This is a genomic window from Vibrio sp. 1874 (genome assembly GCF_033344395.1).
GTDB classification, from domain to species: domain Bacteria; phylum Pseudomonadota; class Gammaproteobacteria; order Enterobacterales; family Vibrionaceae; genus Vibrio; species Vibrio alginolyticus.
On sequence record NZ_JAWPOR010000008.1, the window covers coordinates 1 to 57,671 of the forward strand.

Here is a 57,671-nt window from a genome sequence, read left to right on the forward strand (position 1 = left end):
GAATTGGTAGACGCACCAGATTTAGGTTCTGGCGCCGCAAGGTGTGAGAGTTCAAGTCTCTCCTTCCGCACCATTATCGGAAAACCCAGCATGACTTTGCTGGGTTTTTTATTTTTTTGGTTCTGGACTCGGGAAATCATTAGATTTGCCGAATTAAAAAAGCGAGCTCATGGCTCGCTTTTTTTCTATCTGTGATTTGAGTAGCTTACTACATACCTAACGCGTATTTCAGTACTTGAGCCTTAATTGGCCCTGAGTTTTCAGCAAGCTTCAATGCAGCATTACGTACGAACTTCAATGGCCCAAGATCGTTGCTAAAACCTTTATAGAAAAAGTCCATGCCCGTCTGCATGAGTAAGTTGTCAGGTCGACGTGCGCGTTCGTATTTCGCGAGTAAGGTATCTTCCAGCTTTTCTTGCTGTTCTGTTACCGAAAGGAGAACGTCTACATCTTTGAAGCCTAAGTTTACCCCTTGCCCTGCAAGCGGGTTGATCGTATGGGCAGAGTCACCCACTAATACGCAATTTTTGCTTGAGTAGCTTTGCGCATGACGACGAGTGAGTGGGAATGAGCCAAACTGTAAAACTTCAATATCGCCTAATTCTGCAGGGAAATGACGTAAGATTTCTTCCCTTAGTTGAGGTTTACCCATCGCACACAGTTGTTTAATACGTTTAGGCGAGTCATACCAAACCAAAGAACCTTGGCCTACTATTTGACCATCGTCGTTACTCAAAGAGCACAGAGGTAAAAATGAACGTGGGCCTGAAGGTGTAAATTGTTGCCAAGTAATATCTTGCTGAGGCAATTCTGTTTTCACGTTAATCAACATGCAGTGTTGTCGGTAATCCCACGCAGTTACACCAATTCCAGCCAATTGACGAACTTTAGAGTTTGCACCATCAGCACCAATCACCCAGTTAGCTTCAAACTGCGCCCCACTTTCTAGTGTCACAAGATTTACATCTGCAAACTCAATGGCTTTTAATCGCTCAGGACACATCACGGTTAGATTTTCATACTTAGAGAAGACTTGCCAAAGACCTAATTGGATTAGGCGATTTTCAACGATGTAACCTAGCTGATCCAATGACAATTCATCAGAGTGAAAACGAGTACGGCACTCTGGGTGCTCCCAAGTTTCTAACCGCCGATAAGGACAAACTCGCATGCTCTTGATCTCTGACCATGCTCCGAGTGAATCAAGTAACTCCACCGACTGGTGCGAGATTGCAGATACACGAATATCCATCGCCTGAGCGGCATCAAAAACTTTAGGTTTTGTACCTTCGACCAAGACAACGCTTCTGCCCTGCTTGGCAAATCCAACAGCGACGGCTGCCCCGACCATACCGCCACCGATCACGGCGATGTCATACTTGTTCATTTTTCACTCTTCATCGTGCTGATTAATTGGCGTTTTTTATTGTACTTTCCATGGCTATTTTTACAAAATTGTTTAACAAAAAACCTTGTTCTGCATAGGGCGAAAAACTAGATTTCATCGGGCTTTGCAGAGAATTAGCTAGATCACTAGTCAGGTGCTTTTTAAAGCAGTACAATACGCCGCTTACCGCCGTGATGGCGGCTATAATTTGAGCAATAGCTCTCCGATTTAAGTACAACTGAACGAGCGAAAGTGAGATGAGTAAGAAACTGCTAATTAAAACCTGGGGCTGCCAGATGAACGAATACGATTCATCAAAAATGGCCGACCTGCTTAATGCTGCAAACGGCTACGAGCTGACGGAAGAGCCAGAGGAAGCAGACGTACTTCTACTTAACACCTGTTCGATCCGTGAAAAAGCGCAAGAGAAAGTTTTCCACCAGCTAGGCCGCTGGAAAACACTAAAAGATAAGAAACCTGGCGTAGTTATCGGTGTAGGTGGTTGTGTAGCAACGCAAGAAGGTGACCATATTCGTGAACGTGCACCATACGTTGACGTTATTTTTGGCCCACAAACTTTGCACCGCCTACCTGAGATGATCAAACAATCTCAGTCCGATGATGCACCAGTTATGGACATTTCGTTCCCAGAGATCGAAAAATTCGACCGCCTACCTGAACCTCGCGCTGAAGGTGCGACAGCATTCGTTTCTATTATGGAAGGCTGCTCTAAGTACTGTACTTACTGTGTCGTACCGTACACTCGTGGTGAAGAAGTAAGCCGTCCAATGGATGACGTACTATTCGAAATCGCCCAACTTGCTGAACAAGGCGTACGTGAAGTAAACCTTCTGGGTCAAAACGTAAACGCGTACCGTGGTCCTATGCACGATGGTGAGATCTGTTCATTTGCAGAACTGCTTCGTTTGGTTGCGTCTATCGATGGTATCGACCGTATTCGTTTCACGACGAGCCACCCGTTAGAATTCACAGACGACATCATCGCAGTATACGAAGATACGCCAGAACTTGTGAGCTTCCTGCACTTACCTGTGCAAAGTGGTAGTGACCGTATCCTAACGATGATGAAACGCCCTCACACCGCTATCGAATACAAATCGATCATCCGTAAACTGCGTAAAGCTCGTCCTGATATTCAAATCAGTTCAGACTTTATTGTTGGTTTCCCTGGTGAGACAGACAAAGACTTCCAAGACACCATGAAGCTAATCAAAGATGTAGACTTTGACATGAGCTTCAGCTTTATTTTCTCTCCACGTCCAGGTACGCCAGCAGCGGATTACCCTTGTGATGTGTCAGAACAAGTGAAGAAAGAGCGCCTTTACGAACTACAGCAAACTATCAATGCTCAAGCGATGCGTTACTCTCGCTTAATGCTTGGCACAGAACAACGTGTTCTAGTTGAAGGTCCTTCGAAGAAAAACCTAATGGAACTACGCGCTCGTACAGAAAACAACCGTGTAGTAAACTTTGAAGGTAGTGCAGACCTAATTGGTCAGTTCGTTGATGTGAAGATCGTAGACGTATTTGCAAACTCACTGCGTGGTGAGCTAGTACGTACTGAAAAAGACATGGATCTTCGTAGTGTGATTTCCCCAACGCAGATGATGGCGAAAACACGTCGCGAAGATGAGCTGGGTGTAGCTACTTTTACGCCGTAAGCTCGTATAAATAGCCATAGAGAGCCTGGTCGTTATCAGGCTCTCACTAAGTGGCAAAAAATGAGAGGCAACATTGAGCAATAAAATCGTAACTCTAGAAATTAACCTAGAACCTTCAGACAACCGCCGACTAGCTAGCCTGTGCGGTCCATTCGATGACAACATCAAGCATTTAGAACGTCGTCTAGGCGTTGAAATTAACCACCGTAGTGACCACTTTACGATTGTCGGTAAACCTCATACCGCATCAGCTGCGCTGGATATCCTGAAAACTCTATATGTTGATACCGCACCTGTACGAGGTGAGATCCCAGATATTGAGCCTGAGCAAATCCATCTAGCGATCAAAGAGTCTGGTGTTCTTGAGCAGAATACTGAGTCTAATATCGAGCATGGTAAAGAAGTCTTCGTCAAAACCAAGAAAGGTGTGATCAAACCACGTACGCCAAACCAAGCGCAGTACTTGGTTAACATGGTCACGCATGATATTTCTTTTGGTATTGGCCCGGCAGGTACAGGTAAAACCTACCTTGCTGTAGCAGCAGCTGTTGACGCACTAGAGCGCCAAGAGATCCGCCGTATTCTACTTACTCGTCCAGCGGTTGAAGCTGGTGAGAAATTGGGCTTCCTACCTGGTGATTTAAGCCAGAAAGTCGACCCATACCTACGTCCGCTATACGACGCCCTATTTGAAATGCTGGGCTTTGAGCGCGTAGAGAAGCTGATTGAACGTAACGTGATTGAGGTTGCCCCTCTTGCTTACATGCGTGGTCGTACTCTAAACGACGCCTTCATCATTCTTGATGAGAGTCAGAACACCACTGTTGAGCAGATGAAGATGTTCCTAACGCGTATTGGTTTTAACTCTCGCGCGGTTATCACTGGTGATGTCACGCAGATTGACTTACCTCGTGGTGCGAAATCGGGTCTTCGTCATGCTATTGAAGTACTAAGCGAAGTTGACGACATCAGCTTTAACTTCTTCTTAGCCGACGACGTTGTACGTCACCCTGTGGTTGCTCGTATCGTTAACGCGTACGAGAAGTGGGAAGCACAAGACCAGAAAGAGCGTAAAGAGTTCGAGAAACGCCGTCGTGAAGAACGCGACGCGAAGTTACTAGAAGCAGCAAAAGCCGAACTGAATGCACAAGTTGCTTCAACTAAGGAATAACCATGGCGATTGAACTTGATCTGCAACTGGCAGTCGAAAATGAAGAAGGTCTGCCTTCGCAGCAAGATTTCCAATTGTGGCTAGATAAGACAATCCCTCTCTTCCAGCCACAAGCCGAAGTCACCATTCGTATTGTTGATGAACAAGAAAGTCATACGCTCAACCATGAGTATCGCGGCAAAGATAAACCAACTAATGTGTTGTCGTTTCCATTTGAAGCACCTCCTGGTATGGAAATAGATTTACTTGGTGATTTGATTATTTGCCGCCAAGTTGTTGAAAAAGAGGCGGTTGAACAGAGCAAGCCTCTGCTAGCACATTGGGCGCATATGGTTGTACATGGCAGCTTGCATCTGCTAGGTTATGATCATATAGAGGATGACGAAGCCGAAGAGATGGAGTCCCTCGAAACCGAAATCATGCAAGGTATGGGTTATGAAGATCCTTACATTGCTGAAAAAGAGTAGCTATTGGCCACTCGACAGGGAAAGGCGAACCACCTAAATGACTCTCGTGTTCGCCTCTCTATGTGTGCTATCACACTTCTGATAGCGTTACTTAATTGAGAAACAATGAACGAAGATAATTCTCCCTCTTCTAACGAAGATAAGAAAGAAAAGGCAGAAGGTCCGAGTAGAAAGTCCTTCTTTGAACGTCTAGGTCAACTATTTCAGGGCGAACCAAAAGATCGCCAAGAGCTTGTGGATGTTATCCGCGACTCTGAAGTTAACGACCTGATTGACCATGACACTCGCGATATGCTCGAAGGTGTTATGGAAATCTCCGAAATGCGTGTGCGTGACATTATGATCCCGCGTTCGCAAATGGTTACCGTTGAGCGTACTCACGACCTTGATACCTTGGTTGCTTTGATTACCGATGCTCAACACTCTCGCTACCCTGTGATCAGCGAAGATAAAGACCATGTGGAAGGCATACTTCTAGCGAAGGACTTACTTAAATACTTAGGCTCAGGCAGCAATCCATTTGATATCGAAGAAGTCATTCGACCAGCGGTTGTAGTACCGGAAAGTAAACGCGTTGATCGACTGCTGAAAGAATTCCGTGAAGAACGTTATCATATGGCCATTGTTGTCGATGAATTCGGTGGTGTTTCTGGTCTTGTAACCATTGAAGATATCCTTGAGGAAATCGTCGGGGATATTGAAGATGAATTCGATGAAAGTGAAGAGACGGACATTCGTAAGCTGAGCAAGCATACGTTTGCTGTCAGAGCGCTGACAACCATCGAAGAGTTTAATGAGACATTCGGAACCAACTTCAGCGATGAGGAAGTTGATACCGTTGGTGGTATGGTCATGACTGCCTTTGGTCACTTACCTTCTCGTGGTGAACTGGTTGAAATTGAAGGCTACAACTTCAAAGTCACCGCTGCCGATAACCGTCGTGTCATTCAACTCCAAGTGACGATCCCAGACGAAGAAACCCTGGTTGAAGCCACTCAAGAGTAACGCGATACCCATTGGGAATCTCAGAAATTACAATGATGAATGAACTCTTTCATCGCCTTAAGCGGCCCTTAGTGGCCGCTTTTGTTGGCGCCTCTACTACACTCGCTTTCGCTCCTTACCAGCTGTGGCCTATTGCCATTCTTAGCCCAGCAATTCTACTGATTCTTCTTGCTAACCAAACTCCGAAACGCGCACTATGGATTGGTTATGCTTGGGGGTTAGGTCAATTTGCAACTGGCGTTAGCTGGGTTTACGTCAGTATCTCCGGTTTTGGCGGTATGCCGCTCATTGCCAATTTATTTTTAATGGGCTTGCTTGTTGCCTACTTGGCTGTTTATTCAGGCTTATTTGCTTGGCTCAACAACAAGCTGTTTCCTCAATTTACGCTCACAAAAGCACTTCTCGCTGCACCTGCTTTATGGCTGATCAGTGATTGGTTACGTGGTTGGGTGATGACTGGCTTCCCTTGGTTATGGCTAGGCTATAGCCAGATAGATGCTCCACTCGCAAGCTTTGCACCAATTGGCGGCGTAGAACTGCTTACTCTATTTATCCTTATCAGCGCAGGGGCGTTAGCCTACGCATGGATTCATAAGCAGTGGCTGATGGTGATTATCCCTGCGGTACTACTCAGTACTGGCTTTGGGGTTCGCAACTACGATTGGGTAACACCCCGACCAGAAGACACGACTAAGCTCGCGCTGATTCAAGGTAACGTAGACCAGAACCTAAAGTGGCTACCAAGTCAACGCTGGCCAACCATCATGAAGTACGCTGACTTAACTCGTGAAAACTGGGATGCAGACATTATCGTTTGGCCAGAAGCAGCAATTCCCGCTTTTGAAATTGAAGTGCCTTCATTTTTGAGCAATATCGACAGCGCTGCAAAAATGAATAACAGCGCAATCATCACCGGTGTCGTCAACCAAGCTGAAGATCGACAGTTCTACAACAGTATTCTGTCCCTAGGCATCACACCATACGGTGACTACAGCTTCGATTTAAGCGAACGTTACCATAAGCATCACCTACTACCATTTGGTGAGTTTGTACCATTTGAAGATATTTTGCGCCCATTAGCGCCATTCTTTAACCTACCGATGTCGTCGTTTAGCCGTGGGGCTTTTGTGCAGCCAAACATCGTTGCGAATGGCATGCACATGGCACCAGCGCTTTGCTATGAGATCATCTTTAATGAGCAAGTGCGTCAAAATGTGACTGACGAAACAGACTTCATTCTAACGCTTTCAAATGATGCATGGTTTGGTCACTCTATCGGTCCTCTTCAGCATATGGAGATCGCCCGTATGCGTGCCTTAGAGTTAGGTAAACCGCTCATCCGCTCGACTAACAACGGATTAACAGCGGTAACCGATCACAAAGGTAAAATCGTTGAGCAAGTACCGCAGTTTGAAACTGCAGTACTGCGCGCAGAGCTCACCCCAACCAATGGACAAACGCCATATCGAGTCCTTGGTACTTGGCCATTGTATATTTGGGTTGGGTTAAGTTTAGCGCTGGCGCTCGGCTTAAGAAGAAAACAGAGCTGATAACAGCTTGAAAGTAGAAAAGACAAAAAAGAGGCGACTAAGCCTCTTTTTTATTCATAGCATTATACTGTCGTTACGCGCCATTTATGGCTTTAATGACTGACGAGTAAAGCCTTTGTGACCACATTTAATACACGGAATGATTACAGTTGGGTGGTTATACGTTGTCTTGTGACCACACTCATCACAGACTAAAGTGCCTAAGCCTATCACCTCTCCTGCTTCATATAGCCCTTGATGCTCTAAGTCATCGAACAACTCAACCCACTCAACTTTAGTTCGGTCAGTAATCTCTAACAGCCCTTGCCATATCGAGTCCGCAATCGTTAAGTAAAACGGGCCGCTTTTGCTATCCTCGTAACTCTCTGAAAACTCTTTTAAGTCTGCTTTAAGGTACGCTTTGATTAAAGCCAATTCATCTTTGGTCAAGTCATTAGCAGCATCCACCACTTTGCCCGACGTCTCAATCGCTTTGTTAACTTCTTCCGGACTGTGCTTCAAGGTTTCAATCACATCCTCGAGCATTTCCTCATAACCTGTTTTACGTTTAGGCATAACTGACCTCCATCTTTCTCCTACCTGCGTCACTTAAGGGCGCATGGGTACAGATTGGCTATTGTTGTGATCCCTAGCTTTAGGTATTCTATGACGATCTATTTAAGTCTGTTCTAACCGAACTCACAAATTCCAAGATAACGGATACCATCGATGCAAGAACAATACAACCCACAAGATATTGAACAAAAAGTTCAAAAGCACTGGGATGACAACAAAACCTTTGTTGTAAGTGAAGACCCAAATAAAGAAAAATTCTACTGTCTGTCCATGTTCCCATACCCAAGTGGTCGACTGCACATGGGTCACGTGCGCAACTACACTATCGGTGATGTAGTATCTCGTTTCCAACGCCTACAAGGCAAAAACGTGATGCAACCTATCGGTTGGGACGCATTCGGTCTACCTGCAGAAAACGCAGCAGTAAAAAACAAAACTGCGCCAGCACCTTGGACTTACGAAAACATCGAATACATGAAGAACCAACTTAAGCTTCTAGGCTTTGGTTACGATTGGAACCGTGAATTCGCAACATGTACACCGGAGTACTACCGCTGGGAACAAGAGTTCTTCACTAAACTTTACGAGAAAGGTTTAGTTTACAAAAAGACTTCTTCTGTTAACTGGTGTCCTAACGACCAAACTGTTCTTGCAAACGAGCAGGTTGAAGACGGTTGTTGCTGGCGTTGTGATACGCCTGTAGAGCAAAAAGAAATCCCTCAATGGTTCATCAAAATCACTGAGTACGCTCAAGAGCTACTAGACGACTTAGACAAGCTTGAAGGTTGGCCTGAAATGGTGAAGACCATGCAGCGCAACTGGATTGGTCGTTCTGAAGGTGTTGAACTGAAGTTTGAAGTTAAGGGTCAACAAGACCTAGAAGTTTACACAACACGTCCAGATACGCTAATGGGTGTGACTTACGTGGGTATCGCAGCCGGCCACCCTCTTGCAGCTCTTGCAGCAGAGAACAATCCAGAGCTTGCAGCGTTTATCGACGAATGTAAGAACAACAAGGTTGCAGAAGCTGAGCTAGCGACAATGGAGAAGAAAGGTATGGCAACTGGCCTTACTGCGATTCATCCATTGAACGGCCGCGAAGTACCAGTATACGTAGCAAACTTTGTACTGATGGACTACGGTACAGGCGCGGTAATGGCAGTACCTGCACACGACCAACGTGACTACGAGTTCGCAACGAAGTACGGTCTAGACATCGTGCCTGTTATCAAGCCTGCTGATGGCAGCGAGCTAGACATTTCTGAAGCGGCATACACAGAGAAAGGCGTACTGTTCGATTCTGGTGAATTCGACGGCCTAGAATTCCAAGCGGCGTTCGATGCAATTGCAGCGAAGCTAGAAGCAGAAGGCAAAGGCACTAAGACTGTAAACTTCCGTCTACGCGACTGGGGTGTATCTCGTCAACGTTACTGGGGCGCACCAATCCCAATGGTAACGACTGAAGACGGTGAAGTTCACCCAGTACCTGCTGACCAACTACCAGTGATTCTTCCAGAAGACGTGGTAATGGACGGCGTAACCAGCCCAATCAAAGCAGACAAAGAGTGGGCGAAGACAACCTTTAACGGCGAACCTGCTCTACGTGAGACAGATACGTTCGATACGTTCATGGAATCTTCTTGGTACTACGCGCGTTACTGTTCACCACAAGCGGACGACATCCTAGACCCAGAAAAAGCAAACTACTGGCTACCAGTAGATCAGTACATCGGTGGTATCGAGCACGCTTGTATGCACCTACTGTACTCACGCTTCTTCCACAAACTACTGCGCGATGCGGGTTACGTAACTTCTGACGAACCGTTCAAGCAACTACTGTGTCAAGGCATGGTACTGGCTGATGCGTTCTACTTCGAGAACGAGAAAGGTGGTAAAGAGTGGGTAGCTCCAACAGACGTAGCCGTTGAACGTGATGGTAAAGGCCGCATTACTTCTGCTAAAGACACTGAAGGTCGTGATGTAACGCACTCAGGCATGATCAAGATGTCTAAGTCTAAGAACAACGGTATCGACCCTCAAGAAATGGTAGACAAGTACGGCGCTGACACAGTACGTCTATTCATGATGTTCGCGTCTCCAGCGGACATGACACTTGAATGGCAAGAGTCTGGCGTAGAAGGTGCGAACCGCTTCCTAAAACGTGTTTGGAAACTAGTGAAAGAGCACACAGCGAAAGGCGCAGCAGAAGCAGTAGATACCGCAGCGCTTTCTGGTGATCAAAAAGCACTTCGCCGTGACGTTCACAAGACTATCGCGAAAGTGACGGACGATATCGCTCGTCGTCAAACATTCAACACCGCGATCGCAGCGATCATGGAGCTGATGAACAAACTAGCGAAAGCGCCTCAAGAATCTGCGCAAGATCGTGCAATCCTTGACGAGGCACTGAAAGCTATTGTTGTCATGCTTTACCCTATCACTCCGCATATCTCATACGAGCTATGGGCAGCACTAGGTGAAACAGACATTGATAACGCGGCATGGCCGACGTTTGACGAAAAAGCGCTAGTTGAAGACGAAAAAACTATCGTTGTTCAAGTTAACGGTAAGCTACGTGCGAAGCTAACAGTCCCAGCTGATATCTCTAAAGACGATATCGAACAGCTTGGTCTAAACGACGAAAACGTGGTTAAGTTCACTGATGGCCTGACTATTCGTAAAGTTATTTACGTTCCAGGTAAACTGCTGAACATCGTTGCAAACTAATCGCAGCTGTCAATTTGTCTCTGTTTAGCGAACTTATTTGTTAACCAAGAGTCATTAAACAGGGTAGTTTTCTACCCTGTTTATTTACCTCAAACCATTCACATGAGTGGTTTAAGGTAAATAACCCCTTCAATTTAGGATGAATACAATCAATGCGCTTTTTCTCTTTGATTAAACTACCAGTGGTATTGGTATTAGCGGGGCTTCTTTCTGCCTGTGGTTTTCACCTTCGCGGCGAGTATTCCGTACCGGAAGAGCTGCACACTATGTCTTTCTCCAGCTACGATGAATACAGTGAATTAACTCGCTATGTTCGCTCTCAACTCGAACTGAACAAAGTTGAACTTGTTCAACCATCATCGACGGTACCCAACCTTCATTTGACGGAAGCGACAATCGATGAGCGTACACTATCGCTTTATCAAAATAGCCGTGCAGCAGAAAAAGAGCTGACATACGTAGTAAAATACCGTGTGACAATTCCTGGCTATGGTTCTAAAAACTTTACGACAACAGTAAACCGCAACTACCTAGACAACCCGTTGACCGCACTTGCAAAATCTGTTGAGCGTGACGTAATTGAAGACGAGATGCGCTTGCAAGCTGCAAAACAGATGATGCGCCAGTTGGGCCGTATTCGTGCCGAATATGAAGCAGGACAAATCTCTGAGCCAGCGAACAAAAACTCTTAGTCACTATGCGAATTTATGCCGATAAGCTAACGGATCATTTAACTAAACAAGTTAAACAGGTTTACTTAATCTTTGGTAATGAGCCGTTACTGATTCAAGAAAGCCGCCAAGCAATCCAAAAGGCAGCGTTTCAGCAAGGTTTTGAGGAAAAACACCGTTTTGCTGTGGATGCTAGCATCGACTGGAACCAAGTTTACGACTGTTTCCAAGCGATGAGTCTGTTTTCACACCGTCAATTGATTGAGCTTGAAATTCCTGAAAGTGGCGTGACAACCGCCGTCAGCAAAGAGCTGCAAACACTGTGTGATATGCTTCATGATGACATCATGCTCGTCATTGTTGGTAGCAAACTGACCAAAGCCCAAGAAAATGCGAAATGGTTCAAAGCATTAAGCTCAAAAGGCGATTGGGTAAGCTGCTTGTCGCCAGACCTTCAACGCCTACCTATGTTCATTCAGACACGTTGCCGCACATTGGGACTAAAACCCGATCAGCAATCACTGCAAATGTTGGCTCAATGGCATGAAGGTAACCTATTTGCATTGACACAAAGCTTAGAGAAATTGGCCCTACTCTACCCGGATGGTGAGCTGACCATCATACGTTTAGAAGAAGCCCTAAGTCGCCATAATCACTTCACTACCTTTAACTGGATCGACGCCTTACTGGCAGGTAAAGCAAACCGTGCACAACGTATTCTTCGCCAACTTGAGGCGGAAGGGGTTGAGACCGTGATCTTGATTCGAAGTGTACAAAAAGAGTTGAGCCAACTTTTAAATATGCATCAAGACTTAACTCAAATGGGAATGAACCAGGTATTTGAGAAATATCGAGTTTGGCAAAACAAGCGTCCACTCTATAACGCAGCACTGGCCCGCTTATCAGCGAGTCGTATTTGTGCATTGCTCTCCTTGTTGGCTCAAGCCGAGATAAAAGCCAAAACTCAGTATGACGAGTCTGTATGGCCAACTATTCATCAGTTGAGCTTAGAAACCTGCTCTCCTGATATTAAGCTGGCAATTTAAAAATCAAAGCGTGATATAGTGCGCGACCTGTTTTGCAAGCAAGAATGTAAAACACTGTAGAGATAAGAGACAAACCGAGGAAAACCGAGTGCTTCGCGAAGAACTGAAAGACTTTTTAGCTGATAAAGCCGACGACATGAAAGCGGAAGACATTATCGTCCTAAATGTGGAAGATAAATCAAGCGTGACAGATTACATGATCATCTGTACTGGTACATCCAAACGCCACGTTTCATCCATCGCTGACCATGTTGCAACAGAGGTGAAAAAAGCCGGTCTTGAGCCACTAGGAATGGAAGGTGAAAACGAAGGTGAATGGGTAGTCCTTGATATGGGCGAAGCCATGCTTCACGTGATGCAAGAAGAGCACCGCGAACTCTACCAGCTAGAAAAACTCTGGGGTTAATCTTTTGAAAATTCAACTAATTGCTGTTGGTACAAAAATGCCAAAATGGGTTGAGGAAGGCTTTCAAGAATATCGTCGCCGTTTCCCGCATGATATGCCGTTAGAGTTGATTGAAATCTCTGCTGGCAAGCGTGGTAAGAATGCCGATATCGCTCGCATCCTGCAAAAAGAAGGAGAAGCGATGCTCGCGGCGGTACCAAAAGGCAACCGTATCGTCACGTTAGATATCCCAGGTAAAAAATGGGACACTCCTCAACTCGCTGAGCAGTTAGAAGCTTGGAAATTAGATGGCCGTGATGTATCAATATTAATCGGCGGTCCCGAAGGACTCGCTCCTGCATGCAAAGCTGCAGCAGACCAAAGCTGGTCATTATCTGCCTTAACGCTACCCCACCCTCTAGTGCGTATCGTAATGGCAGAAAGCTTGTACCGAGCGTGGAGCATCACCGCTAACCACCCTTATCATCGCGAATAATCGTTGTTTAACTTTAGAGCCAAGCGTTAATGATTCGTAAACGCCGCAGTCAAATCCGAGATTATCAAGCCGAAGCGCGTCTGTTTGCCAGCCGCGCTATTGTTGCTTTTATCGGCATTGTTGTCTTGATGGGAGCTCTGGTTGCCAACATGTACAACATTCAGGTGAACCAGTTTCAAGACTATCAAACCCGCTCGAACGATAACCGCATCAAAGTAGTGCCTATCGCGCCTAACCGAGGTCTAATTTATGACCGAAATGGCGTTTTACTGGCAGAGAACCGTCCCGTCTTTAACTTAGAACTGACCCCAGAAAAAATTAAAGACATTGATGCAACCATCCAAGAATTACAAACTATTCTGGAAATTACACCAGACCAGATTGAACGTTTCCACCACGAGCGTAAACGGACTCGTCGATTTAAATCGGTCCCACTGCTTACCCAACTGAACGAAAAACAAGTAGCGGTATTCTCCGTCAATCAGTACCGCTTTCCGGGTGTGGAAATAAGTGCGACCTTAAAGCGCTACTACCCTTTCAGCGAAGTCTTAACCCACGTGATTGGTTACGTTTCTCGAATCAATGATCGCGACATGCAGCGCCTGATCCGAGAAGAAAAAGACGCAAACTATCAAGCCACTCGCGACATTGGTAAGCTGGGTATTGAAAAATACTACGAAGACCTCTTACACGGTACAGCCGGATATCAAGAAGTCGAGGTAAACAGCCGCGGCCGAGTAATTCGTACGTTAAAGTACGTTCCACCTGTACCCGGAAAAGACATCGTTTTAAACCTTGATATCAACTTGCAGCTGTACGTACACCAATTATTGGATGGCCGCAGAGGCAGTGCTGTAGTGATCGATCCTAGAGACAACGGTGTACTGGCTATGGTTTCAAGTCCTAGCTACGATCCTAACTCGTTCGTGCACGGAATCTCAGGTAAAGACTATCGTGCCCTTTTGAACGATAAAAACCGTCCTTTGGTCAACCGCACTACACTTGGCATTTACCCTCCGGCCTCTACCATCAAACCATTTATGGCGGTAGCCGCGCTGCAAGAAGGTGTCGTCACACCTAACACCACACGAAATGACCCTGGTTATTGGCGCATACCAAACTCCAACACACGCCCGTTTCGTGACTGGTTGCGTTGGGGGCACGGGCGCGTCGATATCATTAAGTCGATCGAAGAGTCTGTTGATACCTTCTACTATCAAATCGCTTATGACATGGGTATTGACCGTATTTCGAATTGGATGATGATGTTCGGTTTTGGTGATTACACTGGCATTGATATCTACGAAGAAAGTAAGGCGAATATGCCGACTCGTGACTGGAAAATGTCTCGCCATAAAACCCCATGGTATAAAGGTGATACGATCCCTGTGGGTATCGGCCAAGGATATTGGACAGCAACACCAATGCAAATCGCCAAAGCAACCTCCGTATTAGTAAACGAGGGAGAAGTGATCGCACCTCACTTGCTCAAAGCGACGATAGAAAATGGTAACGACTTCGAAGAGCAGCAAACGACAGAATACGTGACTTACCCACCAATCAAGAATGTGCCTAAAAAGTACTGGGATATGGCGAAAGAAGGCATGCGTCGGGTAAACCATGGCACGCGCGGAACAGCTCGTCGCTCATTCTACAAAATGAATTATGAAACAGCGGGTAAATCAGGTACTGCACAGGTCTTCGGTCTGGGTGAAAACGAAGAGTACAACGCCGATGAAATCGCCGAGCACTTACGTGACCATGCGTTATTTACTGGCTTTGCACCATTTGATGATCCTAAAGTGGTCGTCACTGTAGTACTAGAAAATGCCGGTGGTGGTTCTAGTAACGGTGCCCCAGTAGTAAGGAAAATTTTTGACCGAGTCGTTCTTGGTCCAGAAGAAATTGAGCCTGAAAACAATGCGAAGAAAGAGGTAAAACAGTAATGAAGATGGATCCCTCTACAGGTAAAAATCGCGCCCTGTTTGAACGCTTCCATATCGACTTACCACTCCTACTTGGCATACTGGCCCTGATGGGGTTTGGCCTGGTGATCATGTACAGCGCCAGTGGCCAAAGTTTACTGATGATGGATCGCCAAGCCATGCGAATGGTGCTTTCACTCGTTGTGATGCTCGTCCTTGCACAGCTTTCTCCACGAACTTACGAAAGCTTGGCACCTTTGATGTTCGTTGGTGGCGTTATACTGCTTTTCGGCGTGCTGTTTTTCGGTGAAGCATCGAAAGGCGCGCAGCGTTGGCTTAACCTCGGTTTTGTGCGCTTTCAACCGTCAGAGCTATTGAAGCTCGCGGTGCCATTAATGGTAGCTCGCTATGTTGGTAGACAGCCCCTCCCACCAACGCTAAGAACACTCATTGTTGCACTGATTATGGTCTGCTTACCAACCATTCTCATTGCAAAACAGCCTGACTTAGGTACCTCAATCCTGATCGCGGCTTCCGGTATTTTTGTTATCTTCCTCGCCGGCATTAGCTGGAAAATAATTGCTGGTGCTGCGATTGCATTAGGTGGTTTCATTCCAATTCTGTGGTTTTTCTTGATGCGAGAGTATCAAAAAGTGCGAGTTCGTACTCTATTTAACCCGGAGTCTGATCCGCTAGGAGCGGGCTACCACATTATTCAGAGTAAAATTGCGATTGGCTCCGGCGGTATTTCCGGCAAAGGTTGGTTGCAAGGTACGCAGTCACAACTAGAATTTCTTCCTGAACGACACACTGACTTTATCTTTGCAGTAATTGCTGAAGAATGGGGTATGATTGGCTTCCTTTGCCTTTTAGCCATCTATCTATTTATTATTGGACGAGGTTTATATCTCGCCAGCCAAGCGCAAACCGCATTTGGACGAATGATGGCAGGCAGTATTGTACTCAGCTTCTTCGTGTATATTTTTGTAAATATTGGCATGGTAAGTGGCATCCTACCTGTAGTAGGTGTACCGTTGCCACTCATCAGTTATGGCGGCACATCAATGGTAACCTTGATGGCTGGTTTTGGTATTCTGATGTCGATTCATACGCACCGAAAAGCATTCTCTAAGGCGACCTAGACATGCAAAAACGCGCTTTATATTCCTTGGTTTTCTCTGCTCTTATTTTGGCAGGCTGTTCATCAACTAGCCAAAAAGAACAAGAAGGCCGTTACGAACTCGAATCCGATGTTGCACCGGATACACCGCTTTCAGTCGAACACATCGAGGATGCGCATCCTAAATATGAACCGTACAGCCTAGGTGGGAACAAAGATTACCACTTGCGTGGCAAAGACTACAAAATAGTTCGCAATGCGAAAGGCTTTAAAGAAAAAGGTCGCGCATCTTGGTATGGGAAAAAATTCCAAGGTCATTTGACTTCTAATGGCGAAATCTATGACATGTACTCAATGACGGCAGCGCATAAAACGCTACCGTTACCAAGTTACGTAAAAGTTACCAATACTGACAACGGCAAAACCACCATAGTACGAGTTAATGACCGAGGTCCTTTTCACGATGGTCGTATCATTGATTTAAGCTATGCCGCCGCGCACAAGTTAGATGTCATAAAAACAGGCACCGCGAACGTGGAAATTGAAGTGATCAGTATCAATCAGCCTACGGACAAAAAGTCATTAGAAGCGCACCCTAGGTACGTTATTCAAGTAGCATCATCAAAAAATGAAGAGCGTGCGCGAACTTTAGGTACCGAGCTTGGTCAAAAATTGGATACAGAAACTTTCCTAGAGAGTGCGAAAGAGTCTTATCGCTTGTTGTTAGGGCCATTTACTGACTATTCCCTGACGCAAGCCACACTAGATAAAGTAAAGTTGCTCGGCTATTCGTCTGCATTTATTAAAAAACACAACACTGCCAAATGACCTCGTGTCATGAATTTCTCTTTGATCCCCCTCTTACATAACTAGGGATTCTGATAAGATGTCTGCAGTTAACCCAAAAATTTGAATTACCATGAATAAAAATAAGTTTGTGAAATCTATTCTCGTTTCTTCGGTTGCCCTTTCTGCAACTTTCGCTCAATCTGCTCTTGCATCACCTATCGTTGTTCCAGACGCCCCTCAAATCGCGGCGAAGGGCTACGTGCTGATGGATTACCATTCAGGTAAAGTACTGGCAGAGAAAGAGATGAACACAAAATTGTCTCCAGCTAGTCTGACTAAGATGATGACCAGCTATGTAATCGGCCAAGAGCTAGCGCGTGGTAATATCTCAGAAGATGATGATGTCACCATCAGTAAAAATGCGTGGGCGAAAAACTTCCCTGATTCATCAAAGATGTTCATTGAAGTAGGCACAACAGTTAAAGTACGTGACCTGAACCGAGGTATCATCGTCCAGTCAGGTAACGATGCCTGTGTTGCGATGGCAGAACATATTGCAGGTTCAGAAGATGCATTTGTTGACCTAATGAACGCTTGGGCCAACACATTGGGTATGACTAACTCGCACTTTGCCAACGTTCATGGCTTAGATAACGCAGAATTGTACTCAACACCATACGACATGGCACTGCTAGGTAAAGCACTTATCCGTGACGTACCAAATGAGTACCGAGTGTACTCAGAGAAGAAATTTACTTACAACGGCATCACCCAATACAACCGTAACGGTCTACTTTGGGATAAGAGCATGAACGTTGACGGCATCAAAACGGGTCACACAAGTAATGCGGGTTACAGCCTAGTAAGTTCAGCAACTGAAGGTCAAATGCGCTTGGTTGCGGTCGTTATGGGTACTAAAGATGCCAATGCTCGCAAGTCAGAAAGCAAAAAGCTGCTAAGCTACGGCTTCCGCTTCTTCGAAACAGTGGCACCGCACAAAGCAGGTGAAACGTTCGTAGAAGAAAAAGTGTGGATGGGTAACAAAGATACCGTAGCACTGGGTCTTGACCAAGATACTTACGTAACACTACCGCGTGGTGAAGCGAAAAACCTAAAAGCAAGCTTCGTCCTTGAAAAAGAGCTAGAAGCCCCAATTAATAAAGGTGATGTAGTTGGTAAGCTATACTATCAGATCGATGGTGAAGATATTGCCGAGTACCCACTAATGGCACTAGAAACCGTAGAGCAAGGTAGTCTATTTAGCCGCATGTGGGATTACATCGTATTGTTATTCAAGAGCTTCTTCTAAAAAGAACGTTAGAGTAGCAAACTTATTCGCAAAGCCGCCTGAATGGGCGGCTTTTTAAGTTTGAGCTCCTCGTCTTGAGTTCCCCCTAATTTGACTGTACTATTTCGCACCGCAACGAATATCTACTGGAGTTATCGATATGCTAACCATCAACTCTGATGCAAAATTAAAAGACCTGCTTGAGTTCCCTTGTTCATTTACTTACAAGGTAATGGGTCATGCAAAGCCTGAACTTCCAGAGCTTGTTCTTGAAGTTATTCAGCGCCATGCTCCAGGTGACTACAGCCCGACCGTTAAACCAAGTGCTAAGGGCAACTACCACTCTGTGTCAATCAACATTACTGCAACCTCTATCGAGCAGGTTGAGACACTGTACAAAGAGTTAGGTGAAATTGACATCGTACGCATGGTTCTATAATTTTTTGATAGATTAAATTTTTTTTGAAAGCAGCCTTGGCTGCTTTCTTTTTATTTATCAAAGAGATAACGAGGCTTTACATCGCTTTCAGTTAAAAATCTGTTACGCAGCGGTAGAGCATCAGGGTTATCCGGTTTATAATCCAAAAACTTTATATATTAGCAACAGGAATTCCCATGCAACACCAACTTGTTGTAAAACGACTTGGCCGCCAAGACTATGAGCCTGTATGGAAGGCGATGCATGAGTTCACCGACCAACGCACAGAAGAAACCCGTGATGAAGTCTGGTTGGTAGAACATAACCCAGTATTTACGCAAGGACAGGCAGGTAAAGCTGAGCACTTGATTAACACTGGCGATATTCCTGTTGTACAAAGTGATCGCGGAGGCCAGGTTACGTATCATGGCCCTGGTCAGTTGGTCGCCTACTTCTTGATCAACCTACGCCGCAAAAAATTAGGTGTACGAGATCTCGTTACCACAATCGAGAACCTCGTGATCAACACGCTAAAAGCATACAATATTGACTCAGCCGCGCGACCTGACGCACCAGGTGTCTACGTTGCCGGTAAGAAAATATGCTCTCTCGGTTTACGCATTCGTAAAGGATGCTCGTTTCATGGTTTAGCCTTGAACGTAAATATGGATTTAACACCGTTTCTGCGTATTAACCCTTGTGGTTATGAAGGTATGGAAATGGTTCAGGTCAGCCAATTTGGCGGCCCAGACAATGTAGAAGCCGTAGAAAAACAATTAATAGAAGAACTCGTTACTTTGCTCGATTATGAGCAAGTAGAATTCAGCACAGAAGCACCTTCTCAAGGTAATAAAGCATGAGCAAACCAATCCAGATGGAAAAAGGCGTTAAATATCGTGACGCCGATAAAATGGCATTGATTCCCGTAAAGAACATGCCTACAGAGCAGAAAGAAGTGCTACGTAAGCCTGATTGGATGAAGATCAAGCTACCAGCCGACAGCCAACGAATTCAAGACATCAAAGCGGCGATGCGTAAGAATAAACTTCACTCCGTATGTGAAGAAGCATCTTGCCCGAACCTAGCGGAATGTTTTAACCACGGTACAGCAACCTTCATGATCTTAGGTGCTATTTGTACTCGTCGTTGTCCTTTCTGTGACGTTGCTCATGGCCGCCCATTACCACCGGAAGCAGAAGAGCCTCAAAAACTGGCGAAAACCATTGCCGATATGAAGCTGAAATACGTAGTAATCACTTCTGTTGACCGTGACGATCTGCGTGACGGCGGTGCACAACACTTTGCCGATTGTAACCGCGAGATCCGTGCGTTAAACCCGCATATTAAGATTGAAACACTGGTTCCTGACTTCCGTGGTCGCATGGATGTAGCGCTTGATCTAATGAAAGACAATCCGCCAGATGTCTTCAACCACAACTTAGAAACCGCGCCACGTCTTTACCGTAAAGCTCGCCCAGGTGCGAACTACAAATGGTCACTTGAGCTCCTTAAGAAGTTCAAAGAGCAGCATCCAGATGTACCGACCAAGTCTGGTTTGATGATGGGCCTTGGTGAAACCAAAGAAGAAATCATCGAAGTACTGAAAGATCTACGCGCACACGGCGTAACGATGCTGACTCTAGGCCAGTATTTAGCGCCAAGCCGTCACCACTTGCCAGTAGAACGTTACGTTCCACCATCAGAGTTTGACGAGCTAAAAGAAGTTGCACTAGAACTTGGCTTCACGCATGCAGCGTGTGGTCCATTTGTGCGCTCTTCTTACCATGCCGATATGCAAGCTCAAGGTATCGAGATTAAATAAGCTCTCGCTTGTTTTGAAAAGCTTGTTTTGAAGAGAAAAGGTTGGCTCAGTGCCAACCTTTTTTGTATCTGGCAAATGATGATAAAAAGCCATTCTACCACCGTCATTCTGAACAGCGAGGTACGAACGTGATTCAGAATCTGTTTTCAGAATACTGAGGATTTTTAGGGAAACTCTGAGTAAAAGAGTGTGCCTCAACAAGATTCCTGATCTCGCCTCGGCTCGTCGGAATGACGTGGTTTGGATATATTGAAAGGGACAGTGTTGGTAGCCATCTCCTTATCACACACTCTTCGCTATATCTCATTCCAAACGCCAGACAAACAAAAAGGCCCTCAATTGAGGACCTTTAGTATATCAATGTTCAAAATAGATGAGTCGAGTTCTAGGAGAACACACGGAGTTTGCGCGAGCAAATGAGTATGTTCGACACCGAAATCGACTCACTCGATGAAAAGCAGTTATGCGTAAACTGGTAGACGCTTACAAATTTCTAGCACTTTCTGTTTAGTCGCTTCGATAACTTCTTCGTTGCCGATGTTATCTAGAACGTCACACATCCAGTTTGCTAGCTCTTTTGCATCTTCTTCAGTGAAGCCACGGCGAGTGATCGCTGGCGTACCTACACGAATACCAGACGTTACGAATGGGCTGCGTGGGTCATTTGGTACTGAGTTCTTGTTTACAGTGATGTTTGCTGTACCTAGTGCCGCGTCTGCGTCTTTACCAGTGATATCTTTGTCGATTAGGTCAACAAGGAACAAGTGGTTTTCTGTACCGTTAGATACGATTTTGTAGCCACGCTCTTGGAACTGACCAACCATTGCTTTTGCGTTTTTCACTACGCGAGCTTGATAAGCTTTGAACTCTGGCTCCATCGCTTCTTTGAACGCTACTGCTTTACCAGCGATAACGTGCATTAGAGGACCACCTTGACCACCAGGGAACACTGCTGAGTTCAGTTTCTTGTACATATCTTCGCCAGCATTTGACAAGATAAGACCACCGCGAGGACCTGCTAGTGTTTTGTGCGTCGTTGTTGTTACCACGTGAGCATGCGGTACTGGTGTTGGGTATTCACCGGCAGCGATAAGACCAGCTACGTGCGCCATATCAACAAATAAGTAAGCACCTGCTTTGTCAGCGATTTCACGCATGCGTTTCCAATCAACGATTTGCGAGTAAGCAGAGAAACCACCGATGATCATCTTAGGTTTGTGTTCAAGTGCTAGCTGTTCCATCTCGTCGTAGTTGATTTGACCAGCTTCATCGATACCGTAAGGGATAACGTTGTAGTGCTTACCAGAGAAGTTTACTGGTGAACCGTGAGTTAGGTGACCACCGTGCGCTAGGCTCATGCCTAAAACTGTATCGCCTGGGTTAAGAAGCGCCATGTAAACTGCGCTGTTTGCTTGAGAACCTGAGTGAGGCTGTACGTTAGCGTACTCACAACCAAATAGTTGGCATGCACGCTCAATTGCTAGTGCTTCAGCTTTATCTACGTACTCACAACCGCCGTAGTAACGCTTACCTGGGTAGCCTTCAGCGTATTTGTTCGTTAGCTGAGAACCTTGCGCTTCCATTACACGTGGGCTTGTGTAGTTTTCAGAAGCGATAAGTTCAATGTGTTCTTCCTGGCGAAGAGTTTCTTCCTGGATAGCTGCGAACAGTTCCGCATCGTAATCTGCGATGTTCATATCACGCTTAAGCATCTGTATCTCCTGACTCAGATTAGTACTGAAAGTTGCAAAAAAACTGTTGAATGACCCGACGCAAACGTTTTCGTCACCCTAATGGCGCGCATTCTACATAATTTGATTTAGGTCATAAAGAGAAATTTACAATTTTTCTCATGCAGTTTTTTCATGATGACAAGCAATGTTTATCATGCCAGCATTGCAATCGCATAACGACAATCTATTGCCTGTCAAATTTGTGCTTTACACCCTGTAAAACAGCAATTACATAGGTTTACCGTAAATTTTACCCTCTAGCTACCGAAAAGATCATCTTTTTACTACTATGCACGCCTTATTTATCACTAATGACTGCAATATTGATGGAAAAACACTCATTAAAAGAAGACTGGATAGCGATTCTCACGGGTACCTTTTTAGTAGCTCAAGGCGTTTTCTTTCTCCAATCCGCGAGCCTTCTAACGGGAGGCACGACTGGATTGGCTCTACTTATTAGCCAATTTACACCTTTTACCTTTGGTGTGCTGTACTTTTTAGCAAACAGTCCTTTTTACTTACTAGCATGGAAACGCTTCGGCCGTCATTTCGCCATTAATAGTGCCATTTCTGGCGCGTTGGTTTCTATCTTTGCCGATCATCTTTATTTGCTAATCTCGCTCGAATCGGTAAATGAAGTTTATTGCGCCGTCGCAGGCGGGCTTTTAATGGGGCTCGGTATGCTGATCCTATTCCGACATCGCTCCAGCTTGGGTGGCTTTAACGTGCTGTGTTTGTTTATCCAAGACAAATTTGGCATTTCAGTTGGCAAAAGCCAAATGGCAATCGATGCATGTATCCTGTTTGCTTCATTCTTCTTTGTCACACCAGAAGTGATTGGCCTTTCAATTTTGGGGGCGTTTGCACTCAATCTCGTGTTAGCGATGAACCACAAACCGCACCGCTATTCCGTGACCTACGGTTCATAAATTTTTGATAATGATTGAAGCGCGATTTATAAGATTTCGCGCTCCAATCGCTATATAATACTTCGCGATTTCCAAATAGATCGGTACGGTATGCGCGACTTTCTGCAACAAGCTAAACAGACTCACAGTTGTATTGCGATTGGAGAGCTGATCTATAACCCGAAGACACAGACCCTTCATCAAGATGTTATCGCGATTGATCTTGAACCTCGCACCATTGAATTATTAGAACTGCTGTTAACAAGCGTTGGCCACCCACTCTCTGCTGACACCATTATTGAAACCATTTGGCAGAGCAAGTTCATCTCTAAGAATGTGCTCACGAACCGCATTAGCACCTTACGTGCCCTGCTACAGCAGTACTTACCCGAATACGATGCCGCTAAGCTTTTAGTCACTTACCCCCGCAAAGGCTACTTTCTTAACCCTGCCAATATTCGTTTGGTGCCACCAGCGAAAAGCCATCGACGCGTTATCCCAACTCAGGTGGCGAGGAATAAGAACTTCAAGCTGATTTTTGCTTATAGCTTGTGTGCCATACTTGCAGTTTGTAGCGTGACGCTCGCAAGCTTGTTATGGCAACGCCAAGAAATCTCAACACAACAAACACGTCATCAACTACTGATTCCCAAAGTCGAGCTACTACTCAACCGTGTCGATTCAATCGGCTCTCAGGCGCGAAAATACCGCATACTGGTCAAAGCCATCTTGCTGCAACAACAGGTCGAATATCCATACACCGACATCGCCAACCAAGATGCTCCCAGTTACTTTCTTGATCCTATCGGTCATGCGCCATATTTCCCTGGCGCACGAAACATGCAGACCAGCGACTACGAGCTCAATATCGAGTTAAAAGACGGCACAAAACAGGGCATCTTGAAAGCGCAGATGAACCTTATTTATCCTGCGACGGGCAAGCTAGCGTTTCGCAATGAGTACACACTGCGTTTATCTGACTTACAATCGGATATTTTCCAAATGCACTCGGATGTCGCGCAATACTTCAATCTGCCTGCACCTTCGGCAAGTACGTGGCAGCTTTCGGATATTCACAAAAAAATGTTATTCGAGAATGCCTTTTCTAGCCAACCTCTCCGACAATCTGATGAGTTTGCGGCTATAACAACGGCAAGACATCTCGCCTTATACGAGCACGAACATCAAAAGCTGGAAGCGTATTTAACTCAAGTACAATCGTCGTTTGATGTTTTGCCAGATGAGCTGAGCCTCTGGTTAGGTCTATTGCATTTCAAATTAGGTAACTTAGACAGGGCAAAAGCTCTGTTAACGACACCAGATGGCGACTCACGTATCCAAAACGCACTGATTTATACCTTTGTGTCTCACATTGCTTACAAGCAGAACAAACTTGAACAGTTCCGTCTCAACTACATGGAATCACTGGTGGCGCTGCTGCGCGTTTTACCTTCCGAAACCTTGTTTGAGCGTCTTTCTCAATCTGAATCAAAAGAGACTTGCCTCCAACCGTGGAAAACGTTGCATGTTAGTGTGACCGATCAAGAAATCATAAGCCGATGGAAAGCGCTCATTAACGAGTATTGCATTAACGTAACCAACGAAATAACCCCAAATAAAACAAAGACCTAAATATAAAATTAAGCTTTCATTAACCCCTATTATCTTTTGTTTTTTGCCCTTTTTCTCTCACTGAACTTAGCATGCTCGCATTCAAGCAACGGCCCAACATGAAGCGGCCTTATCAATCAGGAATGTAAACCATGCTAAACAAAATGACGCTTATCGCAGCAGCAACTCTGGCTCTTTACGGCTGTGGCGGAGGTTCGTCTTCTGGCAGTGCGAATCCAAACAAAGTGCCTCAAGAAAGTTTCGACGTCTCGATTCACAACTCAATCTTCGCTCCCACGCCAAGCACACAGCTAAACTACGCATTTAGCTTGGATGGCCAACCAGAAGGCGACATAAAACTGAGCTTCCAAGCGATGGGTCGCGAGCAAATATTGGCAGCATTGGCACAAATCCCAAACAGCGAGGCAATGGTCCAGTTGGTTAATGACTTGGTGAACTACGGCGCCGAACAGTTCTACTATTCAGACGAGCAGTACAACGACGACGAAGAGAGCAATACGCTTTACTTTGCAGGATCAGATGGTGCACTCCATGAAATCACTGACGCTTATTTCATTGGTCATCAGTTTATTGCCATGCTTATGCGCAGCGGTCCGATTTTCCGCCTAAACGGTGACGACGTAAAAGAGAAAAGCCCGAATATTGACATCGGTGAAGAAACTATATCTCTGCAAACCACTCTTACAGGCTACTCAGTTCACAACCTACTAGACCGTTTTGAAGAGCATGAGTGGGTACAAAACCTTCCTATGACAGCATCTTGCCAAGTGGTTTGGCAACAGCAAATCCGAGAGACTGGCGTGCGTAAAGCGTTCTCGATCTCAGGCAAGAAAATTGAAGCGGCATACCTGATGGAAGAAAACATCTACAACCTGAACTGTGATGACATGGACTCAATGGAGTTCGCCACTTCGGCAGAACGTTGGTTTAACCCGAGCTTAGGTCTGATTGAACAAATTGAACTGCTGAAAGTACAACAAGTACAAATCAACGAAGAGAAAGTGCAGCTAACAGCAATTGAAACAAAATAAGCCTGTACTCCACAAGTATCTCGCATCTCAATAAAAAAGGCTTTGGGGAGCACACCAAAGCCTTCATCTCGAACATCAATCTTAGGGGTGATGACACCCGAGTTTATTCTTCTATCAATAAAATACGAGTTTCGTAAGGTCGTAACACTTGATGGTTTGACGCGACTGCGCTCGCTGAGTTTTGATAGTTAGATAGCAAGTTTTTCGCCTTACTCATATCAAAACGTTCTGGCAGAACGCATTCCACCTCTTCAGCGTAGTAGTTATTGATACACAGCAGCGTTTGCTTATCGTTCTGACGAGCGTAAGCGAAAATACGTTTGTGCTCTGGCAGCAGGTCCTCGTAACGGCCATCGGTGATGACTGGAACCTGTTTACGCAGTTCAATCAGACGCTTGTAAAAGTAGAACACCGAGTTCAAATCGGCAACCGCAGCTTCAGCATTGATTTCCGAGTAATTCTGCGCCACTTCAAGCCACGGCGTGCCCTCAGTAAAGCCCGCGTGTTTTGCACTGTTCCATTGCATTGGTGTACGTGAGTTATCACGCGACTTCTGTGCCAAGATCGCCATCATATCGTCATGAGATACACCATCACGGTTGACCATGATGTCGTACATGTTAGTACTTTCAACATCACGATATTGGCTGATTTCGGTATAACCCGGGTTGGTCATGCCGATCTCTTCCCCCTGGTAAACATAAGGTGTGCCTTGCATCATGTGCACTGATGCCGCAAGCATCTTGGCAGATTCAACACGGTATTGCTCGTCGTTACCTAATCGGCTCACAACGCGTGGCTGGTCGTGGTTACACCAGAACAGCGCCCCCCACCCTTTGCCATTTAAGCCCGTTTGCCAATGATTGAAGATCTGTTTTAACTGAATGAAATCAAACGGCGCTTTGGTCCATTTTTCACCATTTGGATAATCGACTTTCAGATGATGGAAGTTGAACACCATGGATAGCTCTTTGCCGTCTAGCGAAGAATATTGCTGGCAGTGCTCTAGTGTGGTGGAAGACATTTCACCCACCGTCACGCTGCCGTATTTTTGAAACACAGATTCGCTAATCTCTTGAAGGTATTCGTGCACGCGTGGGCCGTCGGTGTAGAAGCGGCGACCATCACCAATATCATCACTTGGAAAATCTTGCTGCTTGGAAATCAGGTTGATAACGTCGAGACGGAAACCATCCACTCCTTTTTCTGCCCAGAAGCTGATGACTTCTTTCACTTCTTCACGCACTACTGGGTTTTCCCAGTTTAAGTCCGCTTGCTCTTTAGCAAAAAGGTGCAAATAGTACTGGCCTGTTTTTTCATCCAGCGCCCAAGCGTTGCCACCAAACTTTGATTGCCAGTTGTTTGGTTCAGCACCATCTACCGGATCTTTCCAGATGTAGTAATCACGGTATGGGCTGTTTTTATCACCCAGTGCGGATTGGAACCACTTGTGTTCTGTCGACGTGTGGTTCACTACAATGTCCATGATGATACGAATGCCCAACTGATGCGCTTCTGCTAGCAAAGTATCGAAATCTTCCATAGTGCCGAACTGTGGATTGATCGAGTAGTAATCGGAGATGTCATAACCGTTGTCGATCATTGGCGATTGGTAAACCGGCGTCAGCCAAATCGCATCCACACCAAGATGCTTAAGATAATCCAGCTTAGAAATGATCCCTTTGATGTCGCCCGTGCCTTTACTGCCACTGTCACAAAAGCTTTTTGGGTAAATTTGATAGATGGTTGCGGTTTTCCACCAGCTCTCATCATGCTTGGTCATAGCCATTTCTAACACTCACTTACCAGTAATCGGAAACTTAAAATTTGAAAAGAAAAAATAGGAGGAGGCAGCCAAGTCACTGCCTCAAATAGAATTACGCGTTTGCAGGCTCAAGCTCACCTTTGGCTTGTGCACGCTTATAAAGAATTAACGTTAATGCAGCAGGTACCAGCATTGCGACTAACATAGCCAAAGCAAAAATGCCCCAGAACTGCGGTTGGATAGACAAGATGCCCGGCAAACCGCCCACACCGATACCGTTCGCCATTACGCCCGCACTACCACAAATAGCAGCAGCACACGCACTACCGATCATCGCGCTCAGCATTGGGAACTTGTATTTCAAGTTGATGCCGTACATCGCCGGTTCAGTCACGCCAAGGTAAGCAGAGATAGCCGCAGGCACTGAGATATCACGCTCGCCGTGTTTTCTACTGATGATAATGATGCCGACGACCGCAGACGCTTGAGCAATGTTTGAAAGTGCAATCAGAGGCCAAATTGGCGTACCGCCTAGCTCTTGCATCAGTTGAAGGTCTATCGCGTTGGTAGTGTGGTGAATACCAGTAATGACCAATGGCGCGTATAGGAAGCCGAAGATGGTTGAGCCAATCATAGCGAAGTCACCCGTCATGGCTGCTTTTGCTGCGAAAGCAACGCCGTCACCCAACATACGACCGAATGGACCAATGATAGAGTGCGCAAGAATCACAGACACAATGATTGAGACAAACGGCACGACCACTAGGTAAAGGTAAGACGGAATGATGCGTTTTAAGTTGGTTTCAATAAACGCCAGTGCCATACCAGCAAGCATTGCTGGAATCACTTGCGCCTGATAGCCCACTTTCTCGATGGCGAATAAGCCAAAGTCCCACACTTCGGGTACTTGCTTACCAATCAGGTAGGCGTTCATCAACTGTGGCGAAACCAATGTTACACCAAGCGTGATACCCAGAATCGGAGTACCGCCGAGCTTTTTCACTGTCGACCAACACACGCCAACTGGTAGGAAGAAGAAGATCGCCTCACCAATCAGCCATAAGAAAGAGTGTACCGTAGCCCAAAACTGGCTGATTTCCGTTAGCGTTTGACCATCAAACATCTTGATGTCGCCAATCACGTTACGGAAGCCAAGAATCAGACCACCGGTAATGATCGCAGGTAGCAGTGGTACAAAGATTTCTGCAAGGTGGGAAATACCACGCTCAACGATATTCATGTTTTGACGAGCAGCGTTCTTCGCTTCGTCTTTGCTGGCTTCACTTTTACCCGTCAGTCCGATCAGTACCTTGTAAACTTCATCCACTTCAGTACCGATAACCACTTGGAACTGGCCTGCGTTGGTAAAACAGCCCTTCACCATCGGTAATGCTTCTAACTGTTTCGTATCTGCTTTGTCCGTATCATTTAGAACAAAACGCAAGCGAGTTAAACAGTGACTTACACTGGCAATATTGTCCGGCCCCCCGACCAGCTCAATAAGACGCTCCACGTCTTTACGCGCAATCTTACTCATAACTTTGTCCACCCTGTATTGGATACATTCGATTCATCATTTTGTTTTTATAAATGGGAACATTCCCATTTCTTAATTTTAATATTGCCATCCGAAGGCAAAAAACAAAATGGGAACAGTCCCATTAATTGAGAGTGATCACAGTATAATTTTAGAGCAGATCGTTTTAGTGTGGGTCAATAAACGATAGGCTGTTGAGTAAAGTGAACCACTTCCTCATCGCCATTTAATTGATTGATCAGCATGTTAGCGGACTTCTCACCTGCAAGGGTGTAACCTGGGTCGACACTAAATACTTTAGGGAAAAGGAAAGAGAGCAATTCATTACCACCAACACCTGTCACAACCACGTCTTCACGTCCTAACTCTTGAAGACGCTTAATCACGCCCAACGCGATAGTGTCACTGGCGCACACGATGGCCTGAGTATCAGATTGAAGGACTTTGTCTACCAACTGATAAGCACTTTCATGGCTCAACTTACCCGTTTGGAAACAAGGTGTAATTTGCTTGCGTTGACACCAAGCTTTATAAGCATTTAGACGAGCTAAGCCAGTGGTTTTGTCTTCAGGATCAACACCAATATAAGCAATGCGAGATAAAGATTGCTGCTCAAGGTGAGACAAAGCCATGTCTATCACACCTTGGTTATCGTAGTTGATCGAGGAAACCATTTGCGTGTCCATCGCGATCACGACGATACGATTCCCCCACTCCGCCAATGCTCGCTCATCACATCCAGTAAAGCCAAACACGATCACCCCATCGACGTTGCGACGTTTAAGCACATCCAAATGTTCATTGGTTTTATCGCGATCGAATTGGCTCTCCATGATCACCGCATCATAACCAGCGGAATACAAAGCATTGAGCATTGTACCAACGGCGCGATTTTCTGATGGTGAATCTAAACGGGAGATGATAACCCCAATAACTTTTTGGCTGCCACCACGCATCGACTGCGCCGACTTTGATGGGACGTAGCCTGATTCACGAATGATTTGCTCTACCTTCTCACGCGTTTGCGGTTTTACCTTGGGATCATTGGTAAGCACACGGCTGACCGTCGATTTGCCCACGCCAGCCAATTTCGCGATATCAAGAATGGTGAGTTTTTTGCTCATAAGTGTTCAGACTAAAAGAAGGAATCAAACAAAAGGGAAGCAGTGGCTTCCCTTATCTCAGTCAGTAATGAAGATTACTTGTTTAAGTACGCAGGCACATCTGCAATGCTATCTAATACTACCGTTGCAATGGCTTCGCCCTGTTCCGTTACTGGCTTACCAGTGCGAACCAAAATCTTAGTGCCAACGCCTGCCGCTTCTGCTGCCATCATGTCTTCAGCTTTATCGCCGATCATCACAGATTTCTCCATGTCGATCTTCAAGAAGTCACGCGCAGAAATGAACATGCCTGGTTTTGGCTTACGGCACTCACAATCTTGCTTGTACTCGCCAATGCCATGTTCTGGATGATGTGGACAGTAATAGATACCATCGAACTCAACACCATTATCAGCAAAGTTCCAATCCATCCATTGAGTCAGAGACAAGAAACGGTCTTCACTGAATTTACCGCGTGCGATGCCCGATTGATTCGTCACTAACACTAGAAGGTAGCCTTTATCTTTTAGCGCTTTCGTCGCTTCAAATACACCATCAATGTACTCAAAATCGTGTTCGTCATGAACGTAGCCGTGGTCAACGTTTATCACGCCATCACGATCGATAAAAACAGCAGGTTTTGCCAAAACGTATTTCTCTATTAACTCGGTTTAATCAGATTATTACATACCTTATAAACTTCAACACTATCTAATTCATTCTAGGCCTCGACAAAACGGTTGATTTGTTGGGCAAGAATCGGTAAATCTGAGGGTGCCCCGCCGTCTACCTCCTGCTTGTTATCTATACATCTTGGTTTCAAAACAGAACACCCATACATTTAGACGTCTAGACGTAAAAATATCTATTGACTTCATTCTGCTTAACCCATAGCATCAACTGAAAATTGAGATAAAGCTCAACATTAAGTTCTGTCAAAGGCCGTTTTTGACAGCGAAGTTCCCCGTATCTTTGGGCAGGTTGAAACATGATAGAAATAAAAAACGTCAATAAAGTGTTCTACCAAGGCAGTAAGGAAATCCTTGCCCTGAAAGACATTAACCTACACATCGACAAAGGCACTATCTTTGGTGTTATCGGTTCATCAGGTGCTGGTAAAAGTACGCTGATCCGCTGTGTCAACATGTTAGAAGCGCCGACCTCTGGTTCCATCATCGTTGATGGTGTAGATCTAACCAAACTCAGCAAAAAACAACTAGTCGAAACACGCCGTAACATTGGTATGATCTTCCAGCACTTTAACCTGCTTTCGTCTCGTACTGTGTTTGATAATGTGGCATTACCCCTAGAACTGGCAGGTAAAGACAAATCGCAAGTCACAACAAAAGTAACTGAGTTGCTAAAGCTTGTAGGCTTAGCCGACAAACACGAGAGCTACCCATCTAACTTAAGTGGCGGACAAAAACAGCGTGTGGCAATTGCTCGTGCACTGGCATCCGATCCTAGCGTGCTGCTTTGTGATGAGGCCACTAGTGCACTAGATCCAGCAACAACTCAATCTATCCTTGAGTTATTGAAAGAGATCAACCGCAAACTCAACATCACGATTTTACTTATCACTCACGAAATGGAAGTCGTAAAAAGCATCTGTCACGAAGTAGCAATCATCGGTGGTGGTGAGCTGGTGGAAAAAGGCACCGTTGGCGATATTTTTGCGCACCCTAAGACAGAGCTGGCACACCAATTCATTCGCTCAACGCTGGATCTTTCCATTCCTGAAGATTACCAAGCTCGTCTGCAAGCAGAGCGTGTTGATGGCAGCTACCCGTTGGTTCGCTTAGAGTTTACTGGCGCAACCGTCGATGCACCGTTAATGTCGCAAATTTCTCGTAAATACAATATTGATGTGAGTATTTTGAGTTCCGACCTTGATTACGCTGGTGGCGTGAAATTCGGCATGATGGTCGCAGAGCTATTTGGTAACGAAGAAGATGACAACGCAGCTCTTGAATACCTGCGTAAGCACAACGTAAAAGTAGAGGTACTTGGTTATGTCCTTTAATACGATTTCTGAATGGCTGAGTTTAAACAGCAAACTACTTTTAGGTGCAACGTGGGAAACGCTTTACATGGTTGCGGTTGCCGGATTAGTCGGCTTTGCTGTGGGTATTCCATTAGGCGTAATCCTCCATATTACTAAGAAAGGCGGCCTACTTGAAAACACCAAACTAAATAGCGGCTTAGGCGCTATCGTTAACATTGGTCGTTCTGTGCCATTCCTCGTACTGATGGTTGCGATTATTCCAGTGACAAAAATGCTGGTTGGAACCTTTATCGGTACAACCGCAGCAATCGTCCCACTGACTATTGGCGCCATTCCTTTTGTCGCTCGTCTTATTGAAGGTGCTTTATTAGAAGTACCGACAGGCTTGGTGGAAGCAGCGCAGTCAATGGGGGCGACTCCAACACAGATCATCACAAAAGTTCTACTACCTGAAGCAATGCCGACTATTGTTAACTCAGTAACGATTACCTTGGTCACTCTCGTTAGCTACTCAGCTATGGCGGGTACGGTAGGCGGCGGCGGCCTAGGTGACGTAGCCATTCGTTACGGTTTCCACCGCTACGATGTAACTATCATGGCCGTGACTGTCGTGATGTTGATTGTTCTAGTACAGATTATTCAGTCTATCGGCGACGCAGTGGTGCGCCGTGTAGACCACAGATAAGCATCAAAAATACAAATTATAAGGAGATAAAGATGAAATTTAGCCTTAAAGGTCTTTTGACTGTAGCAACGGCCGCCTCTGCTCTTGCTCTAGCGGGTTGCGGCGACAAAGAAGTAGACGTAAACAAAGTAAAAGTTGGCGTTATTGCTGGTGCTGAAGCACAAGTAGCCGAAGTTGCCGCTAAAGTAGCAAAAGAGAAATACAACCTAGACGTTGAGCTAGTAACATTTACCGATTACGTAACACCAAACGCCGCTCTGGATGATGGTTCAGTAGACGCGAATGCGTTCCAGCACAAACCATACCTAGACCAACAAGTGAAAGACCGCGGCTACAAACTGGCTATCGCGGGTAACTCATTCGTTTACCCTATTGCTGGTTACTCAAAGCAAGTAAAATCAATTGATGAAATTCAAGATGGCGCACGCATCGCAGTACCAAACGACCCAACGAACCTAGGTCGCTCACTACTGCTTCTTGAGCAACAAGGTTTGATTACGCTACGTGATGGCGTTGGTCTACTCGCTACAGTACGTGACATCGTAGGCAACCCTAAAAATATCGAAATCATTGAACTAGAAGCCCCACAGCTTCCACGTTCACTGGATGACGTAACGCTATCTATCATCAACACCACTTACGCAAGCTCTATCGACCTATCGCCAGAGCGTGACGGCGTGTTCGTTGAAGATAAAGACTCACCATACGTAAACCTAATTGTCGCTCGCGAAGAAAATGTTAATGCGCAAAACGTACAAAACTTCGTAAAAGCTTACCAAACGGAAGAAGTTTACGAAGCGGCAAAAGAGCTGTTCAAAGGCGGTGTTGTGAAAGGTTGGTAATCCCACTTTTCAAAACATGACCGAAAACAACGTTCTAAACATAAACGTTCTAAACATAAAAGGGCTGATGTGAAAACATCAGCCCTTTCTATTTGTCTATCCGCCCATTTAAGTAACTTCAATTCGCTACTTAAGGTGGTCCCAAGAGATGTTGGAAACGATTCGGCAGTCATCACACTTAAAATGAAATATGTCATGTAGTGGCTCATCGAGTAGCCACTCGCCATCGCATTTTGGACACTTGCGCGCTTTCTCGCTCTCCAGCGACTGACCTCCGACACGATACTGGTAATAGTACGTAGGGATCTTCGTGATGTATTCGATACGGCCACGTAAGTCCCAACCTCGGCGAAACAGCACACTATCCACATCGCAAATTTCGTGCAGCGCCGCATGTTCCGCTCGGCAACCCCCTGCCATTTGGATTTCATCACACGCTTGCCACTCAGTCTGCCACTTAATGACGGCTTTATGGTCTCCATTAAGTGTTGGCTCATTACGATACAAAGGAATTGGCAACAGGGTTTCACCACTTCGCAAAGGCGAACACGTATGAACATAAGTCGTGTACAACACTTGCCAGCTAGGTGTCTCTTCTTCGGCTGCTTGTTCTGAATTCAAATCACGCCCCAGCATACGCATTTTCGGAGCAAGCAAAGACGCATCCGACAAACGGTTCATGCACACTTTGACGAAATCTGAGTGATAACGTGGATGCAAGCTGTCTTGTTCTGGGCAAACAACACGAACGAAAAATTCACCTTCTCCCATCACTATCGGGAATTCACGACCTAATACTTGGCCATTGTAACGCAGAGCATCCATCAAGCCATTAATGGCTTTGTCTACCGCGCTGACGGTGGTGTTATCAAAACACTCAAACTGCAACTCAACAACATACATACTTAGACGGCAGCCTCTAACTTATTCAAGAACTCAACCAATGAATCTGCCAATACATCACGTTTAGAGGTGCCCAAACGCTCTAGAATCACATTGCCAGTGAGGTTACAAATAGAAATCACATCCATTTCCTCATCTGTCGCTGCGATAAATACTGTTGGTTTAAGTTTCAAGCGGCGCTGCGTCACCAAATGACCAAGAATATTTTCTTGTAGACGCACGAAATCGTCATCGCTCCAGACTTGCAGCAGCGTCAACGAATTACCTTGCCAAGTTGCCTCCATATCAGCGCAGTATTGAGAACCATAAAAGGCTTTAACATCATCTTGCAGTGACAACTCAATCGCATTTTCCACATTGGTGAAATCGGCAATTTCATCACGTGCGACCGCTTTCCAAAGCACCTTTCCATCACGCTTCTCTTCGACACAAGGAGAAACAAGCTCTGCAAGCTCTTCACTGCTTGGCAACTCATTGTGCTTAGCTTGCCAAGCTTGTTGGTAGCACAGGCTGAACTCTTGTAGCGCCTGAGTAACGTTTTGGGTCATGAAGGTCTCCTCATTCCTTATTTATCAGATAGCCGTACTTGCCGGATGGCAATTGACCAGCGGATTCAGTAAAATTCTCGCCATTCTAATCGAAAACGACCACAAAGTATGAGCAAATATTCTGACGCTAAAGAGCTTGCTGGCCTAACACTAGGTAAAACGACCGAGTATGCGAACCAGTATGACCCAAGCTTACTGCAACCAGTCCCTCGCAGCCTGAACCGAGATGACCTCCAGTTAGGCGATACTCTGCCTTTCATGGGGCACGACATTTGGACGCTGTACGAACTGTCTTGGTTAAATAGTAAAGGTTTACCACAAGTGGCCGTTGGCGAAGTATACATTCCAGCCACCAGTGCAAACTTGATTGAATCGAAGTCTTTCAAACTGTACTTAAACAGCTATAACCAAACCCGCTTTGCAAGCTGGGAAGAAGTGACTGAGCGTTTAACACAAGACCTGTCTGAATGCGCAGGTGAAAAGGTGCTGGTTGAGGTGAATCCAGTGACCCACTATACCAATCAACCTATCGTGACAATGGACGGTGAATGTATAGATGACCAAGACATTAACATCACCAGTTACGATTTTGATGCCGATTTGCTTGAAGGTGCAGCAGGTGAAGTACAAGTTGAAGAGGTGCTACATAGCCACCTATTGAAATCAAACTGTTTAATCACTAACCAACCCGACTGGGGCAGTGTAGAAATTCGCTACCAAGGCGCAAAAATAGATCGTGAGAAGTTGTTACGTTACTTAGTGTCTTTCCGCGAGCACAATGAGTTCCACGAACAGTGTGTAGAGCGTATTTTTACGGATCTAATGAAATACTGCCAACCAAGCAAACTGACCGTATTTGCCCGCTATACGCGTCGTGGTGGCTTGGATATCAACCCTTACCGCTCAACGGAACAAGATAAGCCAGCTCACAATCACCGTATGGCTCGTCAGTAAGCGCATAGGCAACAGAAATAAGTTCGGCAATCTAAAGGGTTGCCGGACGTTTTTATTGTCCAGGCATGTTACTATATCAAATGGCTTCAACCCGCATTTAAACGGCTAATTGAGGCTTTTCGCCGTTATCGCCATATCTAAAAACAGTTCGAGGGAACGAAAGGATGTTTTGGGACAGTTCGCGTCTATTCAAGTTGATTGGCTTTCTTTGCTTGCTGTTTGTACAGCCACTTCATGCTACCATTTTATCGTCCGCGTTACTCAACGAAGCACAACAATTGGCGGAAATAGAGCCATCACAAGCAAAACAAGCGGCAACCAACTATTTGTCACAGCGTGAACTAACAGAACGCAAAGAAAGTGACAGCCCTTCAGCCATGTCTCGCGACGAAACAGATCGTAGCGTTCGCACACCAAGCAGCACCATCGAAGCGCACAAGATTATCGCTCAGGCAGATTACGCCATGGGTAATGTTCGTTCGGCTATCGAGCACCTAAATAAAGCGGAACGCTTAGCGCAAGAATATCAATTGCCGTACATGGACTTAGATCTCCAGCTGATGCGCAACCAAATGATTTGGATGTACGACGAAAACTACTCAAAAGCGGAAGACACGCTTAACCAAATTGAACAACAGCTCGATGAAGCCGATGCCGTATTACAACGCACCGACAGCGTTCGCTACCGACTAGTGATGCAAAGAGCACTCCTCGCTTCACATAGTGGCGATGTCATTAAAGCGGAAAACTTGTACTCTGAAGCAAAGACCATGCTTGACGATAGCCGCTCTGAGTTAGCCTTGATCGACTACTACACTGCCGTCGGCGAGTTTTACCTCAATAGCAAGAAATACAATTTGGCTTTGTCAGAACTGCTATACGGTTATTGGCAATCTATTGAAAGTAACAGTGGTGCAAGATTAGCAAAAGTGAATCGCCTTTTGGCTAGGCTCTTCCAGGAGCGACGAGTGTACGACAAAGCGATCGAATACTTATCTCAAGCCGCAGATTTTTATGACTCTTACCCTAGCTCTCCGATCCTAGCGGACGTCCTAGAGCAAATGGGCGACATCTACTTTTATCAGGGTAAGTTTAACCTTGCGTTAGTGCATTACTTCAACGTGCTTGACCATGAAAGTACCAGTAAGAACATCAATAGAATCATTAAAATTCGCTTAAGCTTGGCGGCTACCTACCTACAACTCTATAACTACGCGCTAGCAGAGCAGTACTTAGACCGCTCTAAAGAGCTTTTAGAATACACCAATATTCCTAAGCTTGAAGCAAAGGCTGCCCTGCTTCAGTCAGGTCTGGCTTATCATCAAAATGACAGTAAAGACGTCATTACTAATGCTAAGCTGGCGTTAGCGCTTGCTGAAAAGTCACCTGAAAATAACAACTTCATTAAGCAGCAGTCATACCGTTTACTTGGGTTGGGTTACGAGCAGGCAGGCGAATACAAACTTTCTCTGCAAGCTTATAAAAAATACACCAACCTCGTTCGTCTAGAACAAAAGCAGCTTAACCAAATCAGTGAGGATGCGTTCCGTCAGCAAAAAGAATTTGCCGAACAAACCATCCATTACATCGGTCAATCAGAACGCTTAGAGCAAGTGGAAAGAGAGCATCGTAAATTCCAGAAAATCTCATTTGCATTGTTTATTACTGTCTTGGTCATGTTTTTGTTCATTATGCGCCGTGGTGTCATTATGCAGCGCCAAGCAAGTGAAATCGAAAAACTGCGTAACGACCTCTTCACCCACTCTCGCTCTCGTTTACGTAACTTGCGTATGCTGAATGTTAAGCTTTCTCGCTCATTGAAAAAGTCGAGCGAAACTTTCGAGCAATGGCAAATGGGTGAATTGATCCACGAACCACTTAATGATCGCCTACGCTTTGTTATGATCGATTTGCCATTCTTACGAAGCATGTACGTCCATAACGGCTATAAGGCAGGTCTAGAACTAGAACGGGCATTTGGCGACTTCCTTGCGGAAAAAATAGAAAAACCGTCGCGTCTTTACCATTTCTCAGATGCGAACTTACTCTACATAGAACCGAACGCTGACCGTGATGCTTCTGCCGAAGTCATGTTCGAAAAATTCCAGACTTGGGTGGATGAGTTCGCACAGCAGCACAACGTCAATCGTATTATTCGTATGGGCATCAGTGATTATCCGTTCTTACCCCGAGCCTACACTGCAATTAACGATGAGGAATTACTCGATCTGTTGTTGCTTGCGACTCACATCGCACGAGAAGTCAGCTTGAAGGATAAGCAAAGCCACTGGGTGTTCTTAAAAGCCATCGATAATGCGCCTGCTGCTAGCTTTGCAACAGGTAACATAAGAACTGCCTGTCAACATGCCATTAGCCAAGGCCTGATCAAGATCCATTCGTCCTACAAGAATGAGGACGACATCAAGAAAATATTAAAAAATGGATAATTAAACGCCTGTTGAACGTAATAACTAATGACGCTATAAAGTTTTTTGTTATTATCAGATAATTGTCAGTAGTACATGGACTTAACCGTAGTCACTTCATGGGAATCTTGGAATCCGATATTCAGTCGCAGCTGCATCAGCTGAGTTGTCAACTTGACCAACTCAGACTGACTCATCGTGATACTTCACTCAAATTCAAACGTGAACAACAAGTTCTTAAACGCGTTGTGGCATCATTGTCTTCAGCTTGCCAGGGTTCGAATACTCAGGTATCCAACTACCTATTTGAAATCCAACAAGAGCTGCAACATCAAAAAGATATCAGCACTCTTATCCCGCGTTTAGCGGTATTAGAGAGGATGCTCAAACAGCAGTCGAAGACGATGGATAAACAAAACGGTTACCTTGACGAACAAATCAAGCACAGTGGTGAAACACTGCAACGTGTCACGGGCTTACCTGCGCAGTTAAAACGTGAACTACGGAACCTGATGAGTTTCTCTGAAGTTCACGCCAGCAATAAAGCTGATCAAGCCACTAAGCTACTGAGTATTTACGAACGCGCTCTGAAAATCATCACGTCTAATTCACGTCTACATCTTAGTGAATTTGAAAACAATCCCGACAGATCTCAGCTTGAGTGCTTAGCCAGCGACCTCCAACATACTATTACAGAGCTGGATTTCGAGGGAGAATCAGGCGATAGATTGCTGGATATTCGCGCTAAGTTGCTCCTTGGCGTGAGTGCCGAGTCTCTCATTGAGCTTACGCTCTCAACGCTGAAATTGGTTGTCGAAGCAACAAAGTTCGAGCGCGAGGCGTCTAGCCAATTCCTTGATCAGCTGAACACTTCTCTCGCAAGTAACCTAAAAACCGTTCATCAGAACGTCGACCAGCATCATACCTACTTTGAACACCGCCAAGAGCTCAACACAGAAATGAACAGCTTGGTTGAATTAAGCCAAAAGTCACTTAATCAAGCTCAAGATATCGCGGTTGTGAAAAAAGAAATCACGCCTCTTCTCGAAAAAATGGCGTCGCTGACAGAGCGACTGAAAATGACGGAAGAGCGAGAGCAAGCGCTGCAAGAACGGTTGAGTTACAGTAAGAACCAACTCGAAGCGGTATTTGAAACTACGCAAGATTATCGTCGACGCTTAGATGACCAAGCTCAGCGCATGTTGCTCGACCCGCTGACTAAAGTTTATAACCGCACTGCATTTAACGATCGACTAGAGCTAGAGTATCGCCGTTGGATTCGCTCTCAGCAAAACCTTCGTGTTGTGCTATTTGATGTAGACAACTTCAAAGCGGTGAATGATAGCTATGGTTATACGGCTGGCGATAAAGCGCTGAAGATCATCGCTCGTACTATTAACAAGCGCGTATCAGAAACGGAAACAGTAGCTCGCTTTGGTGGCGAGGAGTTTATTCTACTCGTCCCGGAACAATCTGAAGAATACACACTGGATCTGATTAAGCATATCCAGCGTGATATTAGCCAATTACCCTTTAAGTTCCGTGAGCAAAATATTATGATTACCTTAGCTGCTGTATCGACGTCTTTCAAAGAGTCCGATACGCCAGAGTATGTGCTCGATCGTCTTGGCAAGATGCTTGCGGACGCTAAAAAACGTGGAACAAACCAGCTTAACTGGAGCTAAGATTCGTACAAAAAGCGAGCAAACAAACCAAATTTGGTGCAATCTACGCTTTATAACCACCCATTTTCAACGAGTTATCACATTTCTTCCCTTTTAGTCTGCTAAGCTGTAAAAACCCAAGTCACTTCAAGATGATGTATTTATAAAAGGCAAATGTATCATCTTGAGGTTGCTTGGGAGTTGATAACCATAAAACCAAATCGGCCAACTACCTTTCATCAAACCATACGTATAACACCAAAAAGGTAAGTTGGTACTTTCCCTCAAATTAATGCAACACAAGGAGGCGTTATGATTACCCATATAAGCCCCGCTGGTAGCATGGACTTGCTATCTCAACTAGAAGTAGAGCGCTTAAAGAACACAGCCTCGAGTGAACTTTATCAGCTGTACCGTAATTGCACATTAGCGGTGTTGAACTCCGGTAGCCATACCGATAACTCGAAAGAACTGCTCGATAAATACCAATCGTTTGATGTCAACGTCGTGCGTCGTGAGCGTGGTATTAAGCTTGAACTGACTAATCCGCCAGAGCACGCTTTTGTTGACGGCGAAATAATTAAAGGTATCCAAGAGCATCTGTTCTCCGTATTGCGTGATATCGTTTACGTAAACATGCATTTGGCAGACGCCCAGCGGCTCAACCTTACTAACCCAATTCACATTACGAACCTCGTGTTCGGCATTCTTCGTAATGCCAGAGCATTAACTCCAGGTATCGCACCGAATCTTGTCGTATGTTGGGGTGGTCACTCTATCAATGGAGTGGAGTATCAGTACACACGTGAAGTGGGTAACGAACTGGGCCTGCGTGAACTTAACATCTGTACAGGTTGCGGCCCTGGCGCAATGGAAGGGCCGATGAAAGGTGCAGCGATTGGGCACGCAAAGCAACGTTATACTCAGCAACGTTATCTTGGTTTAACCGAGCCCTCGATTATTGCGGCCGAGCCACCAAACCCAATAGTAAATGAACTGGTCATCATGCCCGACATCGAAAAGCGCTTGGAAGCCTTCGTCCGTATGGCTCATGGTATCGTTATTTTCCCAGGTGGCCCGGGCACAGCGGAAGAGCTACTGTACATTCTTGGCATCATGATGCACCCGGATAACGCCGATCAGCCAATGCCTATCGTATTAACAGGACCAAAAGAGAGTGAAGAGTACTTCCGCTCTATTGATGAGTTCATTCGCGACACACTTGGTGAGGAAGGGCAAAAGCACTACGAGATCATCATTGACGACCCGGCAGAAGTCGCTCGTATTATGAAACGCTCCATGGACTCGGTACGCCTTCACCGAAAAGAGAAAGGCGATGCGTACAGCTTTAACTGGTCATTGAAAATTGAGCCAAACTTCCAACTGCCATTCGAGCCTACTCATGAGTCGATGGAACAATTGGATTTAAGCCTAGATCAAGAACCGCAAGTTTTAGCGGCCAACTTGCGTCAAGCCTTCTCTGGCATAGTGGCAGGTAACGTAAAGGCTGAAGGCATTCGAGAAATAGAACGTAGAGGGCCTTTCACCATTCATGGCGACGCAGTCCTCATGAAAAAACTCGATAAGTTGCTAAAAGACTTTGTCGAACAGCACCGAATGAAATTACCTGGCGGTTCAGACTACGAACCGTGTTATCGAATCGCTCACCCGGAAATTGGTGGTCGATAGTCAGGCTAGCATTCGTTACACTAGGGGCATTACGCCCCTTTTTTATTGCTAAGTCATTATGTCTATTCATCTTGTTATCATTGATGCCCTAAACCTGATCCGCCGAGTGCACTCAGCACAACCAGATCCAACCGACATAGCAAGAACCATAACCACAACGCAAAGAACCCTCACTCGCATTCTGTCAGAGGCCAACCCGACACACATCATCGCAGTTTTTGATCACCACGAACAAGACAGAGGTTGGCGCGCTGAAATTCTCCCTGACTATAAGCAAAACCGAAAACCAATGCCTCTGCCACTACTGCAAGGGTTAGATGCGATTCAACAAGCGTGGTGGGAGCAAGGTATTGATTCATTGCTGTCTGAAGGCGATGAAGCAGATGATTTGGTTGCTACACTCGCAACGAAAGTGGCCAGCCATGGTGAAAAGGTCACCATCGTTTCGACTGACAAAGGTTACTGCCAGCTGCTTTCCCCTACCCTACAAATCCGTGATTATTTCCAACATCGTTGGTTAGATGAACCATTTATCGAAAAAGAGTTCGGCGTAAAACCAAGTCAACTAGCGGATTACTGGGGATTAACAGGGATAAGCTCTAGCCAGGTTCCGGGCGTACCTGGAATTGGCCCGAAAGCAGCGAAAGAGATTCTCACTCAGTTTGAGAGTATTGAAGCAGCCTACGCTAGTGAAGATCTCGTACCGAAATACCGTAAAAAATTGGATGAGCACATTGAGTCTGCTCGTTTATGTAAACTCGTCGCCGCTTTAAAGTGCGATATAGAACTAGGCTTTAACTTGCAAGATATTCGCTTTTTAGGGCCAAACAAAGCGAAGTAGTGCCCGATGGAAGTTTCACACCATGAAATCCGGCAGATATTAAAAAAGCGCCATTTGAAGGCGCTTTTTCTATTCTAATCACTATTCCCAAAAGACTCGGGGAATAAAGTTAGTAAGGTGAAATATTCGACAGACATTGGATATGAATCGTGATTTCTTCACGATCATGATACAAATGTTTAGCTTGTAGCTTGAACTTTACCTTATTATCAATGAGGAACTGCTTCAGATTTTCAAGGTCTTGCAGCACTTCGTCATAACGCCCTTTCATTGGCAGCTTAAGGTTAAAGATGGCCTCTTTTGCCCAACCTTTTAACAGCCACTGTCCCATCAGGTGAGCAACACGAGCTGGCTTTTCCACCATGTCACAAACAATCCATGTTACGTTCTTGCGGTCTGGTTCGAACTTAAAACCATCCACCATATGGTGCTTGATCTGGCCAGTTTCCATCAAACTGTCTGCCATCATGCCGTTATCTACGCAGTGAACGAACATTGAGCGCTTCACTAATTGGTACGTCCAACCGCCTGGACATGCACCTAAATCCACACCCCACATACCTGGTGCCAAACGCTCATCCCACTCTTCACGTGGAATAAAGACATGAAATGCTTCTTCCAGTTTAAGTGTTGAACGACTTGGAGCGTCTGCTGGGAATTTAAGGCGAGGGATACCCATGAAGAACTGTGAGTTGTTGTCAGTGTAAGAGTAACCAACGTAACAGTGGCCAGGCTCAACAAAGCAAATGTGCAGTACTGGTTTTTTCGCGTTATCTTTGTTCAGCATTAAGCCTTTGCCGCGCAACGCTTGACGCATTGGGACGGTAAACTTACGGCAGAATTTCAGTAGCTCTTTCGCTTCATTTGTATCTGGCGTTTCAATTCTCAAATCACCACAACGAGGGAATGCTTCAATGTCTGCTAGTTCATTCAAAATTGGACTAATGCGGTCATCACTTGGCAACGATTGAAACTCAGCTGCTACCGCAAACATTTGTCGAGCAAAAATTAAAGACTTAAAGTCTAAACCTCTCGCAAGTTTGTCGGCATCTCCATCTTGGTAACACTCGAAGACAACATAACCTGAGTTTCTCTTCACACGAGGGAAGCCATACACTTCCAACTGTGTCGCTTTGTCCTGAATTTCACCAGCACACTCTTTCTCAAAGCCAGAACGGCAATAGAGCATTAGTTGTTTCACTTGGAGACCTCTTTGATATTGAACGCAGCAAAAAAGAACAGACACCAACCAATCATGAACAGTAATCCTCCCACAGGAGTAATTGGCCCAAACCACTTAATGCCCGTCAGCGCCAGCGCGTAAAGACTGCCGCTAAAACAAAAGATGCCGATAATAAAGCAAATCGCCGCAATGAAAAAATATTTTTGTGCTTTTTGTCCCAAATTGAGCAGAAGCAGAATGGCACAAAACACAATCGCCAACGTGTGAATAAATTGATACAGAACTCCGGTCTCAAATACACCGAGCAAATAAGGGGCCAGTGTCGCTTTTAGCCCATGAGCAGCAAATGCTCCAAGAGCGACCGAAATCAGCCCAGACAGAGCAGAGAATGAGAGTAACCACTTACTTTTCACTGTACACCTCTTTTATAAACGCCGCTAACTGCTCTATCGCGAGTGCAATGTTACCCACTTCAGTATGACCTGAGATCTTGCGCGGTTTGAAGCTGTGGTCACCATCAGGTAAAAAGCTCACCGTTACTTGTGACGAAAGGACGAAATCATCGAATTCCTCACGCTTACCAAAGGTGTCTCGTTCCCCTTGCAGAATCAGCGTAGGTTTCTCAATGGTTGCTAAGTGTTCGCCTTTGTATTTCTCTGGCTTTCCCGGCGGGTGAAATGGAAACCCTAAACAGGCAATGCCCGCCACCAGCTCATTTTCAGCCAACAAGCTCGACATACGACCGCCCATTGACTTACCACCAATAACCACGGGAGAAGAAGTAAAGTGAGCGATCACTTCGCTGTATGCTTCGAGCAACTTTGGCGCGCGATCGGGCGGACGCTTTTTGCCATCTTCCGAACGTTTCACCATGTAAGGGAAATTAAAACGCACTACACGAATACCTTGCTCCACTAATCCTTTGGCGACAGCTGTCATGAAGTCATGCTCCATCCCCGCACCTGCGCCGTGAGCAAAAATAAACAGCGGTCCGTTTTCAGGTCCCTCAGCTATCCAGTGATTCATCCAATACTTCCTCTTGTTCTTTTCTCGCGGTTGCTAACATCCAGTCTCTAAACGTTGCGATTCGGCCCATATCTGCCTGCTGTTCATGACACACCACATAGAATGCATTCTTAGATATCAACACCTCGTCGAATGGTGCAATGAGTCGTCCGGCTTCCATTTCAGGTTTGGCGAGTACGTTGTTACCGAGCGCGACCCCCTGACCGTGCGCAGCAGCCTGTAGCACCATCGTTGAGTGACTAAAAATAGGACCGTGGTTTACGTTGATGCCTTCAATGTTGTAATGACGAGCAAACTGCTTCCAGTCTTTACGCGAAGTATCGTGTAACAAAGTATGTAATTTGAGGTCACTTAAAGATTCTAATGGTTTGTTACCCAAAAGTAATGAAGGTGAACAAAGTGGGATCAAAAACTCTTGGTACAATTTATCTGCTCGCAAACCTGGCCAGTTCCCACGGCCATAGTAGATCGCCACATCAACATCATCAGTCAGTGAGCCTTCATCCATATCTACGGCTTTAATACGAACATCGATATCGGGCTCTTGAGCATTAAAATCGGCCAAACGAGGTACAAGCCATTGGATAGCAAAACTCGGCGGTAGGCTAATCGTCAATGCCCCTTTTTCGCTACGTTCCAACACCTTATCTGTCGCTTCCGCAATCGAGGTGAAAATATCTTTGATATCGAGAAAGTAACTTTGGCCTTCTTCTGTTAACAACAAAGAACGATTACGTCGACGGAAGAGCTTCAATGATAAGAACTCTTCAAGCGCTTTAATCTGGTGACTGACCGCGGCTTGAGTAACAAATAACTCTTCTGCTGCTCGTGTAAAACTGAGATGACGAGCAGCCGCTTCGAAGACTCGAAGCGAATTTAATGGAGGCAATCTGCGAGACATATGGGACCTCTAATAGGATTAGTTTTTTTAATCTGAAACATTATAAAATGTCCGTTGTCGAACAGCCAGATAAATTCTATATTTCACCCCGCAACACGGGCCTGAACGGCTTGATTTCTTTGGAAATCAATTGGCTTCGTTGTTGCGATGTTGTGTTTGCAAACTCGTATTTCGAGTTAGGTAGATTTCTACCATAATGTTTTGTCCACACTCCCTGTGACAAAACATATACTTCCTGTATTTATTTTTGACCTGTCTGTCAAATTTGTTACACCGCCTAAATTAGGCGGTGTTTTTTTATCTATCAAAAATCTCATCCGCATATCTGGCAGCAATATCACTTTATTACTCTTCTTTCGGATTAATTATCGTTATATCAACACAAAGTGTATGGCTTTGCGATAAGCCTCAACATTATGCTAAGTAATGGTTGTCTGTAACGCGATCAAAAACAAAAAAGGCGCAAATTGATGTCTCAATTTGCGCCTTTTAACGTATTTTAACAGTCAGCTATGGACGGTAAACTTTTACGTTGCTGAAGCCTTGCTCTTGCAAGTAAAGCGCTTGCAGACGGCTCATCACACCGCGGTCACAGTAAAGTAGGTATGTCTTAGACTGGTCTAAGTCACCAAACTGTGTACCCAGCTTGTAGAAAGGGATATGTTTCACATCCACACCTTCGATTTCAAGTGGGTTATCGTCTTCCTCTTCAGGACTACGAATATCTAGCACAACCGCGTGCTCTTCTATCGCTTGAACTTGCTCTACTTCTGGTGCGGCTTGCTCAGACTCTTTCGCAATATCACGAATGTCCATCATGCGAGCTTCTTGAACCACTTGCTCAAGGATACTAAAGTCGAATTTCTCTTCTTCAGCTTCTAGCTTGCCTTTCACCGCTTTCACGGTTGGCTTCTTAGAGATAACACCACAGTATTCTGGCATTGTCTTCGCGAAATCTTCTGTGCCGATTTCACGTGCTAGATTGATGATGTCTTCTTTATCCCAGTTGATAAGTGGACGCAGAATCAGCGTGTCAGTTACGTTATCGATGTGGCGTAGATTGGTTAGCGTTTGGCTCGATACTTGACCTAGCGCTTCACCTGTTACCAATGCTTCGATCTTCATCTTCTGAGCGATCATGCCTGCTGCACGCATAAACATACGCTTCAAGATCACGCCCATTTGGCCGTCATCGACTTTCTCTAGGATTTCCGCAACCACAGGCTCGAAATCAACTGAGATAAAACGTACTTTTGCTGAAGAACCGTATTTGTTCCATAGGTAGTGAGAAACCTGCTTAACGCCGATTTCGTGTGCTGGACCACCTAAGTTAAAGAAGCAGTAATGTACTTTTGAACCACGCTTGATATGAAGATAGCTTGAAACACCAGAGTCGAAACCACCCGAGATCAGGCTTAACACGTCTTCTTGCGTACCCAGTGGGAAACCACCTAGGCCTTTATGACGAGACAATACTTGGTTTAGCTTGTCGTTCGAGACTTCTACCTTGATCGTCACGTCTGGGTTTCGTAGCTTAACACTAGCGCTTTCAATCGCTTGATTTAAACCACCGCCTACATAACGCTCTAGTTCAATAGAGGTAAAGTCATGCTTGCCACGACGCTTCGCACGTACAACAAAGGTTTTATTTTCGAGTGCAGCACGGTTGAGTTCTAGTACTTGCTCGAAGATATCGTGCAAGTCTTTAAATTCAGTTTGCTTCACTTCCAGTACGTGGTGAATGCCTGGTGTATGAGTCAAAACCTCAAGAACTTCAGCGTGGAATTCGTTACTCTCAGAGGTCACTTCAATGTGATCACGACGGTTAAATACCGCGACAGACTCCGTGCGGCTCTTAATGATGTTACGAATGTTGCACTCTAAAATCTTTGTGAAGCGCTTACGCACAGATTCACTTTTTACAAAAATTTCTGGATGGGGCTTTACAATAAATTTCATAGTCTAATTCGCAGGTTAGTTTCGCAATCAACAAAGAGTGACACTCAACTTCAATACTTCATACGCAGTAAAACCGCGTTTCAGTCACAAAAAGTAGTCTGAGCTCACTTTTAAGGCGCAAGATTATACACCCAAGCGGATTGGAAAAACAAAAAAAGCGAGCAATCTGCTCGCTTTCTTATCTCTTTACTGACTTAAAACTAAAGCCTAGTTATTGAATTACCGGCACTTCTTCACTGTAGAGAGGCTCGCCTTGCATAATGCTGATTTCAACCCGTCGGTTAAGCGCGCGATTTTCATCAGAATCATTCGGTAACAAGGGTTCCGTATCCGCCATGCCTCGTACTCTTAAACGTTGATGAGAGAAGCCTCTCACTTTCTCCATCTCTTGCGCGACTGATACTGCACGCTGAGAAGAGAGATCCCAGTTAGAACGATAAAGTTCCGAGTCTAGCGGTCGATTGTCTGTATGGCCAGATACTCGCACAATGCCTGGCACGTCTTTTACTAGCTCTGCAATCTGACGAACTAAAGGACGAAACTTAGGCTGCAAGAAGGCCGAACCTTCTGGGAATGCACCTTTTTCACGCATACGTATAACAATCTGCTGACCGAGGTTTTCAACTTCAATGGCGCCTTGTTCAATCTCTCGCTCTAAGGCTTTCTTGATGCTTTCCATCAAGGTTTCCATCTCTTGCGACATCTCTTTAGATTGCTGTTGTTGCATGTCCGCTTCGGCAGATTCATTGTTTTGAGTTGACGTTTCTGGCGATTGCCCACCCGTTAACTTGCCTTCATCACGTTTTGTGCCACCAGCTCGATCAGACTCCCCTTCATGAAATTCGAGCGTCTGCTGAGTGATGTCCATGGTTTGCTGCATGATGACATCAATCGGAGTTGGTTCCGGCCGACCCGGTCGAAACTCTTGGGCAATAATGCTAGTACCTTTGGGAATGTCTTTCACTTCAAGCTGATTTTGCACACCGAAGGCAAATTTCATTGATCCTGCAATTTGTTTGAACTTCAGTACATCCATCTCAGAAAACGAGAGCAGAAGAACAAAGAAACACATTAGTAGCGACATCAAATCTGCAAATGTCCCCATCCATAACGGGAGGCCAGGTGGCGGACAATCGCATTTGTTATCTTCATCATCCATCACGACTCTCCAAGTTACTCGTCAATCTCAAGGGCACGTTTACCTTCATTGAGGTAGTTCTTCAAGTAACTATCGATCACTCGCGGGTTTTGGCCATCTTGAATCGCTAATACGCCATCCATGATCAAACGGCGATTTAGCGTTTCTTGGTCACGGCGAAGAGAAAGCTTATCCGCAATAGGGAAAAACACCATATTGGACAGGATCGCGCCATACAATGTGGTCAAGAGTGCAACGGCCATTGCTGGTCCAATCGCTTTAGGGTCATCCATGTTTGAAAGCATCGCAACAAGACCAACCAAGGTACCAATCATTCCCATCGCAGGAGCAACGTCGCCAAAGGCGCGAAATACACCAGTACCTTGCGTATGTCGTTCATCTGTAAGCGCGATGTCTTTTTTGAGTGCCGCTCTCACAACGTCGGCATCATGGCCATCAACCAGTAGATCAATGCCTTTCTGCATGAATGTGTTGTTTATTTCCATCTCTTCAAGAGCAAGAAAACCACCTTTACGCGCCGCGTCGGCCATTTCCACAATTTTTGCGATCAGGTCTTCGGGTTCATCCGCTTTAAACATGAAGGCTTTGCCAGCAATCTTTGTCGCACCAAAAAACTGTCCCATTGTGAACTTCATCAACACGACGAATATTGAGCCACCAACGACAATAAGGATCGACGTGACATCGACAAACATGCCGATGCTGCCACCAAGCACCATCGCCATAATGACGAATGCAAAACCACCAATCAAACCTAATAGGGTTGCTAAATCCACAAAGCACTCCTCACGCTATACTCAAATACTGCCATTGGGCGGATTATTACCTGTATCGACAACTCGCGCAGAATTTTTAGAAAAATCTTAGCTAATGGATCACAAATTACACCTAACAACCTCAACCAAAATATGGGGTTTCACCGCTTAGACTCGTTGAACGCTAATTTTGTGACAATTATATAAGGTTAAATTTGACCAAGTTACTAGGCTAAGGTAACTTTCGTGCATCTTACCCGAGGCTTGATTAAGGCAGAAAAAAGATGGCGGTCAAGAAACCAGAAAACATGACCTTTGAAGCAACCATTGAAGAGCTTGATAGCTTGGTTGATCAATTAGAAAATGGCGATCTTGCTCTAGATGATGCCCTGCGTAAGTTTGAACGAGGCATTGCCTTAGCTCGTGCAGGCCAAACTAAATTAAGCGACGCCGAACAGCGCGTGAGCATTCTTCTTAGTGAAGATGATGAAGCACCACTGAGTGACTTCAAACCAGATTCAGAATAACAATCAGTAGTGAGCAATGTGATGCAACAGACATTGACGTCTTTTCAACAAAGAAACAATCAGCAATTGAATTTGTGGCTCGATCAGCTTCCATATCAAGAGCAGCCATTGATTCAAGCAATGAAATACGGCCTTTTGCTAGGTGGAAAACGCGTTCGCCCTTTTCTTGTTTACATCACAGGTCAAATGCTCGGCTGTAAACCTGAAGACTTAGACACCCCCGCCGCTGCTATCGAATGTATACATGCCTACTCACTCATTCATGATGATCTGCCAGCCATGGACGATGATGAACTGCGTCGAGGTCAACCAACTTGTCATATTAAGTTTGATGAAGCAACCGCAATACTGACAGGTGACGCACTACAAACTCTTGCCTTCACTATTATTGCTGATGGTCAATTAAGCCCGGCGGCTGAAGCTCAACGCATCAACATGATCAAAGCCTTAGCGCATTCCTCTGGTGCCAGCGGCATGTGTGTAGGGCAAGCCTTAGATTTAGGCGCGGAAAATCGCCTAGTTTCTCTTGAAGAAATGGAAGAGATACACCGTAAAAAAACCGGAGCTCTGATTGATTGTGCGGTAAAATTAGGTGCATTAGCTGCTGGTGAGAAAGGTATCGAGGTTCTACCTCACTTGGAGCGCTACTCAAAAGCAATTGGTTTGGCGTTTCAGGTTCAAGACGATATTCTTGATATCATCAGTGACACAGAAACACTGGGTAAGCCTCAAGGTTCCGACCAAGGTCTGAATAAGAGCACTTATCCTTCCCTGCTGGGTTTAGAGGGAGCCATAGAGAAAGCTCACACTCTGTTACAGGAAGCACTTCAAGCATTGGAAGCTATCCCATACAATACTCAGTTACTCGAAGAGTTCGCCCGATATGTCATCGAGCGCAAAAATTAACACTATAAGCGCGCATTTATATGACTCTTGATATTTCAAAGTACCCAACACTGGCGTTAGCAAATACACCGGAAGAATTACGTCTTCTTCCGAAAGAAACATTACCAAATCTGTGTGATGAACTGCGAACGTATCTGCTAAATTCAGTGAGCCAATCTAGCGGACACTTAGCGTCTGGCTTAGGCACCGTGGAGCTAACTGTCGCTCTGCATTATGTTTACAACACCCCTATCGACAAATTGATCTGGGATGTTGGTCATCAGGCTTACCCGCATAAAATCCTCACCGGACGTCGCGATAAAATGCCAACAATTCGCCAAAAGGATGGTCTACACCCTTTCCCTTGGCGTGAAGAAAGTGAATATGACACGTTGTCTGTCGGTCACTCTTCGACATCTATCAGTGCAGGCCTTGGCATGGCCATCAGCGCACAAAAAGAAGGCAAAGGCCGTAAAATTGTCAGTGTGATTGGTGATGGCGCAATTACAGCAGGCATGGCATTCGAAGCCATGAACCACGCTGGCGACGTTCATCCTGATATGTTGGTGATTTTGAACGACAACGAAATGTCGATTTCAGAAAACGTCGGCGCCCTGAATAACCACCTTGCAAAAGTACTTTCTGGTAGCTTGTATACTTCTATCCGTGAAGGCGGTAAGAAAGTGCTGTCTGGTGTTCCACCTATTAAAGAGTTGGTTCGCCGTACGGAAGAGCACCTAAAAGGCATGGTAGTGCCTGGTACTCTATTCGAAGAATTCGGCTTTAATTACATTGGCCCGATTGATGGACACGACGTCAATGAACTCGTCAAAACGCTAAAAAACATGCGTGAGCTCAAAGGTCCTCAGTTCTTACACATCATGACCAAGAAAGGCAAAGGTTATGAGCCTGCCGAGAAAGATCCTATCGGCTACCATGGTGTTCCTAAATTCGATCCAACGCATAACTGTCTACCGAAAAGCAGTGGCGGTAAGCCAACTTACTCAAAGATCTTTGGTGACTTTTTATGTGACATGGCGGCCCAAGATCCTAAGCTAATGGCAATTACGCCAGCAATGCGCGAAGGATCAGGTATGGTGCGTTTCTCAAAAGAGTACCCAGACCAATACTTTGATGTGGCGATTGCTGAGCAGCACGCAGTGACACTGGCAACAGGCATGGCAATTGCGGGCGATCATCCGATCGTTGCTATCTATTCGACTTTCTTGCAACGTGGTTATGACCAATTGATCCACGACATCGCGATCATGGACTTACCAGTGATGTTTGCGATCGACCGCGCAGGTCTCGTTGGCGCAGATGGTCAAACTCACCAAGGTGCGTTCGATTTGAGCTTTATGCGCTGTATTCCGAACATGGTGATCATGGCGCCAAGTGACGAAAACGAGTGCCGACAAATGCTTTACACTGGCCATAAACATTCTGGCCCGAGTGCGGTTCGATACCCTCGTGGTAGCGGCATGGGCGTAGAAATCGAAACTGAGTTTACGGCGTTAGAAATCGGTAAAGGGCGCATGGTTCGCCAAGGTGAAAAAGTTGCTATTCTGAACTTTGGTACTTTCTTGGGTAACGCGCTAGAAGCGGCAGAATACCTTAACGCCACTGTTGCTGATATGCGCTTTGTGAAGCCGCTCGATGAGGCATTGATTCGTCAATTAGCCGCAGATCATGACGTGCTCGTGACGTTAGAAGAAAATGTTATCGCGGGTGGTGCTGGTGCTGGTGTCGTTGAGTTCATGATGAAAGATAAAATCATTAAACCTGTGTTGAACCTAGGTTTACCCGATGAGTTTATTCATCAGGGAACACAAGATGAACTGCATGAAGAGCTTGGTCTCGATGCAAAAGGAATTGAAAAATCCATCTTGGATTATTTAGCAAAATAGAATGTAAAAAGGGATGCTCATAGCATCCCTTTTTTACGGTCAACGTTTAATTCATCCAGCCCGCATATTTTGCGACTAGAAACAAGGCAACACCAGCCATAATTCCCGCCACGATATCATCAACCATAATACCCAGCCCACCGTGAACTCGCTTATCTAGCCACCCAATTGGCCAAGGTTTTACCATATCGAAAAAACGAAATAAGATGAAGCCAGTGATCAACCACTTCCATTCAGTGAGTGGAATATTCAGTGCAGGTACAATGCTCATCGTAATCCAAAAGCCTGCAAACTCATCCCATACGATTGAACCATGATCATGAACTTTCATGTCTGCAGAGGTCACTTGGCATATTTGAATGCCGATCACACACGAAATCAGAACAACAATGACATACGCCGTAAATGGTAATTGTGCCAACAACAAAAAGAAAGGCACGGCCGCCAGTGTGCCCATTGTTCCAGGGATAAACGGGGATAATCCACTGCCAAAACCCGTCGCCAATAGATGCCACGGGTTCTTTAATGAAATCAGAGAAAGAGGGTTGGTCATATCCTTAAACCTATACTGCTAGTTTGGTTTCAATCGTCATGCCTGCGAGTTACTCAATAGTAACAGGCTCTTGGCTAGAGCTTAGCTCAGATCATTTAAAGTGGTCGAAGCCACTTAAGTCCCAATCAAGTGGTTGATTGTTATCATGCAGCTCGAAGGTTCCATTTGGTCGGATTTGACCAATACATGTGACCTTACAGCCAGTATGAGATAAAGCGCTTTGTAACGAGCCTCGATTTTGCTCCGGCACGGTAAAACACAACTCGTATTCTTCGCCACTTGCTAAAGCATACTGCTGCGCGCTGATCTTATCATCTAAAAACTGAACTAATTCTGAAGAGATCGGTAGCTGAGAGACATCAATACTCACCCCAACCTGAGATCGCTGTAAAATGTGCTTAATATCAGAGATTAAACCATCTGAAATATCTATCGCCGACGAGGCTAAGCCAACAAGAGCTTGTCCAGCAAGCACACGCGGAGAACTAAGGTAGTGAGCTCGCTCTAGTGCTTCCGCGCCGGCTCTGCTGCGCAGAGAGTCATCTAGAATCACATCCAAGCCAGCTTTTGCATCGCCAAGGTTTCCCGTTACATATACCCAATCCCCAGGCTTGGCTCCGGAACGTGTGAGAGCTTTACCTTCAGGAACAAAACCTTGCACCGTTAGAGTCAGACACAATGGCCCTTTGGTGGTATCACCGCCTATTAACTGAATACCATAGTAATCAGCCAGTTCGAAAAATGCATCACAGAAAGGTGCAAGCCATTCTTCATCTGGCTCAGGCATCGTTAATGCGAAGCTCACCCACGCAGGCGTTGCGCCCATCGCAGCCAAATCACTGATGTTAGAAGCCAATGCTTTGTGTGCGACCCATGCTGGGTTCGCGTCGGCTAAGAAATGCGTTCCAGCTACCAATGTATCCGTGCTAATCGCAATCTGAACATTAGCTGGCGCTTTGACCAAAGCGCAATCATCACCAGCGGCTAGATGGACATCTTTACGTTGGCTCTGACGACCGACGAAATACTTGTCTATCAGATTAAATTCACCAGACATAATTCACTTACTTTTTGATGTAAAAGCTTTTGATACAAAAAAGGTCAGCATGTGCTGACCTTTTCATTGAAGAAATCGTTATTTCTTACGAATGTGAGGTGCTGCTTTATCAAGTACACCATTCACAAACTTGTGGCTATCTTCTGCTGCAAAAACTTTTGCAAGTTCAATCGCTTCATTGATAACAACTTTGTAAGGAACATCTTCGCGACGAGTCATCTCGTACATAGCAAGGCGAAGAAGAGCAAGTTCCATCATATCTAAATCCTGCATAGGACGAGAGATGTATGGACGAATTTTGCTATCTAGCTCAGCGTGGCTAAGTACAACACCGCTTAATAGTTCACGGAAGTAAGCTACGTCTGTCTCTGGAGCAGCAAGCGCTGGCTCAGATGCATGAAGTTCTTCTTCATCGTATTTGTCGCCAGACAAAAACTGTTCTTCAATCTTGGCAACATTCTCTTTAGTAATTTGCCATGAGTAGATCGCCTGTAGAGCGAATTGACGTGCGTTACGACGTGCGGCTGGTTTCACACTGGCCCCCATTAGGAATCAATTTCAGATAGTACATTAATCATTTCAAGTGCGCTTAGTGCAGCCTCTGCACCTTTATTACCAGCCTTGGTTCCTGCGCGTTCAATCGCTTGATCGATCGTATCAACAGTCAAAACACCAAATGCTACTGGAATGCTGAATTCCATAGACACTTGTGCTAGACCTTTGTTCATTTCACTACAAACATAGTCAAAGTGAGGCGTTCCACCGCGAATAACAGACCCTAGAGAAACAATCGCGTCGAATTTGCCAGTTTTAGCAACACGCTGAGCTACTAGAGGTAGTTCTACGGCACCTGGACAACGCACAACCGTGATGTTGTCTTCGCTTACTTGTCCGTGACGCTTTAGTGTATCGATCGCACCAGAAAGTAGGCTTTCGTTAATAAAACTGTTGAAACGAGAAATAACGATAGCAATTTTTGCATTTGGCGCTGGGAAGCCACCCTCGATCACTTTCATAAGCTTTCCTTTAACTCTATTTATAAGTGAAATATGTTCATCAAGTGAGAATCGCCGGATTCTAGCACAAATTTGTGAGCAATATCTAATGGAAATTGGAGGCAAATCACCGGTTCCTAGCCATTGACGAGTTAAGCACGTCAAAGACTAGGAACTTATTGTTCGGTTGTTACTCGCAGACGTACTCAACAACGTTCAGACCAAAACCACCTAACGCGTGGTACTTTTTGTTGGTCGATGACAGAAGGCGCATATCATGTACACCGAGATCCGCAAGAATCTGTGAACCAACGCCAACACGGCGAGACGTGCCTTGTTTTTTAGCAAGCGTTGGGGCTTCACCTTTGTCTTGCGCTTCGAACATCTTCACGCGATGAATAAGTAGATCGGTCGATTCTTCATGGCCAAGAACAACCAGCACACCGCCTTCTTCACCAATGCGTTTCATTGCCTTATCTAGTGTCCAGCTGCGCTCTGCATTACGATCGCTACGTAGTAAGTCGGTAAAAACGTCTTGAAGATGAACGCGAACCAGTGGCGCTTTTTCTTTCAAATCGCCCTTGCACATTGCGTAGTGCACTTGGTTATCAATGGTGTCTTTGTACGTGACTAACGTGAACTCGCCAAACTCTGTCGGTAACTTACACTCTGCCACACGTTCAATCGTTGTCTCAGTGTTATTGCGGTACTCAATTAGGTCGGCAATAGTGCCCAATTTAATACCGTGCTTCTCTGCAAAGATCTCTAGATCTGGGCGACGGGCCATCGTGCCGTCGTCATTTAAGATCTCAACAATCACCGATGCTGGCTCTAAACCAGCAAGACGAGCCAAATCACAGCCAGCTTCAGTGTGACCTGCACGAGTCAGTACACCGCCGTCTTGAGCTGCGAGAGGGAAGATGTGACCAGGCTGCACCAAATCCGCAGCTTTAGCGTTTGGCGCGACTGCTGCTTGAACGGTACGTGCGCGATCTGCGGCTGAAATACCAGTCGTTACCCCTTCTGCTGCCTCAATCGAAACAGTAAAGTTGGTGGTGTATTGCGCATTATTGTCTTGCACCATTGGTGGCAGACCTAGACTTTCGCAACGATCTTTGGTCATGGTTAAACAAATCAGGCCACGGCCATAGGTTGCCATAAAGTTGATGGCTTCCGGCGTAATATGCTCGGCAGCCATGATCAAGTCACCTTCATTCTCGCGGTCTTCATCATCCATTAGGATGACCATTTTGCCTGCGCGAATATCATCAATAATTTCTTGTGGCGTACTGATTGGCATAGTCTGTTATCCCGTTATTCTAAATTTGTTATTGCGACAGCAATGAAAAATTACGTTGCAGTGAATGCTAGTTAGGTCAATAGTTTGAGCTTTGCATTAAGCAAGTCAATGAATCTCGCGGTGTTCTGTGAGTCTGCTCTTTATCGCATGCCTCACGCAGCCACTCCCAAGACTTATGCAAAACCGTTTTGCTGTAAAAAGTCCATCGTGATACGAGACTCGGCCTTATCTTCTTGTTGTCCTTGCAGTAAACGCTCCATATAACGCGCAAGTACATCAACTTCCAAGTTGACTTTGCGCCCCACTTGAAACTGGTCAATCGTAGTTTCTTCACTCGTATGAGGAACGATCGTCAGCTTAAAAGCATTTTTACGTAAGTCGTTGACGGTTAGGCTAATACCATCAACAGTAATCGAGCCTTTCTCTGCAACGTACTTGCTAATTTCCGCAGGCATTGCAACCCAAAACTCTATCGCACGGCCAACTGAATTGCGTTCGACAATTTCACCAACCCCATCGACATGGCCAGAAACGATATGTCCACCCAACCGCATTGTTGGCAACATGGCTTTTTCTAGATTCACCTTATCGCCTACTTGGTAATCAGCAAACCCAGTTTTCTTCAAGGTTTCTAATGACAGATCAGCACTGTAATAGTGGCTTCCGAAGTCAACTACCGTTAAGCAAACACCAT

General features: G+C 45.4%; 54 protein-coding genes (1 of these 54 running past the window's edge). 32 read left to right on the plus strand and 22 right to left on the minus strand.

The genetic code is table 11. The features are described from left to right. Positions 1-195: hypothetical protein (locus R8N46_RS15065; RefSeq protein ID WP_318098473.1), on the plus strand; the 195-nt coding region annotated here is incomplete at its 5' end. A 13-nt stretch (positions 196-208) separates the two neighbouring features. On the opposite strand, the gene R8N46_RS15070 is transcribed toward R8N46_RS15065, so the two are convergent. After that, entirely contained in the window at positions 209-1,387 is a 1,179-nt protein-coding gene (locus R8N46_RS15070; protein WP_064369039.1) for a 2-octaprenyl-3-methyl-6-methoxy-1,4-benzoquinol hydroxylase, read from the minus strand. Positions 1,388-1,644: 257 nt separating this feature from the next. Here R8N46_RS15070 and miaB point away from each other — a divergent pair, with 257 nt between their 5' ends. The 5 genes from miaB (at position 1,645) to lnt (ending at position 7,262) form a co-directional block, all read left to right on the plus strand. Then, the gene (miaB, locus tag R8N46_RS15075) at positions 1,645-3,069 is read left to right on the plus strand and encodes a tRNA (N6-isopentenyl adenosine(37)-C2)-methylthiotransferase MiaB (protein WP_005373038.1); all 1,425 of its coding nucleotides are present in this window, start codon (positions 1,645-1,647) and stop codon (positions 3,067-3,069) included. Positions 3,070-3,142: 73 nt separating this feature from the next. Continuing rightward, the gene (locus R8N46_RS15080) at positions 3,143-4,240 is read left to right on the plus strand and encodes a PhoH family protein (protein ID WP_005373033.1); all 1,098 of its coding nucleotides are present in this window, start codon (positions 3,143-3,145) and stop codon (positions 4,238-4,240) included. A gap of 2 nt (positions 4,241-4,242) precedes the next feature. Further along, positions 4,243-4,707, plus strand: a complete 465-nt coding sequence (gene ybeY, locus R8N46_RS15085; RefSeq protein WP_005373030.1) for an rRNA maturation RNase YbeY — start codon at positions 4,243-4,245, stop codon at positions 4,705-4,707. 105 nt (positions 4,708-4,812) lie between these two features. Further along, entirely contained in the window at positions 4,813-5,712 is a 900-nt protein-coding gene (corC, locus tag R8N46_RS15090; protein WP_005384118.1) for a CNNM family magnesium/cobalt transport protein CorC, read from the plus strand. A gap of 32 nt (positions 5,713-5,744) precedes the next feature. Next, entirely contained in the window at positions 5,745-7,262 is a 1,518-nt protein-coding gene (lnt, locus tag R8N46_RS15095) for an apolipoprotein N-acyltransferase (protein ID WP_213972478.1), read from the plus strand. Positions 7,263-7,346: 84 nt separating this feature from the next. Here the strand turns inward: lnt and R8N46_RS15100 are convergent, their stop codons facing one another. Next, positions 7,347-7,817: a zinc ribbon-containing protein gene (locus R8N46_RS15100; RefSeq protein WP_005373024.1), complete on the minus strand. Its 471-nt coding sequence runs from the start codon at positions 7,815-7,817 to the stop codon at positions 7,347-7,349. Between the two features lie 153 nt (positions 7,818-7,970). Here R8N46_RS15100 and leuS point away from each other — a divergent pair, with 153 nt between their 5' ends. From leuS to lipA, 12 genes are all read left to right on the plus strand, one after another. After that, positions 7,971-10,544, plus strand: a complete 2,574-nt coding sequence (leuS, locus tag R8N46_RS15105) for a leucine--tRNA ligase (protein ID WP_005391313.1) — start codon at positions 7,971-7,973, stop codon at positions 10,542-10,544. A 152-nt stretch (positions 10,545-10,696) separates the two neighbouring features. Then, positions 10,697-11,236, plus strand: a complete 540-nt coding sequence (gene lptE / locus R8N46_RS15110) for an LPS assembly lipoprotein LptE (RefSeq protein WP_005384122.1) — start codon at positions 10,697-10,699, stop codon at positions 11,234-11,236. Positions 11,237-11,241: 5 nt separating this feature from the next. Beyond that, positions 11,242-12,261: a DNA polymerase III subunit delta gene (holA, locus tag R8N46_RS15115; protein WP_104978864.1), complete on the plus strand. Its 1,020-nt coding sequence runs from the start codon at positions 11,242-11,244 to the stop codon at positions 12,259-12,261. An 88-nt stretch (positions 12,262-12,349) separates the two neighbouring features. Next, on the plus strand, positions 12,350-12,667 hold the full coding sequence (rsfS, locus tag R8N46_RS15120) for a ribosome silencing factor (protein ID WP_115385790.1): 318 nt from the start codon (positions 12,350-12,352) through the stop codon (positions 12,665-12,667). Positions 12,668-12,671: 4 nt separating this feature from the next. Beyond that, a complete protein-coding gene (gene rlmH / locus R8N46_RS15125; protein WP_017821762.1) occupies positions 12,672-13,142 on the plus strand; it encodes a 23S rRNA (pseudouridine(1915)-N(3))-methyltransferase RlmH in 471 nt (156 codons plus the stop codon). A 29-nt stretch (positions 13,143-13,171) separates the two neighbouring features. Then, positions 13,172-15,088: a penicillin-binding protein 2 gene (mrdA, locus tag R8N46_RS15130; RefSeq protein ID WP_005384126.1), complete on the plus strand. Its 1,917-nt coding sequence runs from the start codon at positions 13,172-13,174 to the stop codon at positions 15,086-15,088. Continuing rightward, on the plus strand, positions 15,088-16,209 hold the full coding sequence (gene rodA / locus R8N46_RS15135) for a rod shape-determining protein RodA (RefSeq protein ID WP_005384128.1): 1,122 nt from the start codon (positions 15,088-15,090) through the stop codon (positions 16,207-16,209). Before mrdA ends, rodA begins: the two co-directional genes overlap by 1 nt. A 2-nt stretch (positions 16,210-16,211) precedes the next feature. Further along, the gene (locus tag R8N46_RS15140) at positions 16,212-17,015 is read left to right on the plus strand and encodes a septal ring lytic transglycosylase RlpA family protein (RefSeq protein ID WP_017635670.1); all 804 of its coding nucleotides are present in this window, start codon (positions 16,212-16,214) and stop codon (positions 17,013-17,015) included. 91 nt (positions 17,016-17,106) lie between these two features. After that, positions 17,107-18,285, plus strand: a complete 1,179-nt coding sequence (locus R8N46_RS15145) for a serine hydrolase (protein ID WP_005384132.1) — start codon at positions 17,107-17,109, stop codon at positions 18,283-18,285. Positions 18,286-18,424: 139 nt separating this feature from the next. After that, positions 18,425-18,703, plus strand: coding sequence for a DUF493 family protein YbeD (ybeD, locus tag R8N46_RS15150; protein WP_005384135.1), 279 nt, complete (start codon positions 18,425-18,427; stop codon positions 18,701-18,703). Positions 18,704-18,879: 176 nt separating this feature from the next. Beyond that, entirely contained in the window at positions 18,880-19,542 is a 663-nt protein-coding gene (gene lipB / locus R8N46_RS15155) for a lipoyl(octanoyl) transferase LipB (RefSeq protein WP_005384137.1), read from the plus strand. After that, complete coding sequence (gene lipA / locus R8N46_RS15160) at positions 19,539-20,504, plus strand: lipoyl synthase (RefSeq protein WP_005391329.1); 966 nt, start codon at positions 19,539-19,541, stop codon at positions 20,502-20,504. Before lipB ends, lipA begins: the two co-directional genes overlap by 4 nt. A 461-nt stretch (positions 20,505-20,965) precedes the next feature. On the opposite strand, the gene glyA is transcribed toward lipA, so the two are convergent. Further along, the gene (gene glyA, locus R8N46_RS15165; RefSeq protein WP_213972477.1) at positions 20,966-22,216 is read right to left on the minus strand and encodes a serine hydroxymethyltransferase; all 1,251 of its coding nucleotides are present in this window, start codon (positions 22,214-22,216) and stop codon (positions 20,966-20,968) included. A 347-nt stretch (positions 22,217-22,563) separates the two neighbouring features. Here glyA and R8N46_RS15170 point away from each other — a divergent pair, with 347 nt between their 5' ends. The 3 genes from R8N46_RS15170 to R8N46_RS15180 all read left to right on the plus strand — a co-directional run bounded on the left by R8N46_RS15170 (position 22,564) and on the right by R8N46_RS15180 (position 25,808). Next, complete coding sequence (locus tag R8N46_RS15170) at positions 22,564-23,166, plus strand: YitT family protein (RefSeq protein ID WP_025768905.1); 603 nt, start codon at positions 22,564-22,566, stop codon at positions 23,164-23,166. Positions 23,167-23,256: 90 nt separating this feature from the next. Continuing rightward, positions 23,257-24,777, plus strand: a complete 1,521-nt coding sequence (locus R8N46_RS15175) for a winged helix-turn-helix domain-containing protein (RefSeq protein WP_213972476.1) — start codon at positions 23,257-23,259, stop codon at positions 24,775-24,777. A gap of 131 nt (positions 24,778-24,908) precedes the next feature. After that, positions 24,909-25,808, plus strand: a complete 900-nt coding sequence (locus tag R8N46_RS15180; protein ID WP_033905857.1) for a hypothetical protein — start codon at positions 24,909-24,911, stop codon at positions 25,806-25,808. A gap of 103 nt (positions 25,809-25,911) precedes the next feature. Here the strand turns inward: R8N46_RS15180 and treC are convergent, their stop codons facing one another. The 4 genes from treC to gmhB all read right to left on the minus strand — a co-directional run bounded on the left by treC (position 25,912) and on the right by gmhB (position 30,860). Next, a complete protein-coding gene (gene treC, locus R8N46_RS15185; RefSeq protein WP_033905856.1) occupies positions 25,912-27,597 on the minus strand; it encodes an alpha,alpha-phosphotrehalase in 1,686 nt (561 codons plus the stop codon). Between the two features lie 88 nt (positions 27,598-27,685). Continuing rightward, the gene (gene treB, locus R8N46_RS15190) at positions 27,686-29,110 is read right to left on the minus strand and encodes a PTS trehalose transporter subunit IIBC (protein WP_318098474.1); all 1,425 of its coding nucleotides are present in this window, start codon (positions 29,108-29,110) and stop codon (positions 27,686-27,688) included. A 176-nt stretch (positions 29,111-29,286) separates the two neighbouring features. Next, positions 29,287-30,234: a trehalose operon repressor TreR gene (treR, locus tag R8N46_RS15195; protein ID WP_033905853.1), complete on the minus strand. Its 948-nt coding sequence runs from the start codon at positions 30,232-30,234 to the stop codon at positions 29,287-29,289. 74 nt (positions 30,235-30,308) lie between these two features. After that, positions 30,309-30,860, minus strand: a complete 552-nt coding sequence (gene gmhB / locus R8N46_RS15200; RefSeq protein WP_005381961.1) for a D-glycero-beta-D-manno-heptose 1,7-bisphosphate 7-phosphatase — start codon at positions 30,858-30,860, stop codon at positions 30,309-30,311. Between the two features lie 341 nt (positions 30,861-31,201). Here gmhB and metN point away from each other — a divergent pair, with 341 nt between their 5' ends. The 3 genes from metN to R8N46_RS15215 are packed head-to-tail and all read left to right on the plus strand — an operon-like array spanning position 31,202 to position 33,745. Next, complete coding sequence (gene metN / locus R8N46_RS15205) at positions 31,202-32,236, plus strand: methionine ABC transporter ATP-binding protein MetN (RefSeq protein ID WP_033905850.1); 1,035 nt, start codon at positions 31,202-31,204, stop codon at positions 32,234-32,236. Beyond that, a complete protein-coding gene (locus R8N46_RS15210) occupies positions 32,226-32,903 on the plus strand; it encodes a methionine ABC transporter permease (RefSeq protein WP_005383604.1) in 678 nt (225 codons plus the stop codon). Before metN ends, R8N46_RS15210 begins: the two co-directional genes overlap by 11 nt. Before the next feature lie 32 nt (positions 32,904-32,935). Beyond that, positions 32,936-33,745, plus strand: coding sequence for a MetQ/NlpA family lipoprotein (locus R8N46_RS15215; RefSeq protein WP_005381966.1), 810 nt, complete (start codon positions 32,936-32,938; stop codon positions 33,743-33,745). A gap of 126 nt (positions 33,746-33,871) precedes the next feature. On the opposite strand, the gene R8N46_RS15220 is transcribed toward R8N46_RS15215, so the two are convergent. Continuing rightward, positions 33,872-34,648, minus strand: coding sequence for a Zn-ribbon-containing protein (locus tag R8N46_RS15220; protein ID WP_005383605.1), 777 nt, complete (start codon positions 34,646-34,648; stop codon positions 33,872-33,874). A gap of 2 nt (positions 34,649-34,650) precedes the next feature. Beyond that, positions 34,651-35,196 carry a SecY-interacting protein gene (gene syd, locus R8N46_RS15225; protein ID WP_042521219.1) on the minus strand — a complete coding sequence of 182 codons (546 nt, stop codon included), beginning with the start codon at positions 35,194-35,196 and terminating at the stop codon, positions 34,651-34,653. A gap of 108 nt (positions 35,197-35,304) precedes the next feature. Here syd and queF point away from each other — a divergent pair, with 108 nt between their 5' ends. The 5 genes from queF (at position 35,305) to xni (ending at position 42,770) form a co-directional block, all read left to right on the plus strand. Then, positions 35,305-36,150, plus strand: a complete 846-nt coding sequence (queF, locus tag R8N46_RS15230) for an NADPH-dependent 7-cyano-7-deazaguanine reductase QueF (protein WP_005383608.1) — start codon at positions 35,305-35,307, stop codon at positions 36,148-36,150. 164 nt (positions 36,151-36,314) lie between these two features. Then, positions 36,315-38,597 (plus strand): tetratricopeptide repeat protein, encoded by a 2,283-nt coding sequence (locus R8N46_RS15235; protein ID WP_080773725.1) that lies wholly within the window; start codon positions 36,315-36,317, stop codon positions 38,595-38,597. Between the two features lie 98 nt (positions 38,598-38,695). Next, complete coding sequence (locus tag R8N46_RS15240) at positions 38,696-40,261, plus strand: sensor domain-containing diguanylate cyclase (RefSeq protein ID WP_005381978.1); 1,566 nt, start codon at positions 38,696-38,698, stop codon at positions 40,259-40,261. Positions 40,262-40,552: 291 nt separating this feature from the next. Beyond that, complete coding sequence (ppnN, locus tag R8N46_RS15245) at positions 40,553-41,929, plus strand: nucleotide 5'-monophosphate nucleosidase PpnN (RefSeq protein WP_005383611.1); 1,377 nt, start codon at positions 40,553-40,555, stop codon at positions 41,927-41,929. A gap of 58 nt (positions 41,930-41,987) precedes the next feature. Then, the gene (xni, locus tag R8N46_RS15250) at positions 41,988-42,770 is read left to right on the plus strand and encodes a flap endonuclease Xni (protein ID WP_042521216.1); all 783 of its coding nucleotides are present in this window, start codon (positions 41,988-41,990) and stop codon (positions 42,768-42,770) included. 109 nt (positions 42,771-42,879) lie between these two features. On the opposite strand, the gene rlmM is transcribed toward xni, so the two are convergent. The 7 genes from rlmM to pomA all read right to left on the minus strand — a co-directional run bounded on the left by rlmM (position 42,880) and on the right by pomA (position 49,774). Continuing rightward, on the minus strand, positions 42,880-43,971 hold the full coding sequence (gene rlmM / locus R8N46_RS15255) for a 23S rRNA (cytidine(2498)-2'-O)-methyltransferase RlmM (RefSeq protein WP_017820611.1): 1,092 nt from the start codon (positions 43,969-43,971) through the stop codon (positions 42,880-42,882). After that, entirely contained in the window at positions 43,968-44,366 is a 399-nt protein-coding gene (locus R8N46_RS15260; protein ID WP_042521214.1) for a DUF423 domain-containing protein, read from the minus strand. Before R8N46_RS15260 ends, rlmM begins: the two co-directional genes overlap by 4 nt. Next, a complete protein-coding gene (locus tag R8N46_RS15265) occupies positions 44,356-44,979 on the minus strand; it encodes an alpha/beta fold hydrolase (protein WP_005383614.1) in 624 nt (207 codons plus the stop codon). The genes R8N46_RS15260 and R8N46_RS15265 overlap by 11 nt, the downstream gene beginning before the upstream one ends. After that, positions 44,960-45,880 (minus strand): transcriptional regulator GcvA, encoded by a 921-nt coding sequence (locus tag R8N46_RS15270; RefSeq protein WP_005383616.1) that lies wholly within the window; start codon positions 45,878-45,880, stop codon positions 44,960-44,962. The genes R8N46_RS15265 and R8N46_RS15270 overlap by 20 nt, the downstream gene beginning before the upstream one ends. 510 nt (positions 45,881-46,390) lie before the next feature. Further along, on the minus strand, positions 46,391-47,839 hold the full coding sequence (gene thiI, locus R8N46_RS15275) for a tRNA uracil 4-sulfurtransferase ThiI (protein ID WP_042521212.1): 1,449 nt from the start codon (positions 47,837-47,839) through the stop codon (positions 46,391-46,393). A 211-nt stretch (positions 47,840-48,050) separates the two neighbouring features. Next, entirely contained in the window at positions 48,051-48,998 is a 948-nt protein-coding gene (locus tag R8N46_RS15280; RefSeq protein ID WP_042521210.1) for a flagellar motor protein MotB, read from the minus strand. 14 nt (positions 48,999-49,012) lie between these two features. Continuing rightward, complete coding sequence (pomA, locus tag R8N46_RS15285; RefSeq protein ID WP_005381564.1) at positions 49,013-49,774, minus strand: flagellar motor protein PomA; 762 nt, start codon at positions 49,772-49,774, stop codon at positions 49,013-49,015. A gap of 263 nt (positions 49,775-50,037) precedes the next feature. Between pomA and xseB the strand changes: the two genes are divergently transcribed. The 3 genes from xseB to dxs are packed head-to-tail and all read left to right on the plus strand — an operon-like array spanning position 50,038 to position 53,072. Next, complete coding sequence (xseB, locus tag R8N46_RS15290; RefSeq protein ID WP_005381566.1) at positions 50,038-50,280, plus strand: exodeoxyribonuclease VII small subunit; 243 nt, start codon at positions 50,038-50,040, stop codon at positions 50,278-50,280. Between the two features lie 21 nt (positions 50,281-50,301). After that, positions 50,302-51,186 (plus strand): (2E,6E)-farnesyl diphosphate synthase, encoded by an 885-nt coding sequence (gene ispA, locus R8N46_RS15295; protein ID WP_065274231.1) that lies wholly within the window; start codon positions 50,302-50,304, stop codon positions 51,184-51,186. Between the two features lie 20 nt (positions 51,187-51,206). Further along, the gene (dxs, locus tag R8N46_RS15300; protein ID WP_005383623.1) at positions 51,207-53,072 is read left to right on the plus strand and encodes a 1-deoxy-D-xylulose-5-phosphate synthase; all 1,866 of its coding nucleotides are present in this window, start codon (positions 51,207-51,209) and stop codon (positions 53,070-53,072) included. A gap of 46 nt (positions 53,073-53,118) precedes the next feature. Here dxs and pgpA read toward each other — a convergent pair whose 3' ends face one another. From pgpA to R8N46_RS15330, 6 genes are all read right to left on the minus strand, one after another. Beyond that, positions 53,119-53,625 carry a phosphatidylglycerophosphatase A gene (gene pgpA, locus R8N46_RS15305; protein WP_005381569.1) on the minus strand — a complete coding sequence of 169 codons (507 nt, stop codon included), beginning with the start codon at positions 53,623-53,625 and terminating at the stop codon, positions 53,119-53,121. 91 nt (positions 53,626-53,716) lie between these two features. Continuing rightward, entirely contained in the window at positions 53,717-54,682 is a 966-nt protein-coding gene (thiL, locus tag R8N46_RS15310; protein ID WP_167415050.1) for a thiamine-phosphate kinase, read from the minus strand. A 78-nt stretch (positions 54,683-54,760) separates the two neighbouring features. Then, positions 54,761-55,228, minus strand: coding sequence for a transcription antitermination factor NusB (nusB, locus tag R8N46_RS15315; RefSeq protein WP_005381571.1), 468 nt, complete (start codon positions 55,226-55,228; stop codon positions 54,761-54,763). Then, entirely contained in the window at positions 55,228-55,698 is a 471-nt protein-coding gene (gene ribE, locus R8N46_RS15320) for a 6,7-dimethyl-8-ribityllumazine synthase (protein WP_005381572.1), read from the minus strand. Before ribE ends, nusB begins: the two co-directional genes overlap by 1 nt. Before the next feature lie 169 nt (positions 55,699-55,867). Continuing rightward, the gene (ribBA, locus tag R8N46_RS15325) at positions 55,868-56,977 is read right to left on the minus strand and encodes a bifunctional 3,4-dihydroxy-2-butanone-4-phosphate synthase/GTP cyclohydrolase II (RefSeq protein WP_005381573.1); all 1,110 of its coding nucleotides are present in this window, start codon (positions 56,975-56,977) and stop codon (positions 55,868-55,870) included. A 173-nt stretch (positions 56,978-57,150) separates the two neighbouring features. Beyond that, positions 57,151-57,671, minus strand: the 3' portion of a protein-coding gene (locus R8N46_RS15330; RefSeq protein ID WP_213972475.1) for a riboflavin synthase. It continues 133 nt past the right edge of the window; 521 of the gene's 654 nt are visible here — the last part of the coding sequence; the start codon falls outside the window, past its right edge; the stop codon is at positions 57,151-57,153.

Coding starts and splice junctions, on each gene's coding strand:
- ppnN (WP_005383611.1), top strand. CDS start 40,553: ATGATTACCCATATAAGCCCCGCTGGTAGCATGGACTTGCTATCTCAA.
- R8N46_RS15180 (WP_033905857.1), top strand. CDS start 24,909: ATGCTAAACAAAATGACGCTTATCGCAGCAGCAACTCTGGCTCTTTAC.
- holA (WP_104978864.1), top strand. CDS start 11,242: ATGCGAATTTATGCCGATAAGCTAACGGATCATTTAACTAAACAAGTT.
- R8N46_RS15170 (WP_025768905.1), top strand. CDS start 22,564: ATGGAAAAACACTCATTAAAAGAAGACTGGATAGCGATTCTCACGGGT.
- R8N46_RS15280 (WP_042521210.1), bottom strand. CDS start 48,998: ATGGATGATGAAGATAACAAATGCGATTGTCCGCCACCTGGCCTCCCG.
- lipB (WP_005384137.1), top strand. CDS start 18,880: ATGCAACACCAACTTGTTGTAAAACGACTTGGCCGCCAAGACTATGAG.
- treR (WP_033905853.1), bottom strand. CDS start 30,234: ATGAGCAAAAAACTCACCATTCTTGATATCGCGAAATTGGCTGGCGTG.
- lptE (WP_005384122.1), top strand. CDS start 10,697: ATGCGCTTTTTCTCTTTGATTAAACTACCAGTGGTATTGGTATTAGCG.
- R8N46_RS15215 (WP_005381966.1), top strand. CDS start 32,936: ATGAAATTTAGCCTTAAAGGTCTTTTGACTGTAGCAACGGCCGCCTCT.
- R8N46_RS15140 (WP_017635670.1), top strand. CDS start 16,212: ATGCAAAAACGCGCTTTATATTCCTTGGTTTTCTCTGCTCTTATTTTG.
- ribBA (WP_005381573.1), bottom strand. CDS start 56,977: ATGCCAATCAGTACGCCACAAGAAATTATTGATGATATTCGCGCAGGC.
- thiI (WP_042521212.1), bottom strand. CDS start 47,839: ATGAAATTTATTGTAAAGCCCCATCCAGAAATTTTTGTAAAAAGTGAA.
- treC (WP_033905856.1), bottom strand. CDS start 27,597: ATGGCTATGACCAAGCATGATGAGAGCTGGTGGAAAACCGCAACCATC.
- R8N46_RS15220 (WP_005383605.1), bottom strand. CDS start 34,648: ATGTATGTTGTTGAGTTGCAGTTTGAGTGTTTTGATAACACCACCGTC.
- thiL (WP_167415050.1), bottom strand. CDS start 54,682: ATGTCTGGTGAATTTAATCTGATAGACAAGTATTTCGTCGGTCGTCAG.
- corC (WP_005384118.1), top strand. CDS start 4,813: ATGAACGAAGATAATTCTCCCTCTTCTAACGAAGATAAGAAAGAAAAG.
- leuS (WP_005391313.1), top strand. CDS start 7,971: ATGCAAGAACAATACAACCCACAAGATATTGAACAAAAAGTTCAAAAG.
- ispA (WP_065274231.1), top strand. CDS start 50,302: ATGCAACAGACATTGACGTCTTTTCAACAAAGAAACAATCAGCAATTG.
- lipA (WP_005391329.1), top strand. CDS start 19,539: ATGAGCAAACCAATCCAGATGGAAAAAGGCGTTAAATATCGTGACGCC.
- mrdA (WP_005384126.1), top strand. CDS start 13,172: ATGATTCGTAAACGCCGCAGTCAAATCCGAGATTATCAAGCCGAAGCG.
- R8N46_RS15270 (WP_005383616.1), bottom strand. CDS start 45,880: ATGTCTCGCAGATTGCCTCCATTAAATTCGCTTCGAGTCTTCGAAGCG.
- R8N46_RS15265 (WP_005383614.1), bottom strand. CDS start 44,979: ATGAATCACTGGATAGCTGAGGGACCTGAAAACGGACCGCTGTTTATT.
- nusB (WP_005381571.1), bottom strand. CDS start 55,228: ATGGGGGCCAGTGTGAAACCAGCCGCACGTCGTAACGCACGTCAATTC.
- metN (WP_033905850.1), top strand. CDS start 31,202: ATGATAGAAATAAAAAACGTCAATAAAGTGTTCTACCAAGGCAGTAAG.
- ybeY (WP_005373030.1), top strand. CDS start 4,243: ATGGCGATTGAACTTGATCTGCAACTGGCAGTCGAAAATGAAGAAGGT.
- R8N46_RS15145 (WP_005384132.1), top strand. CDS start 17,107: ATGAATAAAAATAAGTTTGTGAAATCTATTCTCGTTTCTTCGGTTGCC.
- ybeD (WP_005384135.1), top strand. CDS start 18,425: ATGCTAACCATCAACTCTGATGCAAAATTAAAAGACCTGCTTGAGTTC.
- queF (WP_005383608.1), top strand. CDS start 35,305: ATGAGCAAATATTCTGACGCTAAAGAGCTTGCTGGCCTAACACTAGGT.
- syd (WP_042521219.1), bottom strand. CDS start 35,196: ATGACCCAAAACGTTACTCAGGCGCTACAAGAGTTCAGCCTGTGCTAC.
- glyA (WP_213972477.1), bottom strand. CDS start 22,216: ATGCTTAAGCGTGATATGAACATCGCAGATTACGATGCGGAACTGTTC.
- ribE (WP_005381572.1), bottom strand. CDS start 55,698: ATGAAAGTGATCGAGGGTGGCTTCCCAGCGCCAAATGCAAAAATTGCT.
- R8N46_RS15175 (WP_213972476.1), top strand. CDS start 23,257: ATGCGCGACTTTCTGCAACAAGCTAAACAGACTCACAGTTGTATTGCG.
- R8N46_RS15100 (WP_005373024.1), bottom strand. CDS start 7,817: ATGCCTAAACGTAAAACAGGTTATGAGGAAATGCTCGAGGATGTGATT.
- treB (WP_318098474.1), bottom strand. CDS start 29,110: ATGAGTAAGATTGCGCGTAAAGACGTGGAGCGTCTTATTGAGCTGGTC.
- R8N46_RS15235 (WP_080773725.1), top strand. CDS start 36,315: ATGTTTTGGGACAGTTCGCGTCTATTCAAGTTGATTGGCTTTCTTTGC.
- R8N46_RS15210 (WP_005383604.1), top strand. CDS start 32,226: ATGTCCTTTAATACGATTTCTGAATGGCTGAGTTTAAACAGCAAACTA.
- miaB (WP_005373038.1), top strand. CDS start 1,645: ATGAGTAAGAAACTGCTAATTAAAACCTGGGGCTGCCAGATGAACGAA.
- xseB (WP_005381566.1), top strand. CDS start 50,038: ATGGCGGTCAAGAAACCAGAAAACATGACCTTTGAAGCAACCATTGAA.
- rodA (WP_005384128.1), top strand. CDS start 15,088: ATGAAGATGGATCCCTCTACAGGTAAAAATCGCGCCCTGTTTGAACGC.
- R8N46_RS15070 (WP_064369039.1), bottom strand. CDS start 1,387: ATGAACAAGTATGACATCGCCGTGATCGGTGGCGGTATGGTCGGGGCA.
- dxs (WP_005383623.1), top strand. CDS start 51,207: ATGACTCTTGATATTTCAAAGTACCCAACACTGGCGTTAGCAAATACA.
- R8N46_RS15240 (WP_005381978.1), top strand. CDS start 38,696: ATGGGAATCTTGGAATCCGATATTCAGTCGCAGCTGCATCAGCTGAGT.
- lnt (WP_213972478.1), top strand. CDS start 5,745: ATGATGAATGAACTCTTTCATCGCCTTAAGCGGCCCTTAGTGGCCGCT.
- xni (WP_042521216.1), top strand. CDS start 41,988: ATGTCTATTCATCTTGTTATCATTGATGCCCTAAACCTGATCCGCCGA.
- pgpA (WP_005381569.1), bottom strand. CDS start 53,625: ATGACCAACCCTCTTTCTCTGATTTCATTAAAGAACCCGTGGCATCTA.